The sequence below is a fragment of the Novosphingobium sp. ZN18A2 genome (genome assembly GCF_036784765.1).
In the GTDB taxonomy this organism is placed as follows: domain Bacteria; phylum Pseudomonadota; class Alphaproteobacteria; order Sphingomonadales; family Sphingomonadaceae; genus Novosphingobium.
Map to the genome: position 1 here is coordinate 2,543,197 of NZ_CP136651.1, position 55,111 is coordinate 2,598,307.

Consider the following 55,111-nt stretch of genomic DNA (forward strand, 5'->3'; position numbering starts at 1 on the left):
GACTGGCCGCGCAGCTTCAGCAGGCGCGCGGTATCGGCCAGGCTGAACGCTCCGGCGGCGCAAAGCGCGGTATATTCGCCAAGGCTGTGCCCGGCCACGAAGTCTGCCTTGTCAGCCAGCGAAAGGCCGCCTTCCTGTTCCAGCACACGCAGAACCGCGATGGCATTGGCCATGATCGCCGGCTGGGCATTCTCGGTCAGCGTCAGGGTTTCTTCCGGGCCTTCGGCCATGATCGCGGAAAGCTTCTGGCCCAGCGCGTCGTCCACTTCCTCGAACACTTCGCGCGCAACTGCGCTGGCCGCCGCGAGATCCACGCCCATGCCAACCTTCTGGCTGCCTTGGCCCGGAAAAACGAATGCTCTCATCTCAAAACCTCCGATCATCCCGAGAAGCCGCCACGCAGCCGCCTCTCGAAGGACTATGGGCGGCGCGGTTATTGCCCGCGCGTCTCTCCTGCAACCCCGAAGGGCACAATCCTGTTGGCAGCATCGTGCCCGATATCTGCCCGGCCAAGATAGGGGATGGAATGCCGTTGGCACCAGTACCGCGCGATCTGATCTGCATCCGTGCCGAACGGGCGATCGTTTTCCGGCACGTCGCTGACGCGGCCAAGGCGCAAGCCGGCAATGCCGCCAAGGTGCGCGGTGACGTGGAAGAACAACCGGTCAACCGCGTAAAGATATTCGCTGACCTCCTCTACCATCACCACGCGCCCGGCGAGGCCCGGCATGATCGGTGTGCCGCACAACATCGCCAGCGTCATCAAGTTGAAGGCAACGGCGGGCGTTTCGCCCAGCGACGGTTCAAGCCCGGCCCTGTCGCCCGCAAGATAGCCAAGCGTGCGGCGCACCGCGTCTTCCCCGCCCTGGCGCCGGATATCCGCAGGCATCGGCGCGTGAACCTGCCTGCCGATCCGTGCGCGATAGAGCGCACCCAGCATCGTGCCGGCATCGGAATAGCCGAGATAGGTCTTGCCTTCGGCGTGGTGATCGAGCCGTTCCATCGCCTGTTGCGCGATGCGAACCGCGCCATATCCCCCGCGCACGAACCAAACCGCATCGAACGCGGGATCGTTCGCGCATTCCACGAATGCGGCAAGGCGCATCTCGTCAGGTCCGGCGAAATGGCCGTCCGCAAGAAAGCACTGCGGGTGGAAGTGGAGCGAATGCTCCGGAAACTCCGTCTTGGCGAGCGCGGTGACGCGCGCCGCATCCTCATGCGTGAACGGGGTGGACGGAGCGCATATCGCGATAGCTGCCATGCGCTTGCTCTAGCATCCGCTTCACAAATTGTGAGTCCCCGACTAGTGATCCGATTCTGACATTTGCATCCTTGCCGGGCAGGTCGCGAAAAATGTCAGAATCTCTTCGGGCTACTAGCAATTTAATGATTCTAGTGGATTTTTCGATTTTGGCAGTTGCAACCGCGCTATCCGGTCGGGGGAAGCAAATGTCAAAATCAATCCACCAGGCGCCGTGAAATGGACGGGATGGGAATGCCGAAACCTGACGAGCTTGCCACGCGCGCGTGGTTCTTTTGCGGAATTGGCGGGTCGGGAATGTTGCCGCTGGCGACCATCCTGAAGGAACTTGGCGCGCAAGTCGCCGGATCGGACCGCAGCCGCGACCAGGGAAGAACGCCGGAAAAGTTCGCATGGCTGGAACAGCGGGGCTTCACGCTGTTTCCGCAGGACGGCAGCGGCATCGTATCGGCCAGCCAGACGCTGGTCGCTTCTGCCGCGGTGGAAGATACCGTGCCCGAAGTCGTCCGCGCGAAAGACCTTGGCTGCCCGCGCATGAGCCGGGCCGACCTGCTGGCCGCGCTGTTCAACGCCGCCCCCGCGCGCATCGCCGTTGCCGGGACCAGCGGCAAGTCGACCGTTACCGGCATGCTGGGCTGGATCATGACCGAAGCGGGCCGCGATCCGACGATCATGAACGGCGCGGTGATGAAGAATTTCCGCAGCGATGCGTCCCCATTCGCCAGCGCGCGGGTCGGATCAGGCGGGCTGTTCATTTCCGAAGTAGATGAAAGCGATGGTTCGATCGCGCTCTACCGGCCCACGGTCGGCGTTCTCAACAACGTCAGTCTCGACCACAAGAGCCTTGAGGAACTGCGCCAGCTGTTCGGCGATTTTCTGGCAGTTTCAGATGCATCGGCGATCAACCTCGACGATATGGAAAGCCTTGGCCTGCTTCCGCGTGCCAGTGCAGCGGTTACGTTCGCCATCGCGGCAAATGCTGCGGACATCGGCATAGTCGAAGGCTCCATCGAAGAGGCGGCCAACGGGATCGCGGCCACGTTGATCGACCGGCGCGACGACGCGCGGCACGCGATTTCGCTGAACCTGCCCGGCCGTCACAACCTTGCCAACGCGCTGGCCGCCGTTGCCGGGGCCAGTGCTGCGGGCGTGCCCGTGGCACAGGCCACAGCGGCGCTGGGCACATTCGCCGGGCTTGCGCGCCGGTTCGACATCGTCGGCACCAGCGCGTCCGGAATCACCGTGATCGACGATTTCGGCCACAACCCCGAAAAGGTCGCGGCAACGCTCACCACGCTGAAAGCCCATCCCGGACGCGTGATCGCGTTCTTCCAGCCCCACGGTTATGGGCCGCTGCGCCAGATGGGGCACGAACTGGCCGAAGTCCTGGCAACGCGGCTTGGCCCCGACGACGTGACGATCCTGTGCGATCCGGTCTATTTCGGGGGAACGGTCGATCGTTCGGTTGGTTCGGAACGGATCGCGGACATGATCGTGGCAGCGGGCGGACAGGCGCAGCACGTGCCGGCCCGCGCCGATTGCGCGGACCGCATCGTGGAAATCGCGCAGCCGGGAGACCGCATCGTGATCATGGGCGCGCGCGACGATACGTTGACCGTATTCGCCCGCGACATCCTTGCCCGCCTGCCCTGACCCGTTAACGCCTCAGTCGAAGCGCTTTTCCAGCATCACCAGGTGCGGGTCCCCATCCACGCCGTGCGGCACGAAGCCCTTTTCGCGCTCCAGCTCTATCGCGGCGTGATTTTCGCGATCCTCAATCGAGACGACGCGCTTCAGACCCCGCTTCTGGGCCTCGCGGGCCAGCACGTCCAGCATCGCCCAGCCAACACCCTTGCCGCGATAGTCGCCGCGAACAGACACGGCGATTTCGCCGCCGGTCATGTCCTTGTCGCAAGCAAGCATCGCCGAAGCGACGATTTCGTGCGATTCGGCATCGACCGCGACCAGGCTTTCGGTCTGGTCGTGATCGGCGTGGGTCAGCGGCACAAGCTGTTCGTGCGTCAGGTGGCGATGCGCACTCAGAAAGCGGAACCGGCGATCCTCGTCGCTGACGCGGTCGAAGAAATCGCCCAGGGCCGTCTCGTCGGCGGGATAGGCTGGCCTTACCTTCAACTGGACGCCCGCACGGGTGACAACGTCGTTTTCGCCTTCAACGAACTTATCGGTAGCAACCATTTCTGCAAACTCCTGTCCAGAATGGAGCTTTGTTAGCGCCTGCAGCATTATCCGTGTTGATCGCGCGCAAAGATAGGGGTGAATTTTGCGTGCGGCGGGCCGTCCTTCGGTAAATGTGGTTAACTACCTGAAGGGACACCCCTTGATACCTGCCGCCACCATCGCTCCCGCCAGCACGCCCCGTCGCCGCGAATCGCGCGAAGCCGTGGAAATGTTCGCCCACTTCCGGCACGGCGCGCGCCGCTGCACCGTCATGCTGAAAGACCTGACACGCCACGGGGCCAGGATCGAAGGCCATGGCGCGCTGCAACGCGACGAGGCGATCGGCCTTGCCTTTCCCGGTCTGGCCCCTGTTCTGGCGTTTGTTGCATGGTGCAACGGGCCTTGCGCGGGTATAGAATTCGCCGAACCGCTGCGCCCGCAACAATACGAAAGCCTGTTGCGCGACCACGCCTTGCCGGCCCTGCGGCCCGATCCGCCCGGCAGTGGCCTGCCTCTGGTCGCCTGACCGGCTGGCCGTAACAGCACGCACGGCCTTGCATTTCGTCCGAAATCCGCTAAGGGCCACCGCTTCCGCCGGCTTGCGAGCCGTGCGGATGCTTGAAGAAAGCCGGAGGGGCCCCGCAATCCCGCGGATCAGCCAGCGATCGGTTAGAAGAGAAAAGGAAGCTGCCGTGCCGCTTTATGAGCACGTGTTCCTGGCACGCCAGGATCTCAGCCAGTCGCAGGTAGATGCGCTGGCTGCCGCCGCCACCGAGATCGTCGAGCAGAACAATGGCAAGGTCACCAAGACGGAGACCTGGGGCCTGCGCTCGCTCGCCTACAAGATCCAGAAGAACCGCAAGGCGCACTTCGTGCTGCTGAACATCGAAGCTCCGGGCGAAACCGTTTCCGAACTCGAGCGTCAGTCCGCGATGAACGAAGACATCATCCGCTACATGACCATCCGCGTGGACGAGCACGAAGCCGGCCCGTCGGTCATGATGCGCAAGAACGAACGCGACCGCAGCCGTCGCCGCGAACGCGAAGGGGATTGATCCATGGCTCGTCCGTTTTTCCGCCGCCGCAAGTCGTGCCCTTTCTCGGGCAAGAACGCGCCGAAGATCGACTACAAGGACGTGCGCCTGCTCCAGGGCTTCATGTCCGAACGTGGCAAGATCGTTCCCAGCCGCATCACCGCGGTTTCGGCCAAGAAGCAGCGTGAGCTGAGCCAGGCGATCAAGCGCGCCCGGCACATCGGCCTGCTTCCCTACATCGTGAAGTAAGGAGCGGTCACCATGCAGATCATCCTGCTCGAACGCATCGAGAAGCTGGGCACCATCGGCGATGAAGTGACCGTCAAGGACGGTTACGCGCGCAACTTCCTGCTGCCCAACAAGAAGGCGCTGCGCGCCAACGAAGCCAACCGCAAGGTCTTCGAAGCCAACCGCGCCCGTATCGAGGCCGACAACGCCGCCAAGCGCGACGACGCCCAGAACCATGCGGGCAATGTCGAAGGCAAGGAAGTGGTGCTGATCCGCGCTTCGTCCAACGCCGGCCATCTTTACGGTTCGGTTTCGGTCCGCGACATCGTGGAAGCCCTGAACGAACAGGGCGCCGAAGTGTCCAAGGCGATGATCGTGCTCGAACGCCCGATCAAGTCCATCGGCCTTTACGACGTGCGCGTCGCGCTTCACCCCGAAGTTGCCGTGAACGTCAAGGTCAACGTCGCGCGTTCGGCCGATGAGGCCGAACTGCAGGCGCAGGGCGTGGACGTCATGGCCGCGATGTTCGAAGAAGAAAACGTGCCCACCGGCTTTACCGAGGAAAAGGATCCCAACGCCGAGCCCGGCGAGATCGCTTCCGAGGAACCGGCTGCAGAGGAAGCCAACGACGAAGAGGCGACGCAAGCCTGATCGTCCGGACTTTCCGCCGGCAACGGTGGCAAAGGAAACAAGGGGTGCGCCTTTCGGGGTGCGCCCCTTTTTCTTTATCTGTAAAGCGGGCGATCAGCCCGGCATCGCCTGCTTCTTGATGCCGTAATCGATACGAATGCGGACCCAGTCCCCGACCTGCGGAACACCGCCCACCCGCGGCGGGCGAACAAGGAACTGCCAGGCGGCCGCCGCCACGGCGTGTGCAATGCCGGACCCTTGCGGCCACTCGTCCAGTTCCACGCAATCCGTTACCCGGTAATTGGGTGCGGTCTTGCAGGCGATCAGCCCCCAGCCCGGCCCGCGCGCCGTGGAAAGATAGCCCGACAACTCGTCATGATAAGGCTCGCGATACCACGACGCCGCGTAGAGCGGCTCTCCATGCGGACCGCTGCCGGAAACGCGCGGCGTATCGCCCGGCACACCGCTATCCGAAGGCCCCATCGTCGATTTTTTCGGTGATGGCGCGGATGGCGCGTGCGGCAGCGACGCGATGTTGGCCGAAGCAAGCTGATCGCGTGACATGTTCATCAGGAACGGCGGCGGCGTGGGCGCGGTTGCCGGTTCCTCGGTGGGTTTCGGCTGCGGCTGGTCCTGTTGCTCTGCGCGGCTGGCGGTGCGGTGCCTGGGTTTGGCCGCCTGTTCCGGCTCTTTCACCTTTGGAGCCTCGTCTTTCTTGTTATCCGCTTCGAAATTTACGCTGACCATCGCGACAGGCGGCTTTTCCTTTTGCGACGCTGCGCGGCCAAGCGTCAGCAGCACAAGGACCAGCAGCACCTCGATCGCCAGCGCCAGCACGAAGCCCGCACCGCGCGTGGCGATCCGCGCGCGAAGCCAACCGACCGGAGATGTCTGAAAGGCGTCTTCGGAACGTGGCGACAAGGGACCTCGGCTTGGACAGAGAAAGGCGGCGATTCCGCCTTCCGGCACCCCTTGATGCCCGATAGAGCCTGCCTGACCGTCCCGCAAGGACCGCTTCGCCCGGACACGCGCACTTCATCGCATTCCAGACCGGACTTTTCAGGGTTCAACCTTCAACCGGTCGCCGGTGTCTTGCTCCACGGCAGGGCGCCGCCACGATCCATCTCTAGCCGGTTGCGGCCGCGCGCCTTGGCCATCGCCAGTGCAAGTTCGGCGCGCTTGATCGTGTCGTCCACCGTCGCCGCAATGGGCGCCGCTCCGGCGCTTGCCGTCACCGAAAAGGCATTGCTGCCCGCAGACTGCCGGATTTCAGACAATGTGCCCACGATACGCCCGCAAATCGCCTGCGCTTCGGCCATAGACGCGCCCGGCAACAGTATCCCGATGCGCGGCCCGCCGATGCGCGAAATGATATCGCGTGATCGGGTAAGCGTGCGGACCAGGTCGGCCACCGCGACCAGCACCTCGTCCCCCACGCCGAAGCCATAGCGTAGGTTGATCGACTTGAAGTGATCGACATCGAACATCGCCAGACAGCCGCTTCCGCCCTCGTCGCACAAGTGTTCGAGCATCGAGATGAACGCCCGGCGATTGGTAAGGCCCGTTAACGGGTCGGTCATGCTGGCGTTGAACAGCGCGCGTTCGAAATGGCGGCGCTCGTCGATGCTGCGCATGATGCCCACGGCTCCGCCCTCTTCGGGCACGCCGCGCAACTGGAGTTCGAACCAGCATTCGCCGCCTGCACGCGTGCGTGCCGCGAATTCCGTCCAGTTTGTATCGTTCCGGCCCGACATGGCCGCGGCCAGCTTTTCGCCGACCACGTCCGCCCAGTCGGGCGCCGCAAGATCAACCAGCTTGCGCCCGGCCAGTTCGCCGGCGGACGGCAAGCCGAAACGCTCGACCACAGGAGAGGCATCGAGGATGGCCCCGTCCCGGTCCGTCCGGACGATAATGTCCTGCGTGCTGTCCTTGAGCAGCATATAGAGCGCCGTGCTTTCCTGCGGCGTAACTCTCACGTCCATTCATGCCCCCCGGACAGGAACACGTCTTATCGCCGCAATACCTTTCCCGCAGCGATTCTGGCCGTCGAACCTGTCCTTTGCCGGTCTTGCAAACAATCGCGCGCGGGCCGGGGCCCGCTTCGATCACACAAGGCGGGGAAGTTAGTCGCGTAAATTAACGAACCTAATTTTCTTCCGCCTTATCAATATGTTAATCGATTCTCAGGGCGATGAAAAGAGTGATTTGCGCGATGAGGCGAATTGGACGCTATAATTCGATCATTATCCTGATCTTGTCGGGAGTTGTCCCAACGGCCTGGGCGATGCGTTCGCGGCTTCGCGCCAGAAAATCGCGCAGGGCATTGTCGTCCGCACCGCCGCGCAATTCCTCTTCGCTTACGCCCAGCACTTGCGCGAGCAGCCCCATCCGGCTTTCGATCGGATGGGCCTTGCCCTGCTCCCACGCCCAGACGGTGGGCTTGCTCACGCTCATCGCCGATGCGATCTGCGCCAGCGTGAGGCCGCGATCCTTGCGCAGACGTTTCAGTCGCACGCCGAACGATCCTTCGCGCACGGCCGCTTCGTCGCCGGAAAGGGCGATGTCCGGCTCTCCGGAAACGCTGCGCAACTGGGCCGCGCTCAACACCGCTTCGGACACCGGACTATCGAACTGGCAACCGAACAGCCGGCCGCTTGCCCAGATGATCGTTGCCGAGGTTACGCCGGCAAGCGGCAGGTCAACCTCGATCGATTCGCCTTCCGCCAGCTCCGCCTCTGTTTCCAGCAACAGGCCCGAACGTGAAATGTTGTGAAGCGTTACACGCGCGGAATCGTCGTCGGCGGTGGCGCCAAGCGCCTCCAGCCGCAGCGCGCGACGTGCATCGCGCGGGTTTTCCGCGCCGGTGGACAGGTCTTCTAAATGGGCCGTAATGGCCATCGTGCAATCTCCCGGAGACTGCTGCGAAGACTCGGCCCAAGCGGTTAAGGAAGCGTTAGCAGACCGGACAAACGGACGCGGCCCACGGCACGCGCGCAACGGCCTGCCGCGCCGTCTTTTCAGCGTCATCGCTCCGCGCTATTGGCTCACGATGCAAACACCCGAAAAGATCATCGAAGACCTTGCGGCGATTTACGACGCCGCCGTGGCGCGATTGCGCGCCGATATCGCCGCATTCGCCGCCGACGGCACCCTTCCCCCGCCCGAGCGCAGGCATGATGGCAGCTATTGCTATCCCGAATTGCGCATCACTTATGAAGGACGGACGAACCCGGCCGCCGCTACGCGCGCGTTCGCAAGGCTGAACCAGCGCGGCGTCTATGCCTGCACGATCACGCGTCCGCTGCTGTTCGCCGACTACCTGCGCGAGCAGCTTGAGCTGATACAGGCGGATTACGACGTCGAGATCGAAGTCGGCCACTCCGCCCAGGAAATGCCGTTTCCCTATGTGCTGGATGGCGAATATGGCGCACGGATCGGCGCGGTCAGCCCGCCGCAACTGGCAGAGCATTTCCCGACAACGGAACTGGCCCACATCGGAGACGAACTGGCCGACGGTTACGACCTGCAGGCCGAAGGCGACGCAATGCCGCTGTCGCTGTTCGACGGGCTGCGCACCGATTTCAGCCTGGCCCGTCTTGCGCACTATACCGGCACCGCACCACAGGATTTCCAGCGGTATATCCTGTTCACCAATTACCACCGCTATGTCGACGAGTTCGTGGACTGGGCGGGCCAGCAGATCGGCAAGGACGGCTATACCGCCTTGTCCGGTGCCGGCGGACTTCGGCTGGAAAGGCCGGTCGATTCGGCGCGTTCCATGCTGGCGGAAAGCGCGTGGCGGCGGCACCAGATGCCCGCGTACCACCTCGTTGGAAACGACCGCGCGGGCATCACCATCGTCAACATCGGCGTCGGCCCTTCGAACGCGAAGACGATCTGCGATCACCTGGCCGTATTGCGACCCGAAGCCTGGCTGATGATCGGCCATTGCGGCGGACTGCGCCCCAGCCAGAAGATCGGCGACTATGTGCTGGCGCACGCCTATCTGCGCGACGACCACGTGCTCGACCCGGTCCTGCCGCCCGAAATCCCGATCCCGGCCATCGCGGAAGTGCAGGTCGCGCTCCAGAAGGCGGCGGAAACCGTCAGCGGCGAAGGCGGATCGGACCTGAAGAAGCGGATGCGCACCGGCACCGTCGTCACCACCGACGATCGCAACTGGGAACTGCGCTATACCCATTCGGCCCGGCGGCTGAACCTGTCACGCGCGGTGGGCATCGACATGGAAAGCGCGACTATCGCCGCGCAGGGCTATCGTTTCCGCGTTCCTTACGGCACGCTTCTGTGCGTATCCGACAAGCCGCTGCATGGCGAAATCAAGCTGCCGGGGCAGGCCAATCGCTTTTATGAAGAGGCGATCGGTGCGCACCTGAAGATCGGGACCACCGCCTGCGAACTGCTGCGCGCCGAAGGGCAGCGCCTCCACAGCCGCAAGTTGCGGGCGTTCAACGAACCGCCGTTCCGCTGACGCGGCTGCGGCGTTGGCAACGAACCGCCAGTCCGCTGATGCGGCGACGCAAACGAAGCACCGTTCCGCCTGCGCCCCTGTCAACGTCCCGGCGCAAGCTGCGTCAGCCTTGCGCTTTCCTTGGAAAGATGATCGCGCCCACTGCGTCCAGCATGTTTCCAAAGCTGAATACGGCAGACCGGAAAATGCCGTCGTCGATGCCGCCGTTGGTGATGACATCCCAGCTTACGCGCGGATCGCCCTGCGCGTTTATGGTGATCGCCGCGAAACGGTGCGTGCGCGGAAAGTCATAAAGCGGCGCAGGGTCGAACCCCTTGGGCGCATCGAAGATGGCGACGAACTGGAAGCTTTGGCATTTCGCGTGCGCGGCGTTGCAATCGTAGAACACCAGAGAGCTTTTCCAGCCGTTTATCTCTGCGTTGATCAGCGGATCACCGATATCGTCGCGCGTCAGCTCCGCCTTCGCCCCCATCTTGACGAGTTGCGCCACCATGCCATCAGGATCGCCCGCGGAAACGCGCGCCTCGGCCGTTCCCGGCGAAGCTGTTGCGAGCACTGCGGCGATAGCCGCGGCGAAAACCAGGCGCATCAAGCGGCCTCCCCTGTCATGAAGCGGGAAAGTGCCATGCCGAAGCACCGCGACGCAAGGTAGTTAACGGTTCGGTTCGGCGAGAAATCGCGCTATTTCATCGCCAAATTCGGGCATCGTGACCGAACTCATGTGCGTTCCGGGAATCGTTACGCGCACGGAATCGGGCAAAGCTTCGGCCAACTTGTCGGCGGAACCGTTGTCATTATCGTCGGCGCCGCAAAGCACCAGCGTCGCCATGACGATGTCCGAAAGCGCTTCGGGCGGGGTATCTTCCATCGTCGCCAGCAACAGGCGCGCGGCCGCCGGATCGGTGCCTGTGGTCTTGAGGAACTGCTGCGCGAAATATGCCTTGTCGCCCGGCCTGATCGTTCCGAAACGGTCGATCACGTCGAAGAAGAAATCGCGCCGCCGCGCCCATCCGGCAAGCCCTTCCAGCCCCATGCCCGCCAGCACCAGCCGTCGCGGCGTGAGTCCGGCCAGAACGCCGCGCGCCGATGTGCGCGACCCCAGCGAAAAACCGACAAGATCGTATTCGTCCAGTTCCAGGTGCGATACGAGCATCTCAAGATCGCGCACCAGCACGTCGGCCGGATAGGCAGCGGGATCGTGCGGCGCGGCGCTCTGCCCGTGCGCGCGCAAGTCGGGCATCAGGCACTCGAACCCCGCCTCTGCCACCGCCTTTGCCGCGCCGAACTTGATCCAGTTGGTTTCGGCAGAGGAAAACAGGCCGTGAAGCATGATCGCCGGGCGCCCCGCACCCATCCGGTGCAGCGCCAGCCTTGCCCCGTCGAAACCCTGGTAGAACTCGGTACGCACGTCGCTCACTCTGGAACCTCCAGTCCGGCCGCCTGCCAGCGTTTCGCCACGCTTTCGGTCGTGGCGCTGTAGTGACGCGGCAAGTCTTTCGTGTCGAGCCATGCTTCATGAAGGCTTTCCGCCCCTGCGTGGGCAACGGGCACGAAAGCGGACGGATCGTCAAAACTGCCCACGGTCAGGTCAACGGTGCCTGTTCCATCCGCCCAGGCGAACCCCAGCGGGGTGCCGCAACTGGAACAGAACGGCCGCCGCGCAACCGGCGAACTCTCATACCAGTCAGGCGCGGCAAGCCACGTCACGGCGCCGGCCGGGACTTCCACGAACGCCGCCGCAAAACCGCCGGTCGCCTTCTGACACTTGCGGCAATGGCACAGATACGCGTCGTCGTTTTCGACCGTCACCGAGAAGCGCGCGCGGCCGCACTGGCAGCCGCCGCTCATCGTCTTGCTCATTGCGCCGACCTCATCTCTCTTCCAAACTCTTCTGCTTCATCCGCCACACCGCAAGGTCGATGCGGTCCTGCCCGAAAAACGGTTCGCCCTCGAACACCAGTGTCGGCACGCCCCAATGCCCCGCCGCCTCGAGCGCGGCCTGGTTGGCGGCGATTTCGGCATCCAGTGCTGCTGCGTCATCCGTTGCTTCCGCTTCCAGTGCCGCAAAGTCCAGCCCGGCGCGCTCTGCCGCACCGGCCAGGTGATCGCCCTCGTGCCAGTTCTGCGTGCCGCCCCAAATCAGCCGCGAAACCTCGTCGCAAAACGCCAGCGACTTGCCCGCCCGCGCGGCGGCCTGCCCCATGCGGGTAAGGCGGAAGATGTAGGGTTGCTCGTCCGCGATCTTGCGCGTCGCGATATCCTGCACGATCGGATCGGGGCGCGGCGGCGCAAACGGAATACCGTGATACTGGGCAAGGCGCGGCACGTCGGTCAGCAGATAACGCAGCCAGTTGGGATGGTTGCGCTCGAAGAAATCGGGCTCCCGAATCGCGAGCGGATAGACAGGGCGCAGGGCGATACAAAGATCGTATCGCTCACCCAGCGCGCGATAGCGGCGCGTGGCAAGGTAGCTGTAGGGGCTGCGGAAAGACCAGAATACGTCGGCAGAAAGCGTCATCGCCGGGTTCCTCTCACCTGTTTGCCCAAGCGTGGACGACGCCAGAGTGCCGATCAAGAGGTCATAGCGCACCCACCAGCGCCAGCACGACCCCCAGCGAGACCAGCAGGAGCCCCAGCACTTCTCCGCGCTTCAGCGGCTCGCGCAGGTAGAAATGCCCGAAACCCAGCGTGAACAGGACTTCCACCTGCCCCACCACGCGCACCAGCGCGACCGGAGCTGCGGCGAACCCGGTAAACCAGCAGGCGGAACCGAGCGCCGAAAGCACCCCGACCTGAAACGCCGTGCGCCAGCTACGCATTACCGCAACCAGCACCTGCGGTGCGCGCACGGCCAGCCATCCGCCATGCATCACTGCTTGCGCAAAGTTGACGACGACCAGCGTCAAAAGCGCCCGCGACACCGGAGAGGACAGCGCAACGTCCTGCGTCGCCACGCGGATCAGCACGGCGGTAAGCGCGAACAACGCCCCCGATAGCAAGCCCAGTTGCGCCCCGCGCTCTGACAAGTGGGCGAACAGGCCGCGAACCCCTTCTCCGCGCCCGAGCAGGCCCAGCACCATCACGCCGGAAACGCCCGCCGCGATCCCCAGCCAGACCACGGGCGGCAGGTGATCGCCCAGAAGCACGGTGGAAAACAGCGCGGCCTGCAATGCCTCTGTCTTGGAAAAAGCGGTGCCGACCACGAAGCCACGATGGCCGAACGCGGCAATCAGGGCATTGGTGGCAAGGATCTGCGCCAGTCCGCCCACGACAGCGAACAACGCGAAGTGCCAGCCAAGCGCGGGCACGCTCTCTCCGCGCAGCGCAAACCATGCCGCCGCCATCAACAGCGCGACCGGCGCGCCATAGAGATAGCGCACCAGTCCCGCGCCGCTGACGCTCAGCGTCTCGCGCAGTCTTTGCTGGATCGCTGTCCGCCAGGCCTGGAAAAGACCGGCGGTGAGCGCCGCCGGTATCCAGACCGTTGGCAAAGGCTCAGCCCTTCTTCAGGTGGCGACGACCAAGAAGTTCCGCGATCTGCACGGCGTTAAGCGCCGCGCCCTTGCGCAGGTTGTCGGAAACGCACCACAGCGCGATACCGTTATCCACGGTAACGTCATCGCGCACACGGCTGATATAGGTCGCGCTGTCGCCCACGCATTCGACCGGCGTCACGTATCCGCCGTCCTCGTGCTTGTCGACGAGCATGCAGCCCGGCGCCTCGCGCAGGATGTCCTGCGCCTTTTCGGCCGAAAGCTCGTCCTCGAACTCAAGGCTGATCGCCTCGGCGTGGCCGACGAACACCGGAACGCGCACGCAAGTGGCCTGGACCTTGACCTTGGGATCGAGGATCTTCTTGGTCTCGACCACCATCTTCCACTCTTCCTTGGTGGAACCGTCTTCCAGGAACACGTCGATGTGCGGGATCACATTGAACGCGATCTGCTTGGTGAACTTCTTGGCTTCGACCGGATCGCCGACGAAGATGGCGCGGCTCTGTTCGAACAGTTCGTCCATGCCCGCCTTGCCCGCGCCGGAAACCGACTGGTAGGTGGAAACGACGACGCGCTTGATCTTCGCCGCATCGTGCAGCGGCTTCAGCGCGACGACCATCTGCGCGGTAGAGCAGTTGGGATTGGCGATGATGTTCTTCGCCTTGTACCCGTCGATCGCGTCGGGGTTAACTTCCGGCACGACCAGCGGCACGTCCGGGTCCATGCGATAGAGCGACGAGTTGTCGATCACCACGCAGCCCTGCGATGCGGCCTTCGGGGCATACTCCTTGGTCGGGCCGGAACCGGCGGCAAACAGCGCGATATCCCATCCGGTAAAATCGAAATGCTCGATATTCTTGACCTTGAGCATCTTGCCGGTTTCGCCGAACTCGATTTCCGTCCCCGTGGAACGCGGCGATGCGACCGCCGCGATCTCGTCACAGGGGAACTCGCGCTCCGCGAGGATGTTCAGCATTTCGCGTCCGACATTGCCGGTCGCGCCAACCACGACCACCCGGTAACCCATCTTGAATCCTTTCATACCCGCGCCCCTTTGAAGGTTCCATGCGGGAGCCGGCGCGTTAGCCCCGCAGGCCGGTGCGCGCAAGCAGTCGATAGCGACGCGCGCGCTTCCGGCAGTAAAATTGCGTCAGGCAATGCCGAATTCGTAGAGAACCAGCATTACCGCCGCCGCCAGTGAACCGATCAGGCCCAGCGTGGACAGCAGGTGGTGCCCTGTCTTGCGGCGCAATGCGATGGCGTTGACCAGCGCAAAGACCAGCAGGAACACGAAGCTCGCGCTTTCGACCAGGGCGTCGATCCCGCCAATAACCGCCAGGAACGCCGCGACCACGGCGATCAGCACGGTGCCGAACCACGGCACGTTCTGCCCGTTGCGCAGGCCGAACAGACGCGGCATTTCGTTGTCGCCCGCCGCATGCGCGGCAAGGCGCGCGGTGGCAAAAACGGTCGCGTTGATGGCGCTGGCGGTGGAAAACACCGCCGCGATCGTCACCGCCACGAAACCGAACGTGCCCAGAGCATCGCGTCCGGCCTCCGCCAGCGCGACTTCCTTGTGGATCACGATCTGCTCCGCCCCGGCAAGCATGGGCGCCCCCAGCGCGACGAGCACGTAGGTAGCCATCGTTGCCACGACTGCAAGGGGCATGGCCCGGCTGATCGTGCGCTCCTTGTCGCGCATCTCGTGATAATCGTAGGCGAGAAGCTGAAAGCCTTCGTATGCCATGAACACCACGCCGGTGCCGATCAGCGCGCCCGAAAAGCCCACCGCGTGGCCGTGACTCAGCACCAGGCGTTCCGGCGCCCAGTGCCAGATGCCCAGCCCGGCAAGGCCCAGCAGGATCACCAGTTTGCCCCACACCGCGACGAGTTCGACGATCGTCGCCTCTGTCGCGCCCATCAGGTTGATCCCGGCAAGGATGGCAATCACCGCGACCGCGCAGAACGGCGGAACCCAGCCCGCATCGATACCGAAGGCGTTGGCGGCATAGGCGCCGAAGGTGAAGGCATAGACCGCAACCGTCAGCGTATAACCGATCAGCAGCACCCACGCCGCGATGCGCGCGAGGATTACGTAGTTCAACGATCGCAGGTAGGAATAGGAGCCGCCCGGCTCGTCCAGTTCAACCGTCAGTGCGGCATAGCTGTTGCCCGTGCAGAACGCGATCGCGCCGCCGATCAGAAAGCTGAGCCATGCCCAGTGCCCGGCAACGGCGATCACCACGCCAAGCGTCGAGAATATCCCTCCGCCGATCATTCCGCCCACGGCCATGGCCCAGGCTCCGCCAAGGCCGAGAGCGTGATGGCCGGCCTTGCTGTCGTCGAAATCGATCATGCTCAAGTCGGTAATTCCGTGCGTTGGGTGCGCCAGTTGGCCCACCGGGAGAGGAACCGGCGCCGCTCAGGCAATCCAGCCGGAAAGGTGGGCGACAAGGACAAGAATGGCGAGACCCGCGCCGAAGGTGCCGAAGCCCGCGATCCACGGATGGGCGCGGTCCTGCCGCCACGCGAGCAGGTCCACCGTGCCGAACACCAGAAGGAACACCACGCTGGCCCCCGTCACCAGCGCCGCAAGCCCGCCGATCACCGCCATGGCAATCGCCAGCGCGGCGATCACCAGCACGCCGACATAGGGCGAACCCTTGCTGTTCCGTCGCGCGAAGACGTGCGGCAGTTCGTTTTCCTGCGCCACTTCGCGGGCAAGGCGCGCGGTGGAAAACAGCGTGGCATTGATGGCCGATCCGGTGGAGAGCGCGGCCGCGACCGTCACAGCCAGCAGGCCGAAAGTGCCGAGCGCGGCCTGCCCGGCCTTGGCCAGCGCCACTTCACCGTCGCTGACGATCATCGACGGCGAAACGAGCATCGGCGTCGCCAGCGCGAGTGCGACATAGATGAACAGGGCCGCCCCGATCGCCAGCGGCATCACCCGCACGATCTGGCGCTTGCGGTCGATCATGTCGTCATAGTCATAGGCGAGCAGTTCGAAGCCTTCATAGGCCATGAACACGCTGGCGGCCCCCACCACAACGCCGAACAGGCCGAAGTTGCCATCCTGCGCCAGCCGCGCGGGCGAGAAATGGGCAAGGCCCAGCACCGCAAGCCCGGCAAGGATAACCAGCTTGCCCCAGACGATGGCGATCTCCACTCCGGCGGCCTGACCTACGCCGCGCAGGTTCACCCCTGCCAGCACCACGATTGCCGCCACGGCCATTGCCCGCGGCAGCCACGCAGGTCCGCCCAGTGCATTGCCGAGATAGGAACCGAACGTCGCGGCATAGACCGCCACGGTCAGCGTATAACCCAGGATCAGCACCCAGGCGGACAGGCGGGCCGTGCGCTCGAACCCCTCGTCGCGCAGGAAGCGGTATATGCCGCCTGCCTTGTCGGACGAGACGGTAAGCGCGGCCATGCAATGCCCGGTGGCAAGCGCGATCAGCCCGCCCAGCACAAAGCTGGCCCAGGCCCATTCGCCGGCCACCGCGATCACCACGCCCAGCGTGGAAAAGATGCCCCCGCCGACCATGCCGCCCACGCCCATCGCCCACGAACCGCCAAGCGTGAGTTCGCGGGACGACTGGTCGGCACTGTCCTGTCCGTGCTTTTCGCGATCCGTCATTCAGCCCTCAAAACGCACGACTCAACGGTTCGATCCGGAATCGTCCGTCCCACCGGCGCCCGCGCCGTTGCGATCGAGGAAGCGGAACATCGTTTCGTAAAGCTGCCGGTTCACCGTCGGTCCGGCAAAATGGTGCGTCATTCCCGGATAGAGCATCATTTCGAACGGCACCGCCTCGTGCTGCATCTTGGCGACGATGGCCGTGGTGTTTTCCAGCACTACGTTATCATCGGACATGCCGTGGACGATCAGCAACGGATCGGCGATCTTCGCGGTGTCGGCCATCGCGTCCGACGCTTCGTAAACCGCCGGATCGTCTTGCGGCCTGCCCAGATAGCGCTCGGTGTAATGGGTGTCGTACAGTTCCCAGCGCGTTACCGGCGCGACCGCGATCCCCGCCGCCCAGGCACCGGGGTGCCGTTGCAGCATCTTGATCGTCATATAGCCGCCATAGGACCAGCCGAACGTGGAAACACGGCGCGGATCGACAAAGGGCTGTTGCTTCAGCCAATCGGCCCCCGCCAGCTGGTCTTCCACCTCCACCGATCCCATCGCGTGCCACAGCGCATTTTCGAACGCCACGCCCCTGTTGGCAGAACCGCGGTTGTCGAGCGCGAAATAGATATACCCCTTGTCGACGATCGCCTGCGCCAGCGCGCCATGCCAACCCTTCGTCACCACCTGCGCGTGCGGCCCGCCATAGTGATGGCTGAACACGGGATAGCGCTTGCCCGGCTCAAGCGGCGGGGTGATCATCATCCAGTGCAGCGGCGTGCCGTCCGCCGCCGGAATCGTGCCATAGTGTGCCGTTCGGTGCCCGGCCATTAACGGCGCATAGGGGTGATCGCCTTCGACCCTGTTCTCCTCGATCCAGGCGAGGCGCGTGCCCGCTTCGTCAGCGATATAGGACTGCGGCGGCTGAAGATCGTTCGACCGCGTGACCATCAGCGTCTTGCCGGCCTTGTCCATCGTTGCCGAATTGGCGAAATCCAGGTCGGTCAAGCGGGTCAGCCGTCCGGGATCGGCAAGGTCGAGCGAATAGACCTGCGGGGCAAGGACGTCGTCCTTCGTGGCGGTGAAGAACACGCGGCCCGCCTGCTGGTCCACACCAACAAGCGCGGTCACCACCCAGTCGCCCCGCGTAAGCTGCTGCCAATCGCCGTTCGTGTAGCGATAGAGATGCCCGTACCCGTCCCGCTCCGACCACCAGATCAGGCTGCCGTCATCCAGAAACCGGTAGCTGTTCGAAAGGTTCACCCAGCCGTGCGGCCCGGCCTTTTCGCTGAACAGCACTTTCGTCGCCCCGGTTTCAGGATCGGCGGCCAGCATGTCGAGCTGCGTCTGCGCACGGTTTTCGCGCTGGACATAAAGCGTCTTGCCATCTGGCGCCCAGTCGACGCGGGCAAGGTAGATGTCAGGATCGGCGCCAAAATCCACCTGCACGCGCCTGCTTCCGTCCGGTGCGACCACCCATAACGAAACCTGCGCATTGGCGCTGCCCGCGACGGGATAGCGCTGGTCATAGACCCTGGTGCCTTCCGCACCGATGGCGGAGCGGGTGACGATGCCCACCGGCGCTTCGTCAAACCGTTCCACCGCAATGCGCCTGTCGTCGGGCGACCACCAGAGGCCGGTCAGCCGGTCCATCTCTTCCTGCGCGACAAACTCCGCTTCGCCCCAGTGGACCGTTTCGCCGGGTTCTTCGGGCGTGATCGCGCGCGCAGGCGCGTTCACCGGCCCCGCCCACAGGCGCCGCCCGCGCGCATAGACGATCATCCCGCCTCCGGGGCTGAGCCTTGCGTTCAATTCGTCGCCGGTAGTGCCGGGGATCTTCGTGACGGTCCCGTCCAGCCCAGCAAGATAGAGATCGCCTTCCACCGGCACGAGCACGGCCTTCGAATCCGCCGCCCAGTCATAGCTGACGATGCCCTTCAGGTCGCCGATACGCAGCCGTTCGCGCTGCATCTTCTGGGCTTCGGACAGTTCGCGCCCGCTCGACAGCTTCAACGAATCCACCAGCATCGTCCATTTGCCGGACTGCCGGTCGAACCCCCAAAGGTCATAGCGCTCGCGATCGTCGTCCCGGTTGCGCAACACGGTCAGATATCGCCCGTCGGGAGACAGCTTTGGCGAACGCGGCATCCGGCCGCCGAGCGAGGGGCTTTCGAATACCCGTTTGAACGTCAGCACGGGCGCATCCTTGTGTGGTGTCGTCATGTCAGGCGCCCGTGCCGACGCGGGGGAACAGGAACAAAGCGCCAGCGCGGACGCGGCAAGCAGCAGGAAAGGCCTGGACATTGAAGGACAACGGGACTCTCTAAGATGGATGGAATAAAGAAGGGGCGCCCCGGCGGATACCGGGACGCCCCTTCTTGAACACTTGCCCGCCGCTGGCAACCGCCTGCGGCGAAAGGCGAAAAATCAGCCCTGGGCCTGCTCGCGGGTATCGCGGCGCTCGGCAATGCGAGCACGCTTGCCGGTGCGGCCGCGCAGGTAATAAAGCTTGGCACGGCGCACCACGCCCTTGCGGACCACGGTGATGCTGTCGATGTTCGGCGAGTAGAGCGGAAAGACGCGCTCTACGCCTTCGCCGAAGCTCATCTTGCGAACGGTGAAGTTGGAATTGATGCTCCGGTTCGAACGGGCGATGCAAACGCCTTCGAACATCTGGACGCGGGTGCGGGTGCCTTCGACAACCTTCACGCCGACGCGCAGCGTATCACCGGGGCGAAAATCCGGAATGTCCTTGCCGGCCTTGGCGATTTCCTCGGCCTCGATCTGTGCGATGAGGTTCATGCCCTCTATTCCTTCGTCTCTCGCCGCGCACCAGAGGCAGACTGGACCCGAGCGCCGGTATGGCGCCCCCAAAGGTCCGGCCTGCGTAGCCGTGTGTCATCGCTCGCCCTCTGCTCTCGCCAGGCGGCGATTTTCGCATGATCCCCCGATCGCAGCACTTCAGGGATCGTGCGCCCTTCCCATTCATTGGGCCGGGTATAGTGCGGATATTCGAGAAGCCCGTTTTCGAACGATTCCTCGGTTCCGCTTGAAGCGGCGCCCATTACGCCGGGAAGCAGCCGAATGCAAGCATCAAGAAGCATCAGCGCGGCAGGCTCTCCGCCCGACAGCACGATGTCGCCCACGGACACTTCCTCCACATCGCGTCCTTCGAATATCCGCTCGTCAAAACCTTCGAACCGGCCGCACAGAACGGTAACGCCCGGCCCCGCCGCCAGTTCGCGCACGCGGGCCTGCGAAAGCGGTTTCCCGCGCGGGGTCATCGCCAGAACCGGGCAATCGGGACGAAGGCCGCGCGCATGGTCGATCGCGCGTGCCAGCACATCGACTTTCAGCACCATGCCCGCGCCGCCGCCGGCGGGCGTATCGTCCACGGTACGGTGCTTGTCGGTGGCGAAATCACGGATCTGCACTGCATCGAGCGACCACGTGCCTTCGGCGAGCGCGCGGCCCGCAAGGCTGATGCCCAGCGGGCCGGGGAACATCTCGGGATAGAGCGTGAGAACGGTGGCGGCGAATGTCATGGCGTCAACGCTTCCCCCTGATGGCCGTGATCATCCCGAATGCGGCCGGAATCATCGCGAAAATGAATGCCAGCGGCGCAAGCGAGATGCCCGCCGCGCGGGACACCGGATCGCTCATGCCCAGCACTGCGATCAGGGCGACGACCGGCACGGCCGCCGCAACGGCCGTTCCCAGCGTCTTGGCGCTGGCGCCCGTCATGTCCAGCCGGCTCCCAATCGTCCATGCGAGGACGAAGGGAAGAAGCACGAACAGTCCAAGAAGCAAAAGCACTTCCATCACGCGGCCCCGCGCCAAAGGGTGTGACAATCCCGGGTCATGGCCCGCCTCTTTGCCCTTTTCGCGCCGCACTGCAACGTGCCAGAGTGGCAGCCATGCCCAGATTGCCGATCTTCGTCGCGCTCGCCGCCGCGCTTCTGCCCGCATCCGCCGCCGCGGACATCGTCGGCACCTGCCACTTCGATACCAGGACGCTGAGCTTCGAGGGCACCCCGTCCGAACAGGCGACCTGCCTGCTCCAGCACGTCGGCCCCTTCGGCAAACTGGAACAGCGTCCGCTGCCGCCGGTGTTCGCGCGGCTCCTGGCAGAGCCCGGCTGGCCCAGCGCCGCCCAGCGCGACGCGGCCATCGCGGATTTCGACGAACCCTATCGCGACTATGCGAAACGGATGGAAAACTGGCCTGCCTCGCGCACGGAAACCGACAAGCCGCTCGCCTATTTCGTGATCCATGATACCAGCACGCCGTTCTATGGCGACGCCCCCTTCCCCGCCGACATCGACCATAACCCCCACGTCAACAGCTTCGCCCCCTATGAAAGCGGCGGGCTTGCCGCCGATCCGGTTGCGCACTTCTTCAACAATCGTCTGGGGCAGGTCTGGGCCGGACACGACGTGGCGACCGGCTGGCGCGCGACGAAGCTGGAATCGCGTGTGGTGGGCACGGCGGCGCGCGGGCGGTTCGTCCATGTGGAGAACGTGCAGCCGCGCCGCTATGCGCCGGGCGGCTCCACGCGCGAGCAAACGGTCGGCCCGGCAGAAGGGCTGTCGGAAGCGCAATACCGCACGCTTGCGGCGATTTACGTCTATACCAGTTGGCGCGCCGGTCGCTGGTTGATCCCGGCGTTTCACGCCACGGTGGACGGCGGAATCGCGCACGCGCACGATGATCCGCAGAACTTCGACATGAAGACGTTCACCGCCGCGCTGGAATTGCTGTTGGCGGCGAAATAGCGGCTATTCGACGAACGCCGCCTCTATCACCAGCCGCTCCCCCCATTCGGGCACGGCTTCTGGGCGCATCGGCACCATGAAGCGTTTGCCCCGCTTGCCGTCCGGGCGTAGCGGGCGCTCTATCTCCAGCACGTCGCCCGCGCCGAAGTTCTCCACCGCGATGCAAGTGCCCAGCGCCTCTCCATCGGTCGAAACCGCAGGCAGGCCGACCAGGTCGGCATGGTAATATTCGCCCTCGCCCAGCGGCGGCAGCGCGGATCGCGGAACCGAGAGCGCGGTGCCGCGTAGCCTTTCCGCCCCGGTGCGATCCTGCACTTCGGCAAAGCGGGCAATCGCGCCGCCCTTGCCGTCGTCACGCACCTTTTTCAGCGTAAGCTTGCCGTCGTTGAAGGTGCGGTAACGCTTCAATGCGTCCACACCTTCCCCGAACAGCTTCAGGCGGACCTCTCCCGTCACGCCATGCGCGCCGGCGATGGCTGCAAGCGTGACGGGCCGATCCGCGTCCAAGGGAGCTTAGCCCTCGGCCTTTTCTTCGCCGGCAGCTTCCTCGGCGGCAGCTTCTTCGGCAGGCGCTTCGGCAGCGGCTTCCTCGGCCGGAGCTTCGGCAGCAGCTTCTTCAGCCGGTGCTTCCTCGGCGGGTGCTTCAGCGGTAGCCTTGGCGGCTTCTTCCGCTTCGCGAGCCTTCTCGGCACGCTCCTCTGCGCGTTCCTTGGCCTTCTCGCCCGGCTCACCCTTCTGCGGGTTGTTGGTGGCCTTGCGCTCCTTGATGCCGGCCTTGTCGAGCATGCGCGCAACGCGGTCGGTCGGCTGCGCGCCGACGCCGAGCCAATAGCTCACGCGGTCCGAAATCAGCTTCACGCGGTTTTCGTCATCCTTGGCGAGCAGCGGGTTGTAGGTGCCAACCTGCTCAAGATACTTGCCGTCGCGCGGGGCGCGGCTGTCGGCCACCACGACCTTGTAATAGGGGCGCTTCTTCGAACCGCCGCGCGAAAGACGCATTGCAATTGCCATGAGAACTTACCTTTCCTTGAATTCTTAAACTGTTGAACTGAAAATCACTTTTTCCGCAAAAGATCGTTGAAGTTGGACGGCAGGCCGCCGCTTCCGCCTCCAAGGCCGGGAAGACCGCCAGCGCCGCCGCCAAGACCGGGCATCCCGCCGGCCGGGCCGGCGCCGCCAGCACCGCCCATTCCGCCGGCACCGCCGCCGCCCATCGCGCCGCCGAACAGCTGGCCCAGGCCCTTCAGCCCGCCCATCTTCTTGATCTGCTTCATCGTGCGCGCCATTTCCTGGTGCATCTTGAGCAGGCGATTGACGTCCTGCACCTGCATCCCCGAGCCCTTGGCCACGCGGATCTTGCGCTTGGCGTTAAGCAACTGGGGCTTCTCGCGCTCGGTCGGGGTCATCGACCCGATAATCGCATCAAGCCGCAGCAGCATCCGGTCGTCAACGCCGGAAGCGTCCATCGCCGCCTTCGCTTTCTTCATGCCGGGCAGCATTCCCGCCAGCATGCCAAGCCCGCCCATCTTCTGCATCTGGCGAAGCTGCGTTCGCAGGTCGTTCATGTCGAACTGGCCCTTGGCCATCCGCTTGGCGAGCTTTTCGGCCTCTTCCTGCTCAACCGTCTCGGCCGCCTTCTCGACCAGGCTGACAACGTCGCCCATGCCAAGGATGCGGCCCGCGACGCGCGAGGGATGGAACGCCTCGATCGCGTCGAGCTTTTCGCCCGTCGCCGCGAACTTGATCGGCTTGCCCGTCACCGCGCGCATCGAAAGCGCCGCGCCACCACGCGCATCGCCGTCCATACGGGTGAGCACGACGCCCGAAAGGTCAATCTCTCCGGCAAAGCTCTGCGCGACGTTCACCGCATCCTGCCCGGTCAGCGAATCGACGACCAGCAGCGTCTCGCGCGGGGCGGAGACGGCGGAGACCGCCTTCATCTCATCCATCAGGGCATTGTCGACGTGGAGACGGCCCGCCGTATCGAGCAACAGCACGTCGAACGCCTGCAGCTTCGCCGCTTCCATCGCCCGCTTCGCGATATCGACCGGCTGCTGGCCGACGATGACCGGCAGCGTGGCGACACTCACCTGCTCACCCAGGACTTTCAGCTGTTCCTGTGCGGCCGGACGATTGACGTCGAGCGACGCCATCAGGACTTTCTTGCCCTGCTTTTCCTTCAGCAACTTGCCGATCTTGGCCGTGCTGGTCGTCTTGCCCGAACCCTGCAGACCAACCATCATGATCACGACCGGCGGCCGGGCATCCAGATCGAGTTCCGCGGTCTCGGACCCCAGCATCTCGACCAGTGCATCGTTGACGATCTTGACGACCTGCTGGCCGGGCGTAACCGACTTGAGCACCGACTGGCCGACCGCTTCTTCGGTCACCTTGTCGACAAAGCGGCGGACGACGGGCAGCGCGACATCGGCTTCAAGCAGCGCGATGCGCACTTCGCGCATGGCGGCGCGGACGTCTTCTTCCTTCAGCGCGCCACGGCCGCGCAGACGGTCGAACACCCCGCCAAGCCGGTCTGAAAGACTATCGAACACGCCTTCTTCCCTTCCGCCCGGAAACGATGAATGCCAAACGCCGAAAACGCCGGTGGGCGAAACCTCGCCGACCAGCGTGTGGCATCCATCAAGGGCCAATCGAAACATATCCGCCGCGCACGATGGTGCGGCGAAACCGGCAGCCCCCTACCCGCAAAGCGCAACCGGCGCAAGAGAAACAAGGCGCCGTGACCGTGGCGGGAAGACGGAAAACGGGCGCCAGACGCATGGCAAGCCCGCCTTAATCAAACTTTCAGACCGTTTGCCTATCCCCTCAATCCAATCGACCGGACAATAATTCGAAAGACAAGGTCTTATGGCAGGGTCGCAAGACAGGAACGCTGGAAACACGGCTTCTGGCCGCACCGGCCGTTCGCGCCCCGCAGACGCGCGCAACATAGGCAGGGCCAACCGCGATATCCTGATGCTGGGCATCATGGCCGCGGCCATCCTGCTTTTCACCGCCACGGGTTCTTCGGTCCTGACCGATCTTGCCCGCAGGATGATGGGCCATCCGGCAAAGCTGGACCCCATGCTGTCGAGCGCGCTGATCCTGAACATCGCCCTCATCATCTTCGGCTGGCGCCGCTATGCCGAACTGACGCGCGAAGTGAGCGAACGGCGCAAGGCGGAGGAAACCGCCTTCAACCTTGCCCAGACCGATCCGCTGACCGGATGCCTCAACCGGCGCAACCTGCACATTTCCACCGGCGAACTGATCCGCGCGGCGCGCAATCGCGGCCGGACGGTGGTGATGATGATGCTCGACCTCGACATGTTCAAGCGCATCAACGACATCTACGGCCATCAGACGGGGGACGCGGTGCTGGTGGAATCCACCAGGCGGCTGCGCAAGCTGCTGCCCGAAGATGCGCTACTGGCGCGCCTTGGCGGTGACGAATTCGCCTGCGTGCTGGAAATGGAGCCCGATCGCCCCGAAGCGGTGGACGCGCTCGCCACCAGGATCATCGAAGATTTGGCCGCCCCGATCCACGTCGTCACGCCCAGCGTAGAGGTGACGGCTTCCATCGGGCTTGCCCGCGCCGAGGCGCTTTCGTGCCAGCCGGTTGAAGACTGCGCCGAAGAACTGCTGCACATGGCCGACCTTGCGATGTACCAGGCCAAGAAGCGCGGCCGGAACTGCTTTGTCTGGTTCGAAAGCGGCATGGCGCGCGAGATGAAATATCGCAGTGAGCTGGAACGCGGCATTCGCGACGGTATCGCGGCGGGCGAATTCGTTCCCTATTACGAAAGACAGGTGGACATCGAGACCGGGCGGATCACCGGGTTCGAAATGCTCGCGCGCTGGGTTTCGCCCAAATACGGCCTTGTCAGTCCCGAAGTGTTCATCCCCATCGCCGAGGAAATGGGGCTCATCTCCGAGCTGTCGGAAGTGCTGATCGCACAGGCGCTGCGCGACGCGCACGACTGGGATCCAGACCTTTCGCTTTCGGTCAATATATCGCCGCTGCAGTTGCGCGACCCGTGGTTCGCGCAAAAACTGCTCAAGCTTCTGCTCGAAGCGAATTTCCCGCCCAGCAGGCTGGAAATAGAGATCACCGAAACCTGCCTGCACGAAAACATCGGCGTCGTCCGGTCGCTGGTGACGAGCCTCAAGAACCAGGGCGTCAGCGTCAGCCTTGACGATTTCGGCACCGGTTACAGCTCGCTGGCCCAATTGCGCACTCTCCCGTTCGACCGCATCAAGATCGATCGCAGCTTCATCATGTCGCTGGGCGACAATCCCGACAGCGAAACCATCGTGCGGGCGATCACCTCCCTTGGTGCCGGGATGAACCTGCCGATCGTCGCCGAAGGCATCGAAAGCACCGCGATTGCCGACCAGTTGAAAACGCTGGGCCGGTTCAAGGGCCAGGGATTCCTTTACGGCAAGCCCGCGACGGCTGCAGAAATCCGTTCACTGATGGCGGGGAACCGGCAGCCCGACCCGGTAAAGGTATCGCCGCGCCGGGAAGAGGTGGACGAAGCCGCCGCTACGGACACCGGCAAGGCCTTGCCACAAGCGCGCCGCGCCTGATCGTCATCGCAATCGCGTGGCCCATTGCGGTAAGGCCGCGCGCGCCCTAGATCGCCCGGCATGCGCGTTCCTTTCCGCAAGATGCATGGCCTGGGCAACGATTTCGTCGTGATCGACGGGCGCGAAGCCGCGTTCGCCATATCGCCAGCACGCGCCGCCGCGCTGGCGGATCGGCATACGGGTATCGGCTGCGACCAGCTTATCCTGCTGGAGCCGAGCGAACGCGCCGACGTGAAGATGCGCATCTTCAATCCCGATGGCGGCGAAGTGGACGCCTGCGGCAACGCAAGCCGCGCCATCGGTCTTCTGCTGGGTGGCGAAACGCGGATCGAAACGCTGGGCGGCATGATCGAAGCACGCGAGGCGGCGGACGGCATTGCCGTGGACATGGGATCGCCGCGTTTCGAATGGGACAAGATCCCGCTTGCCTATGCGATGGACACGCTGGTCATGCCGGTCGGCTGGGAAGAGCTTGACCAGCCATGCGCGGTCAACGTCGGCAATCCGCACGCGGTGTTCTTCGTGCCCGATTGCGACGGGGTGGACCTTGGCCGCCTTGGCCCTGTGATAGAGACCGATCCGCTTTTCCCCGAACGCGTCAACGTGAACGTCGCGACCGTCGAGGGGCCGGACCGCATCCGCCTGCGCGTGTGGGAGCGCGGCGCCGGGCTTACCCGCGCCTGCGGCACCGGCGCTTGCGCAACGGCGGTGGCGGCAATGCGGCGCAAGCTGGTGGATCGCACCGTCACGGTTGCCCTCCCCGGCGGCCCGCTGCGCATCGACTGGCCCGAAGGCGGCATGATCACGATGACCGGCCCTGCCCAGACCAGCTTTACCGGCACGTTCGACGACGCGGATTACCCGCTTTGAGCGAGGTCGTGACCCTTGGCTGCCGGCTAAACCTTGCGGAAAGCGAGGCGATCCGCGCGTCGCTGGCCGGGCAGCCGGAAACGGTCGTCGTCAATTCCTGCGCGGTTACCGCCGAGGCGGTGCGCCAGTCCCGCCGCGCGGTACGCCGCCTGCGCCGAGCCCATCCCGATGCCCGCCTGCTCGTCACCGGATGCGCGGCAACGATCGAGCCGGAGAGCTTCGCCGCGATGGCCGAAGTGGACGAGGTCGTACCGAACGAGGACAAGGTGCGCTGGTCCATCGACGCACGACCGGCCCGGACACGCCACACGCGCGCATTCGTGCCGGTACAGACCGGCTGCGACCACGCCTGCACCTTCTGCATCATCCCGCAGGGACGCGGGGCGAGCGTGTCCACCCCGGTCGGCGAAGTGTTGCGCACCATCGAACGCCACCTGGAATCCGGCACGCGCGAGATCGTGCTGACCGGTGTTGACGTGACCGGATGGGGCGCCGATCTGACCGGAAGTCCGCGCCTTGGTGCGCTGGTCGCAGCAATCCTTGCGGCGTTTCCCGCGCTGGACCGGTTGCGTCTGTCATCGCTCGACGGTGTGGAAATCGATGACGAACTGTTCGCCCTGATCACGCAGGAACCGCGCGTGATGCCGCACGTCCACCTCTCGCTCCAGTCGGGCGACGACATGGTGCTGAAGCGTATGAAGCGGCGCCACACCCGCGCGCAGGCAGTTGCCCTTGCGCAGCGCCTGCACACCGCCCGCGCCGATATCGCCATCGGCGCCGACCTGATCGCCGGGTTTCCCACCGAAACGGCAGAAATGCACGCGAACAACGTTGCCATCGTGCGCGATTGCGGCGTGGTTCACGGCCACGTTTTCCCCTACAGCCCGCGCCCCGGAACGCCCGCCGCGCGGATGCCGCAGGTTCCGCCGCCGCTGGTGCGCGAACGCGCCGCCGAAGTGCGCGCGGCGGTTGCCGAAGAGCGCGCCCGCTGGCTGGAAACGTTGCTGGGCCAGCCCCGCGCCGTGCTTGCGGAACGCGACGGGACCGGCCATTCCCCCGAATTCGCCCCCTACCGCCTGCCCGAAGGAACCGAAGCGGGCGAGATCGTTTCACTTACTCCCACAAGGATCATCGAAGGCATGCTGGCATGAGCGGCGAAAGCTGGAGCGACAGGGTTTTCGGAGGCTTTCGCGCCACGTCCGACCGGCTGGCGACCAACCTTGGCGGCATCGTTTCGAAGACGAAGCTGACCGAAGCCCAGCTCGACGACATCGAAGACGCGCTGATCATGTCCGATCTTGGCCCCAGCGCCGCGGCCCGCATTCGTGAACGGCTGGCCGCCGGACGTTTCGATTCCGGGCTGGACGAACAGGCGCTGCGCGAACTGGTGGCAGAGGAAATCGCCGCGATCCTTCGCCCGGTGGCCAAGCCGCTCGACATCGTGGCCTTCCCGCGACCGCAAGTGATCCTGGTGATCGGGGTCAATGGATCGGGCAAGACCACAACCATCGCCAAGCTGGCACACCTGTTCCAGGAACAGGACTATTCGGTGATGCTGGCAGCCGGCGACACCTTCCGCGCTGCCGCAATCGGTCAATTGAAGGTCTGGGCGGACCGGCTGGGCGTGCCCATCGTCTCTGGCGCGGAAGGTGGCGATCCGGCCAGCATCGTGTTCGACGCGGTGAAGGAAGCCACCGCCACAGGAATCGACGCGCTGATCGTCGATACCGCGGGCCGATTGCAGAACAAGCGCGAGTTGATGGACGAACTGGCCAAAGTGCGCCGCGTGCTGGGCCGCCTCAACGCCGAAGCCCCGCATGACGTGGTACTGGTGCTCGATGCCACCAACGGGCAGAACGCCCTTCAGCAGATCGAGATATTCAAGGAAGTGGCAGGCGTGACCGGCCTTATCATGACCAAGCTGGACGGCACCGCGCGCGGCGGCGTTCTTGTTGCGGCGGCGGAGCAATACGGGCTTCCGATCCATGCCATCGGCGTGGGCGAGAAGATCGACGACCTGCGTCCGTTTGACCCCGACCTTGTCGCAAAGGTTATCGCGGGAGTGTATCGCTGATGTCCGGCACGCCAGAAAACCCTCAGGACAAGCCCAAATCCTCATGGATCAACCTTGCGGTCGATTACGGGCCGCTGCTGGTGTTCTTCCTGGCCTATCGGCATTTCAAGCCCGAAGGCGATGATGCCGGGTTCGGGGAAGTGGTGGCTGTTACCAAGGGCACGCTAAGCTTCATGGTCGCGACGGTGATCGCGCTGGCCGTTTCGAAATGGCGGCTGGGCAAGGTTTCGCCGATGCTGTGGCTGTCGACCGTGCTGATCCTCGGCTTCGGCACGCTGACGGTGCTGCTGGGCGATCCGTTCTGGATTCAGGTAAAGCCTACCGCGATCTACCTGCTTTTCGCAGCTGTTCTGTTCGCCGGGCTGACCCGCGGCAAGCCGATGCTCAAATACCTGCTCCAGTCCGCTTTCGAGGGGCTGAACGATGCCGGATGGCTGAAGCTGTCACGTAACTGGGCCTTCTTTTTCCTGTTCCTGGCCGTGCTGAACGAAGTGCTGCGCCACTTCCTGTCGTTCGATGCGTGGCTGCAGGCAAAGCTGTGGGGCGTGACCGCGCTTTCGTTCCTGTTCACCTTCGCGCAGATCCCGATGCTGCTGAAGCACGGGTTGGGCGAGGAAGCGCAAGTAGAGGTGGAACAGAACCCGCCGCACGATTGACGCGCAAGCAAGGCCGCCGATGAAGCATGCCGAACTTCATGCCAACGCAGTTCCGGGAACTGAAGGCGCGGCTCTGGCTGGCGCGTGGCATACAGCAGCACCTTGACGTCACGGTCCGTGACTGGTGCGGAAGACGAACGACCATGTCTTACAACGGCATACCGGCACGCAGGCTGCGCGTATTCGATCGCGCGTCGGGACAATACCGCAGGGTGCGGCCAAGGCGCGGCTGAGCCGGCCTTCAGATTTCCAGCTGGCTGCCCAGTTCGACCACGCGGTTTGTTGGCAGGCGGAAGAACTCCATCGCGCTTGCCGCGTTGCGCAGCATCCATGCGAACAGCTTTTCGCGCCAGATGGCCATGCCCGGCTTTTCGGACGGCAGCAGCGTCTGGCGCGACAGGAAGAAGCTGGTCTTCATCATGTCGAACGGCTCGCCGCAGGCATCCACCTGCGACAGCGCGGTGGGCACATCGGTTTCCTCAAGGAAGCCATAGTGCAGCGTGACGCGGTAGAAGCCTTCGCCCAGATCTTTCACCTCTGCGCGCTCTTTCGAATAGACATAGGGCACGTCGTTGATGCTGACCGTCAGGATCACGACGCGTTCGTGCAGCACCTTGTTGTGCTTGATGTTGTGCAACAGCGCAGAAGGCACGCCCGAATTGCTGGATGCCATGAAGATCGCCGTGCCGGGCACGCGCGCCGCACTGTTGTGCGCCGACTTGGTGAACACCTCCAGCGGGATCGAGCCTTCGGCCATGTTCTTCTTCATCAGCGAGCGCCCGCGCGACCATGTGGTGAGCAGCGTGAAGATGATCAGACCCATCGTCAGCGGCACCCAGCCGCCATCGGGGATCTTGGTCATGTTGGCGCTGAGATAGCCCAGGTCGATAACGAAGAAGAGCACCAGCAGCGGGATCGCCAGCGCCGGCTTCCACTTCCACAGCTTGAACAGCACCACGCCCAGCAGGAAGTTGTCTATCATCATCGCGCCCGTGACCGCGATGCCATAGGCTGCGGTCAGGTTCGACGAGCGCTGGAACACGAAGACCAGCAGGATCACGGCCACCATCAGCGCCCAGTTGACCACCGGGATATATATCTGGCCGGCCGAAAGCGACGTGTACTTGATCGTCATGCGCGGCACGAAGCCAAGCTGGATCGCCTGCTGGGTGACGGAGAACGCGCCCGAGATCACGGCCTGCGACGCGATGATCGCGGCCAGCGAAGCAATGATCAGCAGCGGCCACTGGAACCAGTCCGGCGCAAGAAAATAGAACGGGCTTTCCAGCGCCGATGCATCGCGAAGCAGCAACGATGCCTGCCCCAGATAGTTCAGCACCAGCGCCGGCAGCACGAAGATCAGCCACGAAAGGCGGATCGGCGGGCGGCCGAAGTGGCCCATGTCGGCATAAAGCGCCTCTGCGCCCGTCACCGCCAGAACCGCCGCGCCCATCGCCAGAAAGCCGTGGAGCGGATCGGCCGCGAACATCAGCATCGCGTAGTGCGGGCTGAGCGCCAGGATCACTTGCGGCATCGCCGCGATGCTGACGAGGCCCAGCGCTGCGATCGTGCCGAAATAGACCAGCATGATCGGGCCGAAAAAAGTGGCGACCTTGGCCGTGCCCCGGCTCTGGATCATGAACAGGCCGATCAGGATGACCGCCACCAGCGGCACGATCAGGCTGTGCATTTCGGGCTGGTAAACCGCCACACCTTCAATCGCGCCCATCACGGACACCGCAGGCGTAATCATGGAATCGCCATAGAACAGCGCGGTGGCGAAAACCCCCAGCAGGATCACGCCCTTGCCCCATCGCTTGCCCGTGGCGCTCTGGTTGATCAGCGCAAGCAGCGCCAGGCTGCCGCCCTCGCCCTTGTTGTCCGCCCGCATGATCACCGAAACGTATTTCAACGTCACGATGATCATCATCGACCAGAACATCAGGCTGATGATGCCGTAAACGTGCAACTGGTCCAGCGGCAGCGGATGGTGCCCCGCGAACGTATCGCGCATGGCGTAAAGCGGGCTGGTGCCGATATCGCCGAAGACAACGCCGATCGCGCCGACCGCGAGCTTCATCAGGCTGCCGTGGACGTGACCGCCGCCGTGGCCATGCTCGTCCGGCAGACCGGTATCGAGCGGCGAATCGCCGGTATCGGATTCAACCATGCTTTGGCTCATGGTGTCGGATGCCCCCGGCAGTTCGTTGCTTGCGCGCCCGAGGCCGGGCGCAACCCGCGGCGGCGCTTAGCACCGGCCCGATGGACGGGCAATGCCAGCCTTGCAGCGGCCATTCGGTTCAACCCTGAAACCGGCATGACGTTCCGAAAAAACAAACGATTCCGTAAGGTCAATCGCCTGCGGACGGGGTCTGCGGCGCTTGTGCGGCCAGCATCCGGTCGATGCGGGCAATGCGCGCTTCCAGGTCCTGTCGATAGGGCGCATCGGCCGGAGAGCGATCGAGAAGCTGCTGCCAGACCGCACGTGCATCCGCGAGTCGGCCCGACTGGGCGAGCGCCAGCCCCATGAAGAACGGCGGCCCCGGATGCTGCGGATCGATGTTCGCGGCCTTCTGGAACGCGAACTGCGCGGCTGGCGTAATCATGCCGTCGCTGTGTTCGACCAGCGCATTGCCCAGCGCCACCCAGAGGTCCGCATCCTTGGGATTCTGCTTGACGGCGGTGCCCAGCACTTCAGCCGCGGCGCGAAACTCCCCATGCCGGGCAAGCCCGTCGGCCAACACCATCCAGTTGGCGGACTGGCCATACGATTCGCCCATCTGCTGACGTGCCTTGATCAGCGCCTCGCTGTCCGACTTGGCATTTTCCCGTGGCGGGGTGGGAGAGCCGGGCTGCCCGGGATGACCCTGCAACGCATATCCGGCGATACCGAACAGCAGCGCGGCCCCGGCCAGTTCCCAGCCGAGCCGGGGAATGCGAAACACGAAAACCATTGCGCCGAACGCGGCGAACGCAATGGCCAGGATAATTGCCCAGGTCACGCGCCCTCCCCTTCCTGTTCGCCATCCGCACCGGGCGTTCGTCCCTTGCGGAAGCGGCCGCGCAACAGGACGGCTGCGACCAGCAGGAACAGCAACGGCGCTGCATAGAGCGGCCATGTATCGGCGGTAAGCACCGGCTTGTAACTTACATACTGGCCATAGCGCTCGATCAGCCACTGGCGGATCTGTTCGGGATCTTCACCGGCGGCAATGCGCGTGCGCACGATGTTGCGCATGTCGCCCGCCATCGAGGCGTCCGAATCGGCTATGGACTGCCCCTGGCAGACGAGGCAGCGCAGCGTTTCCATCAACGCCTGCGCTTTCGCTTCCTGCGCCGGATCGGGAAGCTGGGTGTAGGCATAGGGCGCGGGCGGCAGGCTGTCATCGGCCAGCGCGGGAAGCGTCCAGCCCGCGACAAGCATCGCAAGCGCGAGGATGAGCAACCGGCGGATCATTGCCCCGCCTCCTTCAGCTTTTCCAGGATCATCGGCACCTGTTCGGGCCGGATATCTCCGATATGCTGGTAACGGATGATCCCCTTGCCATCGATCACGAACGTTTCCGGCACCCCGGCCGATCCGATCGCGAGTTGCACCGAACTTGTCGGGTCGGAGCCAATGGCCCGATAGGGATTGCCGTTGCGGGTAAGGAACGCCGCCAGATCTTCCGGCCGGTCACGGATCGCCACGCCCTCGATCTCTACACCGGCTTTCGCCAGTTGTGCCAGTTGCGGCGCCTCTACGGCGCAAGGAATGCACCAGCTGGCGAACACATTCAGCAGCTTCGGCTTTCCGGTCGTAAAATCGGCGCGTGTCAGACCGGGCCTGTCTTGTGCGATCGGCTTCAGCGAGAATTCGGGGAGCGGCTTGCCGATCATGTGGCTGGAAATGTCACGGTTGGCCGGGCGGACCAGTCCGATGAAGACCAGCGCGAAAAAGGCGACGAACAGGCCCAGCGGCAACCAAAGCCACAGACCGGGCTTGCGCCTTGCGGTGTCCGGCGTTCCGGTCATCGCGCCAGATCCGCCTTGCGCTCGGCAATCTTCGCCGTCGCGCGGTGCCGCCGCACGTCGCTCGCCGTGCGGCCCAGCAGCGCCAGCAGGCCGCCCAGCGCCACCAGGACTCCACCCAACCAGATCATCGGCACGAACGGCTTCCACCACATCCGCACCTGCCAGCGGCCGTCCTGTCCTTCTTCGCCCAGCACCGTATAAAGCTGGCCGTTCCAGCGCGTTTTCAGCGCGCTTTCGGCGCGATTGCCCGGCGGCGACGTGAACGTGCGCGACTGCGGCGTCATCCGCACGGGCGCCTCACCCTTGTAGCTTGCATCGAAGCGCGCTTCGAGCGCTGTCCAGTTCGGCCCGGCCACCGGCACGATAGCCTCCAGCTTCACCTTCCACGGGCCGACCTCTACCGTATCGCCGGTGTTGATCGCGGCCAGCTTCTCGGTCGAATAGGCGCTGTCGCAGGCCATGCCGAACAGCGCGACGGCAAGGCCGAAATGCGCGAAAACCATACCCCAGGTCGCGACCGGGGTGCGCCGCAGGTTGCGGCCGGCAAGCGGCAGGATACTGGCGATGGCAAGCCCCGGCGCGATGGTAATGCCCAGCAGCGGAAGCAGGTGGATCGGCGGCGCGAACAGCGCCATGCCCAGCAGGGTCAGCGCCGAAACGATGGCCGGTATCGCCATTTGCAGTGTAATGCGGCCCAGCCTGTCGCTACGCCAGCGAAGCAGCGGCCCGACCATCAGCACGACCAGCATCGGAAGCACGAAAACCGAGGCAACCGGGTTGAAATAGGGCGGCCCCACCGAAACCTTTGTGCCGAATGCTTCGGTCAGCAGCGGATAGAGCGTGCCAACCAGCACGATGCCCAGCGTGCCCGTCAGCATCACGTTGTTGAACACCAGCGCTGCCTCGCGGCTGACGAACGAAAAGCGTGCGCCTTCGGTTACGGTAGAGGCGCGCAGGCCGAACAGCGCAAGCGCCCCGCCGATATAGATCGCCAGCAGCGCAAGGATGAACGTGCCGCGTTCGGGATCGACCGCGAAGGCATGGACGCTGGTAAGAATGCCGGAGCGGACGAGGAACGTGCCCACCATCGACATCGAAAAGGCGATCACGCCCAGCATCACCGTCCACGCGCGCAGCGCGTTGCGGCTGGCAAGCACCGAACAGGAATGGAGCAGCGCGGTTGCCGCGAGCCACGGCATCAGCGAAGCGTTCTCGACCGGGTCCCAGAACCACCAGCCGCCCCAGCCAAGCGTGTAATAGGCCCAGTACGATCCAGCGGTAATGCCCAGCGTCAGGAATATCCACGCGCCCAGCACCCACGGCCGCATCGCGCGCGCAAAGGCCGGCCCCACGTCGCGCGTAACCAGCGCGCCGACCGCAAAGCTGAATGCAATCGAAAGGCCGACATAGCCGACGTAAAGCGTGGGCGGATGGAAGGCGAGGCCGATGTCCTGCAACAGCGGGTTCAGTCCCGCCCCTTCGGGTGCGGGCGGAGACAGGCGCGCAAACGGGTTAGAGGCAAACAGCAGGAAGGCATAGAACCCGATCGAGACAAAGGCCTGCCCGGCCAGCGTCGCGATCAGGGTATCTTCGCGCAGGCGCCGTTCGATCAGCGCAACGAAGCCGCCCGCAAGCCCCATGATCGTGACCCACAGCAGCATGGACCCTTCGTGATTGCCCCAGGTCCCGGCGATCTTGAATATCATCGGCTTTGCCGAATGGCTGTTGTCCGCCACCAGCTTCACCGAAAGGTCCGTCGTCGCAAACAGGTAAACAAGGCACAGGAACGCAATCGCGACCATCGCCCCCTGCACGACCGCCAGCGGGCGCACCAGAGAGCCGACATCCGCCGTGTTCGGGCGCAGGCCCAGAACCCCGCTTACCAGCTGAAGCACCGCCAGCGCGGCGGCCATCCACAATACGGCAAGGCCGATTTCCGCGATCATTTCGTGTCCGCCACGACTTTATCGGCCTGGGCCTTTGTCATGTCCTGCATTTCGCGCGGGACATAGTTTTCGTCATGCTTGGCAAGCAGGTTGTCGGCCACGAACGTCCCGTTCACCAGGTGTCCTTCGGCAACGACGCCCGATCCTTCCACGAACAGGTCCGGCGTGATGCCGGTGAATTTCACGGGAACGGTTTTCTTCCCGTCACCGACGACGAAGTGGATCGTGATGCCGTCCGGATCGGTGCGCAGCGATCCCTTTTCCACCATTCCGCCAAGGCGCACGGCGCGATCGGCCGGCGGCGGCGAAGCGACGATATCGCTTGGCACATAGAAATACGAAGCCTGCTTGCGCAACGCATAGGCGGCAAGCAGCCCCGCACCGATCAGCGCGACCAGTGCGATGATTACCAGCACAAGGCGCTGGTGCTTGGGCTTGATGGACGCGCTCATTTCTTCCTCGCCGCGTCGCGGCGGCGTTCGGCGCGCCGCATCGCATATAGAGTCCAGACGATCAGGATCGTCATGCCGACAAGGCCGACGGCATAGGCCCCGATCACGTAATACCACTGGTCAAGCCGTTCGTGCACCGTGTCTCTCCCCCTGCGGTTCAGGCCATGGCCTTGCGGCGCAGGCGGGCTTCGGTCTGGATATCGGCAAGCAGCATCCGCATACGCGCCAGCACCAGCCCGCCGAACAGCAGCGAAAACCCAAGTGCGGCAATCAACAGCGGCCACAGGAACGTGCCGTCTATGGTGGACTTGCCCAAGGTAATCGAGGGCGGCTGGTGCAGCGAATTCCACCAAACGACCGACCGGTTTATGATCGGGATGTTGATCGCGCCGACGATCCCGAAAATCGCGGTTACGCGGCTTCCGCCGCCACCCGCCGCGGCGTCCTTCTGCGCCGCGCCGGCCAGCGCGATGTATCCGAAATAGAGGAACAGCAGGATCAGGAAACTGGTCAATCGTCCGTCCCATACCCACCAGGTTCCCCAGGTCGGCCGCCCCCAGATCGAACCCGTCGCAAGGCCGATCGCCGTGAAGGTAGCGCCAGGCACCGCGGCGGCGCGCGCAGCGATGCTGGCCAGCGGGTGACGCCAGACCAGTTCCACAAGGCTGGAGATCGCGATCGTGCTCCAGCCGGCCATGCCCAGCCAGACCGAAGGCACGTGCAGGAACAGGATGCGCACGGTCTGCCCCATCAACCGGTCCGGCGGCACCATGAACAGGCCCCACAGCAGCGCGCCAAGCGACAGCAACAGGCCCGACACCAGCAAGAGCGGCATCAGCCAGCGCGCAAGGCGCAAGAAACGGGCGGGATTGGCAAAACCGTGCATCGGCGCGGGGTAGCAGTTCTTTCCTCTCCGGCGACCCCCGCCGCCGGTCGCGCCGCATTGCCACCTGTGGCGGCGCGGGGCAAGGACTTTACACCCTATATGACCGAAGGTTCAGGTGCCGGCCCGATTCGCGTCAGGAACCCGAACGATCCGGACCGGGACCCCGGCCGATCGACCGTTACCGTCCGATCAGGTGCTGGGCCATGCGATCGGCCACGGCATCGGGCGTCGAAGCGGTCTTGTCGCTTTCTTCCCATATCTGCCGCAGGCGCACCGGGATCTGGGCGATCCGTTCGCGCACTTCGTTGATATCGCCTTCGCGGCCTTCGCGCCGGGCAAGGTATTCCAGCGTTACCGAGATGATCCCGCCCGCGTTGATCACATAGTCCGGCGCATAAAGGATGCCGCGTTCCGCCAGCGCCCTGCCGTGTTCCGGGCGGGCGAGCTGGTTGTTCGCGCCCCCAGCCACGATCGGCGCGTCGAGCCGGGCAATGCCCTCGTCGTCGAGGATCGCGCCCAGTGCGTTGGGGCTGAATACGTCGCACGGCACGCCCATGATCACGTCCGCCGCAACCGGCGTACCGCCCACTTCCCCGGCAAGCGCGGCGGCGCGTTCGGCATCGACGTCCGCCAGCGTCAACTTCGCGCCATCGCGCGCGAGCAGCCGGGCAACGCCGCCGCCGACACTGCCGACGCCCTGTAGCGCGACGTGAACGCCCTCCATCGATTCCTTGCCCAGCTTGTAGGCCACGGCCGCCTTGATGCCGTGATAGATGCCCATCGCCGTGAACGGCCCCGGATCGCCGCCCGCCGTGCCGCCCGGCACCGGCAAGCCCGAAACGTACTGCGTGCGCTTCGACACGGCGACCATGTCCGCTTCGGTGATGCCCACGTCTTCCGCCGTGATATAGCGTCCGCACAGCGCCTCTACCGCGTCGCCGAAGGCAGCGATCAGTTCGGGCGTCTTGGTGCGGCTGCGATCGGCGGCCAGGATCACGGCCTTGCCGCCACCGACCGGAAGGCCGGCCATGGCGTTCTTGTAACTCATCCCGCGCGACAGGCGCAGCGCGTCGCGCATCGCGTGCGCAGGTTCTTCATAGTGCCAGAAGCGCGTGCCGCCGGCAGCCGGGCCGAGGTGGGTCGAATGGATCGCAATAATCGCGGTCAGCCCCGATGCGCGGTCGCGCACCAGCTCAACACGTTCGTGATCGTCAAAGTCCTGTTCGGTCCAGAAGGCGGGCATGATGCACCCCATCGCTGTTGTTTCAAACGGCGGGTGCAAAAGGGGAAATGGGGCGACCGATGGGGTTCGAACCCACGACCTCCGGTACCACAAACCGGCGCTCTAACCAACTGAGCTACGGTCGCCACAATGCCCGGGCGCCCCGCCGAGGGGCGCTGGTGGAGCCGCGAAAGGCTGCCGTCAAGCAACGATTGTCGCGGATGCGCGCCATTGCCGAATGCAGGCCCGAAGGGCAAGCGAAAACTGCACCCGCCCCGTTCAACGTAATAAAATTACGCGCACATTCAACGGCTGTCCTGCCCGCCCCAGCTGCGGAAGGCAACGCGGGCCGGGTCGACGCCCGTATCGATAAGCGATTGCGATTCCAGCGTGACCGAGTCGACCTTCACGGTTTGCGTCAGCAGGAACCAGCGGCTGTTCACCTTGACCTGCGCCGCCGCGCCATCGGGCAAGACGCCGCCGATCGCCGAATTGACGTTGGCATAACCGGTTTGCGGCCGCCCCGCGATGATCGAACGCGCGCGACCCGGCGGCAGCGCGTCGGGCGCAAGCATCGTCAGCAGCCGCGCCTGGTCTGGTCGCAGCGTATTGACGTTGATCGGCGAGAGTTCGGTTTCCGGCAACGCGCAAAGCCAGGGGCGCAACCGCTGATAGATCACCGGCGTCATGCCCTTGACGGCGCGCAGTTCGGAAACATCACCGATCGGTCGACCCGCGGTAAGGTAGGGCACAGGCTGCGACCGGTACCAGTCATCCTCCGCCCCGTTGGGTGCGGGCGTGGAATCGCTGTCTATCCAGTCCGCCATGGCGTCGCTGATCGGGATCGCATCGGCTGGCGCGATGGCAAGCCCTTCCATCAACGCGCGCAATTGCTCCAGCGCGGCGGGACGCATGGCATAGGTGTCATCGGGCTTGCGCTCGACCAGAGAGTTCACGTTGAAGCAATTGTCCGCATCGTCGATCCGCGCCGTCACCGTGCCACCCGCGGCCCCGTTCGGAACCGAGAGCGGGAAATCGCGGCCCAGCAGTCCGGATACGTCGACCGTGCGCGTGCGGTCGGCATCGACCAGCGCCTTCAGGCGGGCCATGGCCAGCGTTTCGGCACTGGTCGCATAAAGCCGCGCGCGCGTCATCGCCTGTCCGTTGCCCGCAAGCCGCACCGCAAGGTTCAGCCGGTCGAGCATGACCGCGGCGATCACCGCCATGACCGCGACAAGCAGCAGCACGGAAAGCAGCGCCGCGCCGCGTTCGTGCTCTGGCGGGCGGAATGGGTGGCGCACGCTCACTGGTAGTTCACGCCGACAAGCGAGACGATGCGCAGCGGCGACTTGCCTTTCTGCGGCAGGGTCAATTCGATCGCGGTGGGCAGGTCCGTGTCGCGCACGCTCTCCCAACTGGTATGCCAATGCCCGTCACCGGTGCGGAAGCGCAGGCGTGGCGGCCCGGCGGCAGGCAACATCTCGCTGGGGGGATCTGCCTTCGCTCCGTCGGGATAGGGATAGCCCGCGCGCCACAGCGCCTTGCCGCGCCAGATCCATTCGACTTTCTGGAGGCTCGGACGCGGCGCGCCGTCAAGGTTCTCCCACCCGCTACGTGTCAGGCGCAGCAAAATGCCGCCCTCCGGCGCCTCCAGCGCGGGATGCAGCGCCCCGCCCGCGTCGCGCGCCGGACGCGGCGTGGCCTGGGCAAGGTCCGCGGTCCACACTGAAAGGAAGCGGCGCTGTGCGGCGATCTCGTCCGTCTTTGCGCGGCTCGCCAGTTCCGCATCCACGCTAAAGCGCAGCAGCGCCAGCGCACCCACAGCGATGATCGAAAAGATCGCCAGCGCGACCAGCATCTCCACCAGCGTAAAGCCGTTGCGTCTGACAGGCGCGCTCATTGCCCCGGAAGCCGCGTGAAATTGACGGTGAATGCCTGGGATCGGGCGCCCTGCGTAGTCTCGGCAACGCTGACGGCGATATCCAGCACGCCGGTATCCTTTGCCGCGGTAACCCGCCGCGTCCAGCGGAAACGCCGCCCCATGTTCTCCACCGTTCCGCTTGCCGTTCCCAGCGCGGGCGGGCGCGGGTCGGTCAGGATTTCGGCGGCAAGGTTCTGCGCCACGACTTCGCGCAGGAACCGTTGATCAAGGTCGGCGGTGCGCCCGATGCTGGCCCCTTCCATGCGCAGCAGCGTAAGCGCGGCAATCGCGAAGACCGCCAGTGCCACCAGAAGCTCTATCAGGCTGAATCCTGCCTCAGGATCGTGCCTGTCGATCATGCCGGGGCTATCGCGCATCGAGGCTAACCTTGCCGTCGCGTGCGATATGCACGGTCATCGTCCTGCCCTTGCGCGTCAGGCGAACATCGGCATCGCTGCTCGCCAAACCCACGCTGTCGAACACGATGCGGCTGCGGCCCTGTGACTGTGTTGCGTTTCCGGTCTGCGCGCCGGTGCCGTCTGCCCAGCCGGTCAATCCCAGCCTGCCGCCTTCGAATGGCCGCCAGCGCCCGTCGGCGCGCTGTTCGAAATAATAGCCCGCCTTGCTGACCACCAGCGACACCGGCGCGGCCGAGACGATCGCTTCGTTGCGTGCGGCGTTGGCCCGCGCGGCAAAGCGTTCCGCCTCGCCGCGCAGTTCCCGCGCATCGCCGGGCATGGAAAGCACCACCACCGAGGCAAGCAGGCCCATCACGAACAGCACAACCATCAGCTCCACAAGGCTGAAGCCGTTGCGCCGGACGCGGGGCTGGCAGGCGGATTGCGGGTTCATCGGTTCCGGCGCTTGGGGGAGAAACATGACCGTTTTACGACGATGACCGCGCGTCCGGCAAGTTGGCCAAGTGTGACGCTATGGAAACCGGCTTTGCCAACATCCGTTCGTCCCGTGCCTGTCGAAGGGGCTTGCACGACAACCTTCGGCAAGGTCAGGACGAACGGCGGAAGGATCGTGAATTGAACAACACCATATCCCTGCCGCCCGGTGACACTTCGACCGAACGCCTGCTTACCGCGCCCGGCATCCAGCGCGTGCCCAGCCCGAAGCTGGAGATGTTCGTGCTGCGCGGATTCCTGACAGACGAGGAATGCGACGCCTTGCGCGCGCTGATAGACCGGGATCGCCGCCCGTCCACCATCGCGGATGAAAACGGCGACAACTATTTCCGCACCAGCGAAACCTGCGATCTTTCCGCAAGCGAACCCGCCATCGCCGTGTTGGAGGCCAAGCTCCACGCCTTGACCGGGATTGCCGCCGCGCATGGAGAACCGGTGCAGGGCCAGCACTACGATCCGGGGCAGGAGTTCAAGGCACATACCGATTATTTCGAACCGTCGGGTGAAGGATACCGGCAATATTGCGCGGTGGCGGGACAGCGGACATGGACCTGCATGATCTATCTGAACGACGTGGAAGCGGGCGGCGCCACGCGCTTCAAGGTGGTGGGAAAGACCATCCAGCCTGAGCGCGGAAAGCTCGTGTGCTGGAACAACCGCCGGCCGGACGGAACCTGCAACCCCGCCACGCTCCACCACGCGATGAAGGTGCGAAAGGGCGAAAAATACGTGATCACCAAGTGGTACAGGGAACGGCCCTGGGGCTGACCCCCGCTGTATTGCGCGCACAATACACCATGTGATAGCACCCCATCGCCGGGCGGGGAGGCTTACGCACTATGAACGGAATAATCGGCCTGCTTGGCGTGCTGGCGATCCTGATCGCGACCGGGGCGATCATTGGCGTTTTTTCGCGCGGACAGGTTTCGTGGCGATGGCTTATGGTCGGCGCCGCGCTCGTCTCGATCAACGATGCCATGCTGACGCAAGCCTATGGCCTTGCGCCGCGCCTTTTCCCCGCTGCCGAATGGAACTGGCAGGGCAAGGTCTGCGCGCTGCTGGCGACGCTGGCCATCGCGGCAATGCCGGCGTTCGGCTGGCGTCGCTGCGGCATTACCCTGCGCCAGGCGAGGGGCAGCCTTGCCGCCAGCATCCCGGTCCTGTTGCTTTATTGCGCGTTCTTCATTGCGATTGCCTTCGCCTTCCCCAGCGGCCCGGCATCGCACGAAACGGTGGCCTTCCAGCTTACGATGCCCGGATTCGAGGAAGAGCCGTTCTATCGCGGCATCCTGTTGTTCGCGCTGGACCGCGCCTTTACCGGACGTGTGCGGCTGCTTGGCGTCGACTGGGGCTGGGGCGCGGTGCTTTCGTGCGCGATGTTCGGCCTTGCCCACGCATTCAGCTATTCCGGCGGGCAATTCACGTTCGATGCCATGACCATGGCGCTTACCGCGCTTCCGTCATTCATCGCAGTCTGGCTTCGCCTGCGAACCGGAAGCGTGCTGCTTCCGGTTGTCATGCACAATTTCGGAAATTCGATTTCGCTGATCTTATAGCGATGCGCCGCGCGGCGCGATGTCTTCCGCGCGGAAGAACAGCCCGGCCTTGAAGCTTTCGCCCATCGTGCGGGCCTTGGCCTGCATCTCTCGCGCGGCGGCAGGCGGAAGCATTTCGTTCGTCACCTCTTCCCACAGCGCCAGCCAGCGATCGAACATTTCGGGCCTGATCCGGTCCTTGTGCCGGAAATGCGCGCCCATCGGACTGCCCTTGAAGCGGCCGGTTCCCATCATCACCGAAGACCAGAAATCGATCAGCCGGACATGATGGCGATCCCAGTCTTCCACCGCATGCGCGAAGACCGGGCCGATCAGGTCATCCGCCTGCACGCGTTCGTAAAACGCGGGGACAAGCGCGGCGATGGCGGCTTCGGCAGCTTCACGGGACATCGTTGCAATCCTCAACAGCGCGAAAAGCGAAAAGGGCGACCCTGCGGGGCCGCCCTCTGTTCGCGTTTTCCGCACAAGTGCGAAAGCTTACTTCTTGAGCGTAAGCCCGCCGAAGCGCTTGTTGAACTGGGCCACGCGGCCGCCGTCCTGAATCTGCGCCCTGCCGCCGGTCCATGCCGGGTGGGTGGTGGGATCGATCTCAAGATTCAGCGTGTCGCCTTCCTTGCCCCACGTGGAGCGGGTTTCGAACACGGTGCCGTCGGTCATCTGCACCTTGATCATGTGGTAATCGGGATGGGTATCGGCCTTCATGGCGTTAAGCTCCGTTGGTCGGGCCGGTTCCGACCGGCCCCATGGAATCTCGGGAAAGGGGGGCCATTAGTGGTTTTCCGGCAGTCTGGCAACCCCGTCGCGAAAGGAACGCTCGGTCTGTCGGAGCGGCACCGGCCCTCTCCCCCACCCGGCCACCCAAGGCATTATCCTGACAGGGAGGCCGGGTGGGGGAGAGGGCCGGTGCCGAAGGCGGGGCGGATGCCTCGCCGCCCGCCAGACCTGCACTTCCGCTTGGTAACAGGTAAGCCAGACTGGCGGAAATTCTTACGCAATCATGGCGGTAAAGTTCGCTTCCGATGCGATCTTGTCGCCCAGCATCGCCTTGCCGGCGAACTTGCAGACTTTCGACCGCTTCTGAACGAACTCCACGTGCAGGTCGAGCAGGCAACCCGGCTCGACCGGCGTGCGGAACTTCGCTTCTTCTATCGCCATGAAATAGACGAGCTTTCCGCTGCCCGACAGGCCCAGCGATTCAACCGCAAGCACGCCTGCGGCCTGCGCCAGCGCCTCTATCTGCAAGACGCCGGGCATGATCGGGCGGCCGGGGAAATGCCCCTGGAAGAACTGTTCGTTCATCGTCACGGCCTTGACCGCGTGGATCGACTGGTCGGGGACCAGCGCGACAACACGATCCACCAGCAGCAAGGGATAGCGGTGCGGCAGCGCCGCCATCACCTTCGTAACGTCGAAGGACAGGGGCGCCGCGTCGGCGCCCCCTTCCCCGTTTGCCTCTTCACTCACGGCGTCCGGCCTCTCAGCGGCCCGAAGGCGCCTGGGTGTTGCCCTGCTGCTGCTGCTGCGCAGCCTGCTGGGCGGCCTGCTGCTCACGCTCGGCGCGCGGCATCCAGCCGGCCGGCGGCACCAACTGCGCCGACGGGATCAGGGCGTTCAGCTCGGTCAGGATCGCCTGGTTCAGGTTATAGGTCTGGTCGGCCTTGACCACGCTCTGCGCGTCGAGGACCAGCGTCACCTTCTGCTTGTCCATGGCCTGCTGTGTGGCCTGGTCCAGCTTGTCGCCGATCTGTTCGAGGACGTACTGCTGCGAAAGCTGCAGTGGCTCAAGGATCTTGTTGATCTCGGCCTGGCCCGATTGTTCGATCTGGCGGATCTGCACCGCCTGCTTCTGCAGCGCGGCCTGATCGGCATTGGGCTTCTTCGAATCGGCTTCAAGCTTTTCGTAGAGCGGCTTCAGCTGCGCCTGGATCTGGTCGCGGCGCGCCTTGGCCTGGTCGATCTGCGCCTTGTATGTGACCGGGCGCTGCTGCTGCGCGGTCTTGAAGGCGTTTGACGCGGCCACGATGGCCTGCGGATTGGCGACAGCGATGCCCTTCACCGCCTGGGCGGTGGCCGGCTGGGCCAGGCCGATGGCACTGGCGGACGCAAGGGCGAGTGCGAATGCGAAAGTCTTGGTTTTCATCAGAACTGGGTTCCTACGTTGAAAGTGAATGTCTTGGGGTCGTCCCCCGGCTCCTTCAGGAGCGTCTTGGCAAAGTTGATGCGGAACGGCCCGAAGGGCGAGTTCCAGTTGACGCCAATACCGACCGATACGCGCGGCTTCGGCGTATCGCCTAAGTAATATTCCTGGAACGGAGGTATCTGCGTGTAGATCGTATTGTCGCTCCCGTCGGGAGCAGTCGCGCTGGTCGTTACCGATGTCACGCCGTTATATGTCTGGCTGTAAAGCGTGGTCGTTCCGGTATTGCCATCCAACACCGGCTTGTTGGCGCCCCAGACTGCACCGGCATCGATGAAGATCGACGGACGCAGGCCAAGATCCTTGGCGCCGGAGCCCAGCGGAATCTCCAGTTCCGCGTGGCCAAGGTAGTAATACTTGCCGCCCAGCGCATCGTCGGTCCATGTCTTCCGGTCGGTGGTGGGGAGCAGGTTGCCGTTGCCGTCGTCCAGCAAGGGCTTGCGCAGCACACGCGGGCCAACGCCGCGAATGTCGAAACCGCGCATCTGCGGTTCGCCAAGGAAGAAGCGGTCGGTCAGGCGCACGTCCTGCCCCAGCCCCTTGATTGCCCCGCCTTCACCGCGCAGCGAGAAGATGAAGCCCTTGCCGAGGTTGAAATAGCGGTTCACGTTCCCGGTGATGCGGGCGTAGCGCACCGAGCCGCCAAGCCCCGCGACGTTGACCGAACCGACGATGTTCCAGCCGCGCGTGGGGTGGATACGATTGTCCAGCGTATTGTACACCAGCGATGCACCGACGATCGAGCTTGTGCGGTGACCGATCGCATCGCACAGGTAACGGCCGGCAAGCAGGGTGGAACATTGCAGGTCGCCGTTTGCGTCGGGCAGGTAATAGGTGCCCTTGGCCAGCGTCACGTCGTCGATGTTGAACGTGTAGCTGCCGATCAACGACATATATTCGGTAAGCGGCACGCCGACGCGGAACGAGATGCCGGTGGTTGACTGCTTGTACGTCGTGTTGCGGTTGGAATTGTAATAATTGAAGCTGTTCAGATCGCGCCGATAGATATCGACACCCAGCGAGATGTTGCGGTCGAACAGGTAAGGTTCGGTAAAGCTGGCCTGAACGCTCTTGGAGTAGCTCGAGATGTCGCCGCTGAGGCCGATCGTCTGGCCGCGCCCGCGGAAGTTGTTCTGCTGGACCGAGGCCTGGAAAATGAAATTTTCAAGGCTCGAATACCCGGCGGAAAGCTGCAACTGGCCGGTCGGCTTTTCCTCGACATTGGCTTCCAGAACGATGCGGTCGGGCGCGCTGCCCTGCTTCTGCTGGACCTCGAACTTGTCCTGGAAATAGCCGAGCGAGTTGATGCGGCTAGTGGTGCGCTTGACCAGGAACGAATTGAACGCGTCGCCTTCCGCCAGGCGGAATTCGCGGCGCACGACCTTGTCCTGCGTCAGCGTATTGCCGTTCACGTCCACGCGCTCGACATAGGTACGCGGCGCTTCCGCAATGCGGAAGGTCACGCCCATCGTCAGGTCGTCCTTGTTGCGGCTGAAATCGGGACGCACGTCTGCAAAGGCATAACCCAGCGCACCGGCCGCCTCTGTCAGCCGGTCGACCTCGTCCTCCACGGCCTTGGCATTGTACCAGTCGCCGGTGTGGATCGGCAGAGACTTGGCAAGGCGGTCGCCGTCGAAATCGCGCAGCTGGCTATCGACCTTGATATCGCCGAACTTGTAGCGCTTCCCTTCCTCCACCACGTACGTGATGATGAAGTCCTTCTTGTCCGGCGTAAGCTCCGCCACGGCGGAAACCACGCGGAAATCGGCATAGCCGTTGGTCAGGTAGAACTGGCGCAGCTTCTGCTGGTCGAAGGCAAGCCGGTCAGGATCGTAGCTGGTGCCCGAACTGAACAGGCGGAACCAACGGGCCTGCTTGGTCACCATCTGGCCGCGCAGTTCCCCGTCGGAAAACTGGTGGTTGCCGATGATGTTGATCTGGCGGACCTTGGACTTCGGCCCTTCGTGGATCTCGAAGATGATGTCGACGCGGTTCTGGTCCAGCTTGACCATCTGCGGCTCGACCGAAGCGGCGAAACGGCCCTGCCGTTTGTAAAGTTCGATGATGCGGGCAACGTCGGCGCGCACCTTGGAACGCGTGAAGATCTGGCGCGGCGCCAGCTTGATTTCGGGCAGGATCTTGTCGTTCTTGATCCGCTTGTTGCCTTCAAGGATGATCCGGTTGACGACCGGGTTTTCCTTGACCTGGATAACGACGTTACCGGCATCGTTGTTGATCTGGACGTCGGCGAACAGCTCTGTCGCGAACAGGTCTTTCAGCGCCTGGTCGGCCAGTTCCTCGGAATAGACGTCGCCCACGCGCATCTTGATGTAGGACTTGATCGTCTCCGGTTCGAGCCGCTGGGCACCCTGCACGGTGATCGACTTGATCGTTACCGGTTGCGGTTGCGCCGGGGCAGCAACGGCGGCCGGGGTCTGGGCCTGGTCGGGAGCCGTTGTGGCAGCGGGCGTGCTGTCCGGTGCCGGCGCGGGCGCATCTTGCGCGAAAGCCACTTCGGGAACGCCGGCAAGGCAACTGGTCGCGACCAGAACGACGGCCAGGGGTACGCCGAATTCGAAAGGCGAGGTCCGGCCGGGGTTACGTCCATTCATGTTCTAGCGCCATCCCGTCTATTGGTGCGGCCATCGCTGCCTCTGAGAGGCCAGGCAACGCCGCGGCAAACAATCGCCGCCCTGTGCCCGATGCAGCGGTGCCAATCAAGCAGCCATGCCGCACAGGTGCTTCATCGCCCCGCTTTTGGTGGAAAACCCGGCCCCCGACGCCGGAACGAACCCTTCTACCCTCCAAACAGCTTCAGCGAAGCCACGTCGTTGACCGTGACAAAAAGCATCAACGCAACAACGAAAGCGAAGCCGGTGCGGAATGCCCACTCCTGCCCGCGCTCGCTCACCGGCTTTCTGCGAACTGCCTCAGCCGCATAAAACATCAGGTGACCGCCGTCGAGGACTGGAATTGGCAAGAGGTTGATGAACCCCAAGTTAATCGAGATCATGGCCGCGAACCACGCGAAATTCTGCCAGCCGAGGGCAAGCTGTTCGCCAGAGAACTTGGCGATCTTGATCGGCCCGCCCAGCTCGCGCACCTCGCGCTTGCCGGTAACGATCTGCGCGATCCCGGTGACCATCATGGAAACGATGTCGCGCGTCTGGCCGATGGCATCGCCAACCGCCTCCACCGGGCCGACGCGCACCATTTCTGCACTGGCCGTGCCGATGCCCAGGAACCCGATCTTCTGCTTGTTGCCGAACTGGTCGGTATCGATCTTGGTCCCGGCCGTCGCGGGAACGCTAACGCGGCTCCCGTCGCGCAGGACGACGATGCCCAGCGGCTCGCCCGGATGCTGGCCCACTTCCATGCGCACCTGCATGAAATCGCGAATCTTCTCGCCGCGCAGTTCCACGATGCGGTCGCCCACGCGCAGGCCCGCCTTGTCGGCCACCGATCCGGCCTGCACCTCGCCGATCACCGGCGAGGCGACGACGCGCCCGTAAAACGTGTTGAAACTCGCCAGGATCAGGATCGCGACAAGAAAGTTGGTGACCGGCCCCGCCGCAACGATCAGCGCCCGTTGCCACAGCGGCTTTGCCGGGAACGTGCGCTCCCGCTCTTCCGCGGGGAGCGAAAGCCACGCCGCATCGGGCTGGCTGGCCGGATTCATGTCGCCCGCGAACTGGACATAGCCGCCCAGGGGAATCATCGAGAGCTTCCAGCGTGTGCCGCGCTTGTCGGTCCAGCCGGCAATCTCCTTGCCGAAGCCGATAGAGAAGCCTTCCGCCTTCACGCCGAACCAGCGGCCGACAAGGTAGTGGCCAAGTTCGTGAAGGAATACCAGCGGCCCCAGCACCAGCGCGAAGGCCAGCACGGTCATCAGGATGCCGGGACTTTGCATGACCTGGCCAGTCATCTGCGCGGGGTATCCATCAGTGGGCAGGCTCCATTGCTTCACGTGCCATCGCCCGCGCATCCCGGTCGACCGCAATCACCTCGTCCAGAGAGGCGGGTGCGGGCGGCAGGCGGCGGGAAAGAATGTCTTCCGCATATGCGACAATGCGTGTGAACGCGATCTGACCGGCAAGGAACGCGGCGACGGCCACTTCGTTCACGGCGTTGAGCGTGGCCGGAGCGGCACCGCCGTGGACGACCGCTTCACGCGCGACGCGCGTTGCGGGAAAGCGCACTTCGTCCGGCGCGCGGAAAGTAAGTTCGCCAATCGCGGCTAGGTCAAGCGGGGTACATGGCGTGTCCATCCGCTCGGGCCAGGCGAGCGCGGAGGCGATCGGCACGCGCATATCCGACGGGCCAAGCTGCGCCAGCGTGGAACCGTCGCGGTATTCCACCATCGAATGCACGATGGACTGCGGATGGACGATGATGCGCAGCCGTTCCACGCCCACCGGGAACAGGTGGAACGCTTCGATGAATTCCAGCCCCTTGTTCATCATCGTGGCCGAATCGACGCTGATCTTTGCGCCCATCGACCAGTTGGGATGCTTCACCGCTTCGGCAGGCGTCGCGTGGGCCAGCCGGTCCGCCGGCCAGTCGCGGAACGGGCCTCCGCTGGCCGTCAGCGTGATCGCGCGGACGTGGGCGGGGTCGTTGCCGGCCAGGCACTGGAAAATCGCGTTGTGTTCCGAATCGACCGGCAGCAGCGTGGTGCCATGCGCGCGGACCGCCGCCGTCATCACGTCGCCCGCGGAAACCAGCGCTTCCTTGTTGGCGAGTGCGACCACCCGGCCCTGCTCAATGGCGGCCATCGTAGGCGCCAGCCCCGCACAGCCGACGATTGCCGCAACCACGATATCCGCCGGGCGCGATGCCGCCTCTACCAGCGCCTGTGCGCCGCCTGCCGCCTCTATGCCCGTTCCCGCCAGCGCTTCGCGCAAGTCCGGCAGGCAGCTTTCGTCGGCGACGACAGCGACCTGCGCTTCGAACTCACGGGCCAGCGCGGCCAGTTCCTTTGCCTGGCAATTGGCAGTCAGCGCCACCACGCGGAACGCTTCGCGGTTGCGCCGCACGAGATCGAGCGTCGATGCGCCGATCGATCCGGTTGCGCCAAGCAGGGAAAGGGTGCGTTGCTGTGCCATCAGACTTGGCTCTGCCATCAAACTTGTCCGGCCGCCCAGGCCGTTCCCACGATGATGGCCACCGGGAGCAGTCCGTCAACCCGGTCGAACAATCCGCCGTGTCCCGGAATGAGCCGGGAGGAATCCTTGGCGCCTGCCCGCCGCTTCAGCCAGGATTCGAAAAAATCGCCCGCCTGCGCCGCAACCGCCAGCAGCGCGCCTGCGATGGCGGCGGCAGCGATATTGGCGTTTTCTACCGCCAGAAGCAGGCTCGCGCCCGTCGCGCTCTCTGCGGACAGCAGGTACGAACCGTACAGCACGGCAATGCATGTCCAGATGCCCGCCGCCGCCATTCCGCCCAAGAGGCCCGACCATGTTTTCGACGGGCTGATCTTCGGCGCGATCTTCGGCCCGCCCAGCGCGCGTCCGGTGAAATAGGCGCCTGTATCGGTGCAGATCACCACCCCCAGGATACCGATCAGCAACGGCACCGGCACGACCACCAGGGCAAGCGTGCCCCAGCCGATGTAGAATGCGCCGCCGATGGCAAAACTTCCAAGTTGCGCAATATCCTGGCTCGCCTTCTTCGCAAGCATCACGAACTCGACGAACACGCCGAAGCCCACCGCGAAGATGAACAGGTCCAGCCAGTTGCCGCCCAGCCATATGGCGGTTCCGGCAATCGCCAGCATCACCACAGCCGAAGCCACGCGCACCATCAGGTCGCTTTTCTTCGCAGGGACCGCTTGCGCCACAGGATGGTCAGCGTCCGCCATAGCGCCTCTCGCGCCGGCCGAAAGCGTCGATCGCCTCTTTCAGATGCGCCGGGGTGAAATCGGGCCAAAGCACATCGGTGAACCACAACTCGGCATAGGCCGCCTGCCACAGCAGGAAGTTGGACAGGCGCTCTTCCCCCGATGTGCGCACCAGCAGATCCAACGGGGGCATTCCGTGGGTATCGAGGTGCGCCTCTATGCTCTCCGGCGTCACGTCCCCGGCGGCGGCGGCTTTTGCGGCTGCGCGCGCGATTTCCTGCTGCGAGCCATAGTTCAGCGCGATGGCCAGCTGGGTGCCGGTGTTGCGCGCCGTCCGCTCCAGCGCATCGTCGATCAGGTCCACGATATCCGGGGCAAGCACCTGATAGTCACCAATAATCCGCAGGCGCACGTTATTGGCGACAAATTCCTCGATGTCGCTGCGGATGAAATTGCGCAGCAGCCCCATCAGGTCGGCAACCTCGTCCGCCGGGCGCTTCCAGTTCTCGCTGGAAAAGGCATAGAGCGTCAGCGCGCCCAGCCCCATGTCACGCACGGCGCGCGTAACCTCTCGAACGGCTTCGACGCCGCGCTTGTGCCCCACCGCTCGCGGCATCATCCGCCGCTTCGCCCAGCGGCCGTTGCCGTCCATGATGATCGCGACGTGGCGGGGCATTGCCCTTCCTCCGCCGCCGAGCTCCTTCGCCCGCTCATCCTGAGCTTGCCGAAGGGTCACTTGCCGAGGATTTCCTTTTCCTTGTGCGCGGCAGCCTCGTCGGCCAGCGCGATCATGTCATCGGTCAGCTTCTGGACATCGGTTTCGGAGCGCTTGCGCTCGTCCTCCGAGATTTCCTTCTTGTTCTCGTCGGCCTTCAACGCTTCCATGCCGTCGCGGCGCACGTTGCGGATCGCGATGCGCGCCTTTTCGGCATACTGGCCGGCAAGTTTGGCCAGCTCCTTGCGACGTTCCTCGGTCAGGTCGGGAATCGGAAGGCGCAGAACGTTGCCGTCGTTGATCGGGTTGAGCCCAAGCCCCGCTGAACGGATCGCCTTTTCGACCGGCCCGATGTTCGACTTGTCCCACACCTGGACCGAAATCAACCTCGGCTCGGGCGTCGAAACGGTCGCAATCTGGTTCAGCGGCATCTGGCTGCCGTAAACCTCAACCGTCACGGGATCGAGCAGCGCGGTATTCGCGCGGCCCGTCCGCAGGCCCGAAAGGTCATGCTTCAGCGATTCGACCGCACCCTTCATCCGGCGCTCGAGATCGGCCTTGTCGTACTTGGCCATGTTCAGGCTCCCTTCTGCACGATCGTCTGCGTGCCCTCTCCGTCAAGAACGCGGGCAAGGTTGCCCTTCTCGCGGATGGAGAACACCACGATCGGTATGTCGTTGTCGCGGCAGAGCGCCACCGCGCTTGCGTCCATCACCTTCAGGTTCCGGGCAAGGACGGTGTCGTAATCGACTGTATCGTAACGCTTTGCCTGGGCGTTCGTCTTGGGATCGCTGTCATAGACCCCGTCAACACTGGTGCCTTTCAGCAGCGCGTCGCACTTCATTTCGGCGGCGCGCAGCGCGGCACCGGAATCGGTGGTGAAATAGGGACTGCCCACGCCAGCCGCGAAAATGACCACGCGGCCTTTTTCCAGATGCCGCTCCGCCCGGCGGCGGATCACCGGTTCGCACACCTGATCCATCTGCACGGCAGACTGGACGCGCGTCTTCACGCCCAGTTGCTCAAGCGCGTTCTGCATCGCCAGCGCGTTCATCACGGTGGCGAGCATGCCCATGTAATCAGCCTGCGCGCGATCCATGCCCTTGGCCGCGCCCGCCATGCCCCGGAAGATATTGCCGCCGCCGATAACCAGGCAGATTTCCAGCCCGGTATCGTGCGCCGCCTTCACTTCGCCGGCCAGTTCCGCCACGAATTCGGGATCGATCCCGAACTGCTGGCTTCCCATCAGCACTTCGCCCGAAAGCTTCAGCAGGACGCGCTTGTATTTCGGCTGGCTCATGGTTTCCTGATCGACGGATGCTGGGCGTTGGGCGGCCCTTATAGCCGCATGGGGGGTGCTGCCAAGGGTGGAGCGCCCCGATGCGAAAAGCGCGCCCCCGCCAGCCGGCGAGGACGCGCTTTTCAAACGGCTGTGCGGCTTACTTGACGCCGGCGGCCGCGGCGACTTCGGCGGCGAAGTCGCTCTCTTCCTTCTCGATGCCTTCGCCGAGCTGGAAGCGGACATAGTCCTTCAGCACGATCTTGCTGCCGGCTTCCTTGCCCGCCGCATCGACGACCTGCTGGATCGGCGTCTTGTTGTCCATCACGAAGACCTGGCTCAGCAGCGCGTTTTCCTTGGCATACTTTGCCACCGCGCCTTCGACCATCTTGGCCTGCACGGCTTCGGGCTTGCCGCTCTCCGCTGCCTTTTCAGCCGCGATCTTGCGCTCGCGCTCGATCAGTTCGGCGTCGAGGTCATCGGCATTGAGCGCCAGCGGGAAGGCGGCGGCGATGTGCATCGCCAACTGCTTGCCCAGCGATTCCAGAACGTCGGTCGGGGCTTCCGATTCCAGCGCGACGAGCACGCCGATCTTGCCCAGGTTCGGCGCGGCGGCGTTGTGCATATAGGGCACGACAACGCCGTTCGAAACCGAAACGGACTTCATGCGGCGGATCTGCTGGTTTTCGCCGATAGTGGCGACGTTGTTGGTCAGCTTTTCGGCAACGGTGCCGCCGTCGGGATAGGCGGCGTTCTTCAGCGCATCCACATCGTCGGCGGAAAGGCCCAGCGCAACGCCGGTGGCCTTGCGCACGAAATCCTGGAACTGGTCGTTCTTGGCGACGAAGTCGGTTTCAGAGTTGACCTCGACAGCCACGCCCCGGGTGCCTTCGACGGCAACGCCGACCAGGCCCTCGGCCGCGGTGCGGCTCGATTTCTTGGCGGCGGCGGCAAGGCCCTTGGCCCGCAGCGCGTCGACCGCGGCCTCGAAGTCGCCGTTCGCTTCGTCGAGCGCCTTCTTGCAATCCATCATGCCGGCGCCAGTGCGCTCGCGCAGGTTCTTCACGTCAGCGGCGGTGTAAGCCATCGCTCATGTCCTCTTGAGTTCGTTTGAACGGTGCGGCCGCGGCAGCACTTGCGCCGCGGCCCGTATTGCGTGTCCGAGTCAGTGTCATGACAGTCGGGCCGTGATCGGCGGGAACGCGAGAGCCGCGCGGCGCAAATCCGCGCCGGCGCCCCCGGTCACCCGCGTGCCATCACGCCTCGGCCGTCGCTTCCTCGGCCACCGGCTCTTCCATCGCGCCCATGTCGACGCCCGCATCTGCGGCGGCATCGCGCCCGCCCTTGGTGGCGGCGGCAGCAACGGTTTCGCAATAGAGACGGATCGCGCGGCTGGCGTCGTCGTTCGCCGGGATCGGGAACGCGATGCCATCGGGCGAGACGTTCGAATCGAGGATCGCCACGACCGGGATACCCAGCGTGTTGGCTTCCTTGATCGCCAGTTCTTCCTTGTTGGCGTCGATCACGAACATCACGTCGGGAATGCCGCCCATGTCGCGGATGCCGCCCAGCGACAGTTCCAGCTTGTCGCGTTCGCGCGTGAGCTGGAGGACTTCCTTCTTGGTAAGCCCCGCGGTGTCACCCGAAAGCTGCTCGTCCAGCGCCTTCATGCGCTTGATCGACTGGCTGATCGTCTTCCAGTTGGTGAGCATGCCGCCCAGCCAGCGGTGGTTGACGAAGTGCTGGCCCGAAGCGCGCGCCGCGTCGGCGATGGGCTGCTGGGCCTGGCGCTTGGTGCCGACCATCAGCACCTTGCCGCCTGCCTGGACAGTGGCCGAAATGAAATCGAGCGCGCGGCCCATCAGGGGCACGGTCTGCGACAGGTCAAGAATGTGGATGCCGTTGCGCGCGCCGAAGATGTACGGCTTCATGCGCGGATTCCAGCGGTGGGTCTGGTGGCCGAAGTGGGCACCGGCCTCGATAAGTTGCTGAAGCGTGACGGTGGGAGCCGCCATAGGATAATTCCTTTCCGGTTAATGCCTCTGGGAAGCTGGAACCGTGCGGATCGCCCGCTGCGGCACCGGTATGGGCGCTTCCCATGTGGATTTGCCTTGCGGATCGCGATGGGCGCGGATCGCCCGCCGGACCAGTCGGCGGCGGCCCCTTAGCGCAAGCGGGCGCGCGAATCCAGCCTCAAATCGCGAAAAGCGTAGCCAGCCGCGCGCGAAAACCGCTTGACGGCATGGAACAAAACGTGAAC

The 55,111-nt window shown here is 64.4% G+C and carries 61 protein-coding genes and 1 tRNA gene (1 of these 62 cut by a window edge); 14 read left to right on the forward strand and 48 right to left on the reverse strand.

All coding sequences use genetic code 11. From position 1 onward, the window contains the following. Together fabD and RXV95_RS12130 are read right to left on the reverse strand one after the other, a co-directional pair. Positions 1 to 365 carry the 5' end (the start) of an ACP S-malonyltransferase gene (gene fabD / locus RXV95_RS12125; protein ID WP_338466304.1) on the reverse strand. It extends 574 nt beyond the left edge of the window, so the window shows 365 of its 939 coding nt (coding positions 1–365); it begins with the start codon at positions 363 to 365; its stop codon lies off the left edge, out of view. Between the two features lie 68 nt (positions 366 to 433). Further along, positions 434 to 1,261, reverse strand: a complete 828-nt coding sequence (locus RXV95_RS12130; RefSeq protein ID WP_338466305.1) for an LD-carboxypeptidase — start codon at positions 1,259 to 1,261, stop codon at positions 434 to 436. Between the two features lie 234 nt (positions 1,262 to 1,495). Between RXV95_RS12130 and RXV95_RS12135 the strand changes: the two genes are divergently transcribed. After that, positions 1,496 to 2,914, forward strand: coding sequence for a Mur ligase family protein (locus RXV95_RS12135; protein WP_338466306.1), 1,419 nt, complete (start codon positions 1,496 to 1,498; stop codon positions 2,912 to 2,914). 12 nt (positions 2,915 to 2,926) lie between these two features. Here the strand turns inward: RXV95_RS12135 and RXV95_RS12140 are convergent, their stop codons facing one another. Beyond that, the gene (locus RXV95_RS12140; protein ID WP_338466307.1) at positions 2,927 to 3,457 is read right to left on the reverse strand and encodes a GNAT family N-acetyltransferase; all 531 of its coding nucleotides are present in this window, start codon (positions 3,455 to 3,457) and stop codon (positions 2,927 to 2,929) included. Between the two features lie 142 nt (positions 3,458 to 3,599). On the opposite strand from RXV95_RS12140, the gene RXV95_RS12145 reads away from it, so the two are divergent. The 4 genes from RXV95_RS12145 (at position 3,600) to rplI (ending at position 5,352) form a co-directional block, all read left to right on the forward strand. Beyond that, positions 3,600 to 3,965, forward strand: coding sequence for a PilZ domain-containing protein (locus RXV95_RS12145; RefSeq protein ID WP_338466308.1), 366 nt, complete (start codon positions 3,600 to 3,602; stop codon positions 3,963 to 3,965). A gap of 166 nt (positions 3,966 to 4,131) precedes the next feature. Next, a complete protein-coding gene (gene rpsF / locus RXV95_RS12150) occupies positions 4,132 to 4,494 on the forward strand; it encodes a 30S ribosomal protein S6 (protein WP_338466309.1) in 363 nt (120 codons plus the stop codon). Between the two features lie 3 nt (positions 4,495 to 4,497). Further along, positions 4,498 to 4,722, forward strand: a complete 225-nt coding sequence (gene rpsR / locus RXV95_RS12155; protein WP_011445073.1) for a 30S ribosomal protein S18 — start codon at positions 4,498 to 4,500, stop codon at positions 4,720 to 4,722. Positions 4,723 to 4,734: 12 nt separating this feature from the next. After that, the gene (gene rplI, locus RXV95_RS12160) at positions 4,735 to 5,352 is read left to right on the forward strand and encodes a 50S ribosomal protein L9 (RefSeq protein ID WP_338466310.1); all 618 of its coding nucleotides are present in this window, start codon (positions 4,735 to 4,737) and stop codon (positions 5,350 to 5,352) included. Between the two features lie 93 nt (positions 5,353 to 5,445). Here the strand turns inward: rplI and RXV95_RS12165 are convergent, their stop codons facing one another. From RXV95_RS12165 to RXV95_RS12175, 3 genes are all read right to left on the reverse strand, one after another. Beyond that, positions 5,446 to 6,252, reverse strand: a complete 807-nt coding sequence (locus RXV95_RS12165) for a hypothetical protein (RefSeq protein WP_338466311.1) — start codon at positions 6,250 to 6,252, stop codon at positions 5,446 to 5,448. A gap of 152 nt (positions 6,253 to 6,404) precedes the next feature. Beyond that, positions 6,405 to 7,313 carry a sensor domain-containing diguanylate cyclase gene (locus RXV95_RS12170; protein WP_338466312.1) on the reverse strand — a complete coding sequence of 303 codons (909 nt, stop codon included), beginning with the start codon at positions 7,311 to 7,313 and terminating at the stop codon, positions 6,405 to 6,407. A 247-nt stretch (positions 7,314 to 7,560) separates the two neighbouring features. Further along, positions 7,561 to 8,229: a helix-turn-helix domain-containing protein gene (locus RXV95_RS12175; RefSeq protein ID WP_338466313.1), complete on the reverse strand. Its 669-nt coding sequence runs from the start codon at positions 8,227 to 8,229 to the stop codon at positions 7,561 to 7,563. 151 nt (positions 8,230 to 8,380) lie between these two features. Here RXV95_RS12175 and RXV95_RS12180 point away from each other — a divergent pair, with 151 nt between their 5' ends. Continuing rightward, positions 8,381 to 9,820: an AMP nucleosidase gene (locus tag RXV95_RS12180; protein ID WP_338466314.1), complete on the forward strand. Its 1,440-nt coding sequence runs from the start codon at positions 8,381 to 8,383 to the stop codon at positions 9,818 to 9,820. Between the two features lie 103 nt (positions 9,821 to 9,923). On the opposite strand, the gene RXV95_RS12185 is transcribed toward RXV95_RS12180, so the two are convergent. The 12 genes from RXV95_RS12185 to RXV95_RS12240 form a co-directional block, all read right to left on the reverse strand. Then, positions 9,924 to 10,409, reverse strand: a complete 486-nt coding sequence (locus RXV95_RS12185; protein WP_338466315.1) for a YbjN domain-containing protein — start codon at positions 10,407 to 10,409, stop codon at positions 9,924 to 9,926. A gap of 63 nt (positions 10,410 to 10,472) precedes the next feature. Then, positions 10,473 to 11,237, reverse strand: a complete 765-nt coding sequence (locus RXV95_RS12190; RefSeq protein ID WP_338466316.1) for an alpha/beta fold hydrolase — start codon at positions 11,235 to 11,237, stop codon at positions 10,473 to 10,475. Further along, a complete protein-coding gene (locus tag RXV95_RS12195) occupies positions 11,234 to 11,680 on the reverse strand; it encodes a GFA family protein (protein WP_338466317.1) in 447 nt (148 codons plus the stop codon). The genes RXV95_RS12190 and RXV95_RS12195 overlap by 4 nt, the downstream gene beginning before the upstream one ends. Before the next feature lie 10 nt (positions 11,681 to 11,690). Beyond that, the gene (locus tag RXV95_RS12200; RefSeq protein ID WP_338466318.1) at positions 11,691 to 12,338 is read right to left on the reverse strand and encodes a DsbA family protein; all 648 of its coding nucleotides are present in this window, start codon (positions 12,336 to 12,338) and stop codon (positions 11,691 to 11,693) included. Positions 12,339 to 12,399: 61 nt separating this feature from the next. Further along, positions 12,400 to 13,311, reverse strand: coding sequence for an EamA family transporter (locus RXV95_RS12205; protein ID WP_338466319.1), 912 nt, complete (start codon positions 13,309 to 13,311; stop codon positions 12,400 to 12,402). A 4-nt stretch (positions 13,312 to 13,315) separates the two neighbouring features. Continuing rightward, positions 13,316 to 14,341, reverse strand: coding sequence for an aspartate-semialdehyde dehydrogenase (locus tag RXV95_RS12210; RefSeq protein WP_338468556.1), 1,026 nt, complete (start codon positions 14,339 to 14,341; stop codon positions 13,316 to 13,318). A gap of 123 nt (positions 14,342 to 14,464) precedes the next feature. Continuing rightward, positions 14,465 to 15,670 carry an APC family permease gene (locus RXV95_RS12215; RefSeq protein ID WP_338468557.1) on the reverse strand — a complete coding sequence of 402 codons (1,206 nt, stop codon included), beginning with the start codon at positions 15,668 to 15,670 and terminating at the stop codon, positions 14,465 to 14,467. A gap of 66 nt (positions 15,671 to 15,736) precedes the next feature. Then, positions 15,737 to 16,951, reverse strand: coding sequence for an APC family permease (locus tag RXV95_RS12220; protein WP_338466320.1), 1,215 nt, complete (start codon positions 16,949 to 16,951; stop codon positions 15,737 to 15,739). Positions 16,952 to 16,972: 21 nt separating this feature from the next. Then, positions 16,973 to 19,168, reverse strand: coding sequence for a DPP IV N-terminal domain-containing protein (locus RXV95_RS12225; protein WP_338466321.1), 2,196 nt, complete (start codon positions 19,166 to 19,168; stop codon positions 16,973 to 16,975). A 204-nt stretch (positions 19,169 to 19,372) separates the two neighbouring features. After that, entirely contained in the window at positions 19,373 to 19,747 is a 375-nt protein-coding gene (gene rplS / locus RXV95_RS12230) for a 50S ribosomal protein L19 (protein ID WP_338466322.1), read from the reverse strand. A gap of 5 nt (positions 19,748 to 19,752) precedes the next feature. Then, positions 19,753 to 20,490: a tRNA (guanosine(37)-N1)-methyltransferase TrmD gene (gene trmD / locus RXV95_RS12235; RefSeq protein ID WP_338466323.1), complete on the reverse strand. Its 738-nt coding sequence runs from the start codon at positions 20,488 to 20,490 to the stop codon at positions 19,753 to 19,755. A gap of 4 nt (positions 20,491 to 20,494) precedes the next feature. Continuing rightward, positions 20,495 to 20,839: a hypothetical protein gene (locus RXV95_RS12240; protein WP_338466324.1), complete on the reverse strand. Its 345-nt coding sequence runs from the start codon at positions 20,837 to 20,839 to the stop codon at positions 20,495 to 20,497. 23 nt (positions 20,840 to 20,862) lie between these two features. Here RXV95_RS12240 and RXV95_RS12245 point away from each other — a divergent pair, with 23 nt between their 5' ends. Further along, positions 20,863 to 21,720 carry a hypothetical protein gene (locus RXV95_RS12245; protein WP_338466325.1) on the forward strand — a complete coding sequence of 286 codons (858 nt, stop codon included), beginning with the start codon at positions 20,863 to 20,865 and terminating at the stop codon, positions 21,718 to 21,720. A gap of 3 nt (positions 21,721 to 21,723) precedes the next feature. Here RXV95_RS12245 and rimM read toward each other — a convergent pair whose 3' ends face one another. The 3 genes from rimM to ffh are packed head-to-tail and all read right to left on the reverse strand — an operon-like array spanning position 21,724 to position 24,272. After that, positions 21,724 to 22,227 (reverse strand): ribosome maturation factor RimM, encoded by a 504-nt coding sequence (gene rimM, locus RXV95_RS12250; RefSeq protein WP_338466326.1) that lies wholly within the window; start codon positions 22,225 to 22,227, stop codon positions 21,724 to 21,726. Positions 22,228 to 22,233: 6 nt separating this feature from the next. Then, entirely contained in the window at positions 22,234 to 22,731 is a 498-nt protein-coding gene (rpsP, locus tag RXV95_RS12255; RefSeq protein WP_338466327.1) for a 30S ribosomal protein S16, read from the reverse strand. A gap of 44 nt (positions 22,732 to 22,775) precedes the next feature. Beyond that, positions 22,776 to 24,272: a signal recognition particle protein gene (ffh, locus tag RXV95_RS12260; RefSeq protein ID WP_338468558.1), complete on the reverse strand. Its 1,497-nt coding sequence runs from the start codon at positions 24,270 to 24,272 to the stop codon at positions 22,776 to 22,778. Between the two features lie 316 nt (positions 24,273 to 24,588). On the opposite strand from ffh, the gene RXV95_RS12265 reads away from it, so the two are divergent. Genes RXV95_RS12265 through RXV95_RS12285 form a run of 5 tightly spaced genes read left to right on the forward strand, consistent with a single transcriptional unit; the run spans position 24,589 to position 29,910 of the window. After that, positions 24,589 to 26,310 carry an EAL domain-containing protein gene (locus RXV95_RS12265; RefSeq protein WP_338466328.1) on the forward strand — a complete coding sequence of 574 codons (1,722 nt, stop codon included), beginning with the start codon at positions 24,589 to 24,591 and terminating at the stop codon, positions 26,308 to 26,310. A 60-nt stretch (positions 26,311 to 26,370) separates the two neighbouring features. Continuing rightward, complete coding sequence (dapF, locus tag RXV95_RS12270) at positions 26,371 to 27,180, forward strand: diaminopimelate epimerase (protein ID WP_338466329.1); 810 nt, start codon at positions 26,371 to 26,373, stop codon at positions 27,178 to 27,180. 8 nt (positions 27,181 to 27,188) lie between these two features. Continuing rightward, entirely contained in the window at positions 27,189 to 28,331 is a 1,143-nt protein-coding gene (locus RXV95_RS12275; protein ID WP_338466330.1) for a radical SAM protein, read from the forward strand. Beyond that, on the forward strand, positions 28,328 to 29,254 hold the full coding sequence (gene ftsY, locus RXV95_RS12280; RefSeq protein ID WP_338466331.1) for a signal recognition particle-docking protein FtsY: 927 nt from the start codon (positions 28,328 to 28,330) through the stop codon (positions 29,252 to 29,254). The genes RXV95_RS12275 and ftsY overlap by 4 nt, the downstream gene beginning before the upstream one ends. Continuing rightward, on the forward strand, positions 29,254 to 29,910 hold the full coding sequence (locus RXV95_RS12285) for an inner membrane-spanning protein YciB (protein WP_338466332.1): 657 nt from the start codon (positions 29,254 to 29,256) through the stop codon (positions 29,908 to 29,910). The genes ftsY and RXV95_RS12285 overlap by 1 nt, the downstream gene beginning before the upstream one ends. Before the next feature lie 241 nt (positions 29,911 to 30,151). Here the strand turns inward: RXV95_RS12285 and RXV95_RS12290 are convergent, their stop codons facing one another. From RXV95_RS12290 to RXV95_RS12355, 14 genes are all read right to left on the reverse strand, one after another. Then, a complete protein-coding gene (locus tag RXV95_RS12290; RefSeq protein ID WP_338468559.1) occupies positions 30,152 to 31,990 on the reverse strand; it encodes a potassium transporter Kup in 1,839 nt (612 codons plus the stop codon). Between the two features lie 271 nt (positions 31,991 to 32,261). Then, complete coding sequence (locus RXV95_RS12295) at positions 32,262 to 32,912, reverse strand: tetratricopeptide repeat protein (RefSeq protein WP_338466333.1); 651 nt, start codon at positions 32,910 to 32,912, stop codon at positions 32,262 to 32,264. Then, positions 32,909 to 33,367: a cytochrome c-type biogenesis protein gene (locus tag RXV95_RS12300; RefSeq protein ID WP_338466334.1), complete on the reverse strand. Its 459-nt coding sequence runs from the start codon at positions 33,365 to 33,367 to the stop codon at positions 32,909 to 32,911. Before RXV95_RS12300 ends, RXV95_RS12295 begins: the two co-directional genes overlap by 4 nt. After that, positions 33,364 to 33,924, reverse strand: coding sequence for a DsbE family thiol:disulfide interchange protein (locus RXV95_RS12305; protein ID WP_338466335.1), 561 nt, complete (start codon positions 33,922 to 33,924; stop codon positions 33,364 to 33,366). The genes RXV95_RS12300 and RXV95_RS12305 overlap by 4 nt, the downstream gene beginning before the upstream one ends. Next, the gene (locus RXV95_RS12310; protein WP_338466336.1) at positions 33,921 to 35,870 is read right to left on the reverse strand and encodes a heme lyase CcmF/NrfE family subunit; all 1,950 of its coding nucleotides are present in this window, start codon (positions 35,868 to 35,870) and stop codon (positions 33,921 to 33,923) included. Before RXV95_RS12310 ends, RXV95_RS12305 begins: the two co-directional genes overlap by 4 nt. After that, positions 35,867 to 36,322: a cytochrome c maturation protein CcmE gene (gene ccmE, locus RXV95_RS12315; protein ID WP_338466337.1), complete on the reverse strand. Its 456-nt coding sequence runs from the start codon at positions 36,320 to 36,322 to the stop codon at positions 35,867 to 35,869. Before ccmE ends, RXV95_RS12310 begins: the two co-directional genes overlap by 4 nt. Beyond that, the gene (locus tag RXV95_RS12320; protein ID WP_338466338.1) at positions 36,319 to 36,459 is read right to left on the reverse strand and encodes a hypothetical protein; all 141 of its coding nucleotides are present in this window, start codon (positions 36,457 to 36,459) and stop codon (positions 36,319 to 36,321) included. Before RXV95_RS12320 ends, ccmE begins: the two co-directional genes overlap by 4 nt. Before the next feature lie 20 nt (positions 36,460 to 36,479). Then, positions 36,480 to 37,208 (reverse strand): heme ABC transporter permease CcmC, encoded by a 729-nt coding sequence (gene ccmC, locus RXV95_RS12325; RefSeq protein WP_338466339.1) that lies wholly within the window; start codon positions 37,206 to 37,208, stop codon positions 36,480 to 36,482. A 178-nt stretch (positions 37,209 to 37,386) separates the two neighbouring features. Further along, positions 37,387 to 38,451: a Glu/Leu/Phe/Val dehydrogenase dimerization domain-containing protein gene (locus RXV95_RS12330; protein WP_338466340.1), complete on the reverse strand. Its 1,065-nt coding sequence runs from the start codon at positions 38,449 to 38,451 to the stop codon at positions 37,387 to 37,389. 48 nt (positions 38,452 to 38,499) lie between these two features. Continuing rightward, a tRNA-His gene (locus tag RXV95_RS12335) sits at positions 38,500 to 38,576 on the reverse strand. 159 nt (positions 38,577 to 38,735) lie between these two features. Further along, on the reverse strand, positions 38,736 to 39,737 hold the full coding sequence (gene gspK, locus RXV95_RS12340; protein ID WP_338466341.1) for a type II secretion system minor pseudopilin GspK: 1,002 nt from the start codon (positions 39,735 to 39,737) through the stop codon (positions 38,736 to 38,738). Next, positions 39,734 to 40,330, reverse strand: a complete 597-nt coding sequence (gene gspJ / locus RXV95_RS12345; RefSeq protein ID WP_338466342.1) for a type II secretion system minor pseudopilin GspJ — start codon at positions 40,328 to 40,330, stop codon at positions 39,734 to 39,736. Before gspJ ends, gspK begins: the two co-directional genes overlap by 4 nt. Next, the gene (gspI, locus tag RXV95_RS12350) at positions 40,327 to 40,728 is read right to left on the reverse strand and encodes a type II secretion system minor pseudopilin GspI (protein ID WP_338466343.1); all 402 of its coding nucleotides are present in this window, start codon (positions 40,726 to 40,728) and stop codon (positions 40,327 to 40,329) included. The genes gspJ and gspI overlap by 4 nt, the downstream gene beginning before the upstream one ends. Further along, positions 40,718 to 41,203, reverse strand: a complete 486-nt coding sequence (locus RXV95_RS12355) for a GspH/FimT family pseudopilin (protein WP_338466344.1) — start codon at positions 41,201 to 41,203, stop codon at positions 40,718 to 40,720. The genes gspI and RXV95_RS12355 overlap by 11 nt, the downstream gene beginning before the upstream one ends. 182 nt (positions 41,204 to 41,385) lie before the next feature. Here RXV95_RS12355 and RXV95_RS12360 point away from each other — a divergent pair, with 182 nt between their 5' ends. Both RXV95_RS12360 and RXV95_RS12365 read left to right on the forward strand, forming a co-directional pair. Beyond that, entirely contained in the window at positions 41,386 to 42,033 is a 648-nt protein-coding gene (locus RXV95_RS12360) for a 2OG-Fe(II) oxygenase (protein WP_338466345.1), read from the forward strand. 71 nt (positions 42,034 to 42,104) lie between these two features. After that, on the forward strand, positions 42,105 to 42,821 hold the full coding sequence (locus RXV95_RS12365; RefSeq protein WP_338466346.1) for a CPBP family intramembrane glutamic endopeptidase: 717 nt from the start codon (positions 42,105 to 42,107) through the stop codon (positions 42,819 to 42,821). On the opposite strand, the gene RXV95_RS12370 is transcribed toward RXV95_RS12365, so the two are convergent. From RXV95_RS12370 to rpsB, 13 genes are all read right to left on the reverse strand, one after another. Further along, the gene (locus tag RXV95_RS12370; RefSeq protein WP_338466347.1) at positions 42,816 to 43,211 is read right to left on the reverse strand and encodes a group III truncated hemoglobin; all 396 of its coding nucleotides are present in this window, start codon (positions 43,209 to 43,211) and stop codon (positions 42,816 to 42,818) included. The two genes, RXV95_RS12365 and RXV95_RS12370, sit on opposite strands and share 6 nt — an antisense overlap. Positions 43,212 to 43,298: 87 nt before the next feature. Further along, positions 43,299 to 43,523, reverse strand: coding sequence for a 50S ribosomal protein L31 (gene rpmE, locus RXV95_RS12375; RefSeq protein ID WP_338466348.1), 225 nt, complete (start codon positions 43,521 to 43,523; stop codon positions 43,299 to 43,301). A 285-nt stretch (positions 43,524 to 43,808) separates the two neighbouring features. Further along, positions 43,809 to 44,285 (reverse strand): 3-hydroxyacyl-ACP dehydratase FabZ, encoded by a 477-nt coding sequence (gene fabZ, locus RXV95_RS12380; RefSeq protein ID WP_338466349.1) that lies wholly within the window; start codon positions 44,283 to 44,285, stop codon positions 43,809 to 43,811. Positions 44,286 to 44,298: 13 nt separating this feature from the next. After that, complete coding sequence (locus RXV95_RS12385; protein ID WP_338466350.1) at positions 44,299 to 44,961, reverse strand: OmpH family outer membrane protein; 663 nt, start codon at positions 44,959 to 44,961, stop codon at positions 44,299 to 44,301. Further along, positions 44,961 to 47,630, reverse strand: coding sequence for an outer membrane protein assembly factor BamA (bamA, locus tag RXV95_RS12390; RefSeq protein ID WP_338466351.1), 2,670 nt, complete (start codon positions 47,628 to 47,630; stop codon positions 44,961 to 44,963). The genes RXV95_RS12385 and bamA overlap by 1 nt, the downstream gene beginning before the upstream one ends. A gap of 185 nt (positions 47,631 to 47,815) precedes the next feature. After that, positions 47,816 to 48,943 (reverse strand): RIP metalloprotease RseP, encoded by a 1,128-nt coding sequence (gene rseP, locus RXV95_RS12395; protein ID WP_338466352.1) that lies wholly within the window; start codon positions 48,941 to 48,943, stop codon positions 47,816 to 47,818. 16 nt (positions 48,944 to 48,959) lie between these two features. Next, positions 48,960 to 50,123 carry a 1-deoxy-D-xylulose-5-phosphate reductoisomerase gene (locus RXV95_RS12400; protein ID WP_338466353.1) on the reverse strand — a complete coding sequence of 388 codons (1,164 nt, stop codon included), beginning with the start codon at positions 50,121 to 50,123 and terminating at the stop codon, positions 48,960 to 48,962. Between the two features lie 17 nt (positions 50,124 to 50,140). Beyond that, positions 50,141 to 50,878: a phosphatidate cytidylyltransferase gene (locus RXV95_RS12405; RefSeq protein WP_338466354.1), complete on the reverse strand. Its 738-nt coding sequence runs from the start codon at positions 50,876 to 50,878 to the stop codon at positions 50,141 to 50,143. After that, positions 50,865 to 51,533, reverse strand: a complete 669-nt coding sequence (gene uppS / locus RXV95_RS12410; RefSeq protein WP_338466355.1) for a polyprenyl diphosphate synthase — start codon at positions 51,531 to 51,533, stop codon at positions 50,865 to 50,867. Before uppS ends, RXV95_RS12405 begins: the two co-directional genes overlap by 14 nt. A gap of 56 nt (positions 51,534 to 51,589) precedes the next feature. Further along, a complete protein-coding gene (gene frr / locus RXV95_RS12415) occupies positions 51,590 to 52,147 on the reverse strand; it encodes a ribosome recycling factor (RefSeq protein ID WP_338466356.1) in 558 nt (185 codons plus the stop codon). A gap of 2 nt (positions 52,148 to 52,149) precedes the next feature. Continuing rightward, positions 52,150 to 52,872 carry a UMP kinase gene (gene pyrH, locus RXV95_RS12420; protein ID WP_338466357.1) on the reverse strand — a complete coding sequence of 241 codons (723 nt, stop codon included), beginning with the start codon at positions 52,870 to 52,872 and terminating at the stop codon, positions 52,150 to 52,152. A 139-nt stretch (positions 52,873 to 53,011) separates the two neighbouring features. Further along, positions 53,012 to 53,938 carry a translation elongation factor Ts gene (tsf, locus tag RXV95_RS12425; RefSeq protein ID WP_338466358.1) on the reverse strand — a complete coding sequence of 309 codons (927 nt, stop codon included), beginning with the start codon at positions 53,936 to 53,938 and terminating at the stop codon, positions 53,012 to 53,014. A 169-nt stretch (positions 53,939 to 54,107) separates the two neighbouring features. Beyond that, the gene (gene rpsB / locus RXV95_RS12430; protein ID WP_338466359.1) at positions 54,108 to 54,866 is read right to left on the reverse strand and encodes a 30S ribosomal protein S2; all 759 of its coding nucleotides are present in this window, start codon (positions 54,864 to 54,866) and stop codon (positions 54,108 to 54,110) included. Positions 54,867 to 55,111: the final 245 nt, after the last annotated feature.

Coding starts and splice junctions, on each gene's coding strand:
- RXV95_RS12220 (WP_338466320.1), bottom strand. CDS start 16,951: ATGACGGATCGCGAAAAGCACGGACAGGACAGTGCCGACCAGTCGTCC.
- rpmE (WP_338466348.1), bottom strand. CDS start 43,523: ATGAAGGCCGATACCCATCCCGATTACCACATGATCAAGGTGCAGATG.
- RXV95_RS12170 (WP_338466312.1), bottom strand. CDS start 7,313: ATGGACGTGAGAGTTACGCCGCAGGAAAGCACGGCGCTCTATATGCTG.
- RXV95_RS12310 (WP_338466336.1), bottom strand. CDS start 35,870: ATGATCGCGGAAATCGGCCTTGCCGTATTGTGGATGGCCGCCGCGCTG.
- RXV95_RS12225 (WP_338466321.1), bottom strand. CDS start 19,168: ATGACGACACCACACAAGGATGCGCCCGTGCTGACGTTCAAACGGGTA.
- RXV95_RS12200 (WP_338466318.1), bottom strand. CDS start 12,338: ATGACGCTTTCTGCCGACGTATTCTGGTCTTTCCGCAGCCCCTACAGC.
- rplI (WP_338466310.1), top strand. CDS start 4,735: ATGCAGATCATCCTGCTCGAACGCATCGAGAAGCTGGGCACCATCGGC.
- dapF (WP_338466329.1), top strand. CDS start 26,371: ATGCGCGTTCCTTTCCGCAAGATGCATGGCCTGGGCAACGATTTCGTC.
- RXV95_RS12195 (WP_338466317.1), bottom strand. CDS start 11,680: ATGAGCAAGACGATGAGCGGCGGCTGCCAGTGCGGCCGCGCGCGCTTC.
- RXV95_RS12400 (WP_338466353.1), bottom strand. CDS start 50,123: ATGGCACAGCAACGCACCCTTTCCCTGCTTGGCGCAACCGGATCGATC.
- rpsR (WP_011445073.1), top strand. CDS start 4,498: ATGGCTCGTCCGTTTTTCCGCCGCCGCAAGTCGTGCCCTTTCTCGGGC.
- ccmE (WP_338466337.1), bottom strand. CDS start 36,322: ATGAGCGCGTCCATCAAGCCCAAGCACCAGCGCCTTGTGCTGGTAATC.
- RXV95_RS12210 (WP_338468556.1), bottom strand. CDS start 14,341: ATGGGTTACCGGGTGGTCGTGGTTGGCGCGACCGGCAATGTCGGACGC.
- RXV95_RS12140 (WP_338466307.1), bottom strand. CDS start 3,457: ATGGTTGCTACCGATAAGTTCGTTGAAGGCGAAAACGACGTTGTCACC.
- RXV95_RS12305 (WP_338466335.1), bottom strand. CDS start 33,924: ATGACCGGAACGCCGGACACCGCAAGGCGCAAGCCCGGTCTGTGGCTT.
- RXV95_RS12355 (WP_338466344.1), bottom strand. CDS start 41,203: ATGAACCCGCAATCCGCCTGCCAGCCCCGCGTCCGGCGCAACGGCTTC.
- rpsP (WP_338466327.1), bottom strand. CDS start 22,731: ATGGCAATTGCAATGCGTCTTTCGCGCGGCGGTTCGAAGAAGCGCCCC.
- RXV95_RS12215 (WP_338468557.1), bottom strand. CDS start 15,670: ATGATCGATTTCGACGACAGCAAGGCCGGCCATCACGCTCTCGGCCTT.
- trmD (WP_338466323.1), bottom strand. CDS start 20,490: ATGACATTCGCCGCCACCGTTCTCACGCTCTATCCCGAGATGTTCCCC.
- uppS (WP_338466355.1), bottom strand. CDS start 51,533: ATGCCCCGCCACGTCGCGATCATCATGGACGGCAACGGCCGCTGGGCG.
- RXV95_RS12385 (WP_338466350.1), bottom strand. CDS start 44,961: ATGAAAACCAAGACTTTCGCATTCGCACTCGCCCTTGCGTCCGCCAGT.
- ccmC (WP_338466339.1), bottom strand. CDS start 37,208: ATGCACGGTTTTGCCAATCCCGCCCGTTTCTTGCGCCTTGCGCGCTGG.
- RXV95_RS12180 (WP_338466314.1), top strand. CDS start 8,381: ATGCAAACACCCGAAAAGATCATCGAAGACCTTGCGGCGATTTACGAC.
- gspI (WP_338466343.1), bottom strand. CDS start 40,728: ATGCGCGATAGCCCCGGCATGATCGACAGGCACGATCCTGAGGCAGGA.
- RXV95_RS12300 (WP_338466334.1), bottom strand. CDS start 33,367: ATGATCCGCCGGTTGCTCATCCTCGCGCTTGCGATGCTTGTCGCGGGC.
- RXV95_RS12135 (WP_338466306.1), top strand. CDS start 1,496: ATGCCGAAACCTGACGAGCTTGCCACGCGCGCGTGGTTCTTTTGCGGA.
- RXV95_RS12130 (WP_338466305.1), bottom strand. CDS start 1,261: ATGGCAGCTATCGCGATATGCGCTCCGTCCACCCCGTTCACGCATGAG.
- RXV95_RS12175 (WP_338466313.1), bottom strand. CDS start 8,229: ATGGCCATTACGGCCCATTTAGAAGACCTGTCCACCGGCGCGGAAAAC.
- RXV95_RS12265 (WP_338466328.1), top strand. CDS start 24,589: ATGGCAGGGTCGCAAGACAGGAACGCTGGAAACACGGCTTCTGGCCGC.
- bamA (WP_338466351.1), bottom strand. CDS start 47,630: ATGAATGGACGTAACCCCGGCCGGACCTCGCCTTTCGAATTCGGCGTA.
- RXV95_RS12330 (WP_338466340.1), bottom strand. CDS start 38,451: ATGCCCGCCTTCTGGACCGAACAGGACTTTGACGATCACGAACGTGTT.
- pyrH (WP_338466357.1), bottom strand. CDS start 52,872: ATGAGCCAGCCGAAATACAAGCGCGTCCTGCTGAAGCTTTCGGGCGAA.
- rseP (WP_338466352.1), bottom strand. CDS start 48,943: ATGACTGGCCAGGTCATGCAAAGTCCCGGCATCCTGATGACCGTGCTG.
- ftsY (WP_338466331.1), top strand. CDS start 28,328: ATGAGCGGCGAAAGCTGGAGCGACAGGGTTTTCGGAGGCTTTCGCGCC.
- RXV95_RS12285 (WP_338466332.1), top strand. CDS start 29,254: ATGTCCGGCACGCCAGAAAACCCTCAGGACAAGCCCAAATCCTCATGG.
- RXV95_RS12245 (WP_338466325.1), top strand. CDS start 20,863: ATGCCCAGATTGCCGATCTTCGTCGCGCTCGCCGCCGCGCTTCTGCCC.
- rpsB (WP_338466359.1), bottom strand. CDS start 54,866: ATGGCGGCTCCCACCGTCACGCTTCAGCAACTTATCGAGGCCGGTGCC.
- tsf (WP_338466358.1), bottom strand. CDS start 53,938: ATGGCTTACACCGCCGCTGACGTGAAGAACCTGCGCGAGCGCACTGGC.
- RXV95_RS12365 (WP_338466346.1), top strand. CDS start 42,105: ATGAACGGAATAATCGGCCTGCTTGGCGTGCTGGCGATCCTGATCGCG.
- RXV95_RS12290 (WP_338468559.1), bottom strand. CDS start 31,990: ATGAAGCTCGCGGTCGGCGCGATCGGCGTTGTCTTCGGCGATATCGGC.
- frr (WP_338466356.1), bottom strand. CDS start 52,147: ATGGCCAAGTACGACAAGGCCGATCTCGAGCGCCGGATGAAGGGTGCG.
- RXV95_RS12370 (WP_338466347.1), bottom strand. CDS start 43,211: ATGTCCCGTGAAGCTGCCGAAGCCGCCATCGCCGCGCTTGTCCCCGCG.
- RXV95_RS12405 (WP_338466354.1), bottom strand. CDS start 50,878: ATGGCGGACGCTGACCATCCTGTGGCGCAAGCGGTCCCTGCGAAGAAA.
- RXV95_RS12185 (WP_338466315.1), bottom strand. CDS start 10,409: ATGCGCCTGGTTTTCGCCGCGGCTATCGCCGCAGTGCTCGCAACAGCT.
- gspJ (WP_338466342.1), bottom strand. CDS start 40,330: ATGAGCGCGCCTGTCAGACGCAACGGCTTTACGCTGGTGGAGATGCTG.
- rplS (WP_338466322.1), bottom strand. CDS start 19,747: ATGAACCTCATCGCACAGATCGAGGCCGAGGAAATCGCCAAGGCCGGC.